Genomic DNA, 57,203 nt, shown 5'->3' with positions numbered 1-57,203 from the left:
ACAGAATGTCTAGTGATACAGTGGAACTGTTGTTGATAGGTAACGTCACGCCAATCCGAGAAGGCCGCACATATCCAAGAAAAAAGCATACCAAACGTGTAGTTCCACTAAGTTATAGAGCATAAATTTCTCCAAGAATAAATGGCACGGAAGAAGCAGGAGCAATCCTGCTTTCTTGGCGTGCCATTTGTTTTGCAAACAAGATATGAAGTTTTCTAAAACGGAGTTTTTATGCCATCCGTTATGTATTAAATGCACTTGAATACCTTAACTAAATGACATTGGGACGGTTCTAATGACTTATTAAAAGCAAGTCATTAGAACCGTCCCTGTTATTCTACATTAGCCTTTTCTTATCTGCCTGCAAATATATTGTCAGTTTTACATGTGGGACATTTTACCTTCGTTTTTGACATATCAGCATCAAAAACTGTTTTGCATTTTATACATGAAACCTTCATATACTGAATTTTCTTTGCACCTCCGGCAACACTCTCAAGTTTTTCATCCTCGATCCTTACCATTTCAGTTCTCCTCCTCATCAGGAATTATCGCTTCATCATTAGTTTTATTTTCATCTGCAACGTCATCGTTTTTCTGTGTTTCCTCTACTGCCTCTTCCTGCGCATCTGTAGTATCAGCTTCATCATTGACTTCATCCGCTTCTACAGCCCCGATATCAGTAATACTCTCTTCTTGCTTAGTATCTTCCGTTTTTTCTTCCTGCCCAGCATCTTCTGTAGCATCTTCCATCTTAGTATCAGCTGTTTCATCTGCCTGAGCTGTATCAGATACTTCTTCTGCCTTGATAGTATCAACAGCAGCTTCTTTTTCTATATCAGCTACTTCAACCACTGTCTCGCTGGCAGCTGTCTTTGCCTCTTCAGTGTCAAAACCTGTCTTTTCTTCAGAAACTACAACCTCTGCAGCAGGTCCTTCCTTTACCTGGTCAATCTTATTTTCTGTCTTTTCATTAGCTTTATCTCTTTCAGCCTGCACATTTTTAACGGCCTGTTTTAATACTTTCTCAGCTTCCTTCTGACTATTCTTCCAAGTCATGGCATTATCGCATTCATTATCAGGAATATAGTCATAGAACTCCTCCAGACCTTTCTTTTCTGTTGAACCTTTCGGATTTAGATTATCTGTGGCAAGATAATATTCATCTCCAAATACGTCATTGAGGTAATATTCGGCATACAAGTCTTTCGCATAAAGACAGTCAACGCTTAGATCTTTACCCTTCTCCACGTAAACAGTTCCAAGTGAATAAGTATTTGGCGTCTCATTTATTGAATAAAAATCATCAGCACCACCAAGTATCTCCAGATAAGTGTCATCAAGCTCTGACATATCATGTGAATGTTTTTCCTCTCCCTCAACGAAATCATTGTACCTGATAGGTGTGTATTTCCATTCTTCCTCACCCTTTTCATTCTTTGCATGGGAGCTCTGAACATACATCCTTATTGAAGACAAATTGTTTTTTCCTGCCTGATCAACCATGTATGCTGTTCTTGTCTTGTCGCCGGCATCTATTCCTGAAGCAGTCTCTTCAGATGTCCAGTTTCCAAAAGGAATGTAGCCGATAAAATTACCATCATCCAGAACCTGTGTAACATACATGCTTACTATCTGCCCGTTAAGTGAATACCAAAGCTGATCAAAGGCCAAAGCCTCGTAAGTAACACTTCCATCATCCCGAATTACCTTGCCGCCGGAATAGCCATTCTTATTTCCTACAGAAACAAAATGTGTATCGTCACCCTCTCCAATATTCAAATACACCTTAACATCAAGCTTGTCGCCGGCAACAAGTGGATCAATATTTTCCACCTTCACAACTGCAGTGCCATTGTAGTCGCCGTATTTATCATTGTTTTTGCGTTCAGGCATCGTTATTGTTACTTTATCCGCTGATATTCTGTCATCAATCATTTTCTGTATTGTCTTAACGATAGGGTCATCAGGATTTTCTCTATCCACACCCGAAGCATTTACAATGTATTTGTCATCTTTATCCTTGTCTATATAGTCTTTAAAAAGCTGCTCTACTGTAGGATTTTCTTTTTGATCCCAGAATATAGATAGTCTGCGACCTGCAAGGTTACGTACTGCGAGCTTTGCTGCTGTTAGTTTGTACTCTTTATTTATGTTATTCTCTTCATATATTCTCAAGAGCTCGGCTGCTTTGTTATTGAAGTAAAGCATTCCCTTTTCAGCCGGTCTTTCATAATATGCCTGTATAGGGTAGTATATGCTTATTCCGCCATTATTCACGCCTGTTTCTTTATACTTATTAGCAAGTACACAATCATCAATGGCTGCAATCACTGCATTACTTGCGTTTACAAGTTCCGGTGAGTATTCCTTATTCTCATCTGTAAAAAGAGATACCAAACGTTTTAGATCAAGAAGATTGCTCGATCCAAAGCCTTCCCTTGTTGCAAAATGAGATTTTGGACCTACAGATGCAATGATGTCATAGTATCTTGTGTCCGCTTCCTGCATAAGGCAAAAAGCAAATTCACTCACCTTCTTATCAAGCGTTTCCATTTTGCTAAGGTCCATCAGCGAGAGTGTTGAATTGCCGTTCTTAAACTGATCAATAAAGCTGTTTACTATAGTATTGCCAAAATCCTGCGTACTAACCATAGGATCAGTTCCAAGAGCATTAAAGAATGCATTGTAGTTCCAACCAATTCCCGGCACGTTCTCTTCAGAGCCAATATAGAAATCTGCATAGGGCGCAATAGTTGAGGCGACCTCATAATTGCCCATTTGGCATGCATCAAACCCGATAAGATCGAATTTACCGCCATTCCTTACATAATCAGTTCCCTCAAGGATTTCTTTTATCTTTTTCAAAGAAACTGTATTTTCTATTGTATTTTTCTGTTCCGGATGTTTCTCAAGATACTCCGCAAGGAACTCATCATCACCATATCCGCCAGGTCCGCCGCCATGGTCCCAGATTACAAGATCATACTTTTCTGCTGGCGCAATAGATGTAGTGTAGTCAATTGCAGATATGAAAAAGTCCTTATCGACAATGTACTGATTCTCATAGGTCTTCAATAACTTAAGACTGTTATTTCCGCCCTTATTCACAACCTCATAAGTCTGAAGTCCCTTGATATCTGTACTGTATTTTCCAAGCAATTCTTCAGTTTTCTCATCAACAGCCTTTTTCTGCTGAGGAGTAAATTTGTTTTGATCCACCTCTGGATAAAGAAGATTAGAAGCATAATCGTAATATGTCTTCTTATCGTTCATATGCCAGGTCTTGGTTCCGCCGGCTACAACAATTACCTTTACATTATCAGGAATATTGGCCCTTAACATATCCAGAATATTCTTGGTTCCATAAGCACTGCCTGTCTCAAGGTTCGTTCCATCGAGATAGATAAGAATAGTTCTGGTAAAAAGCTTTTCCTCATCCTGCTCTTTTGTTGTATTCTCGCTCTCAACCTCTTTTGTATCAGCTTCTAAAGTATACTCTGCATTATTTTCAACTTCACCTGCCTGATCTTTCTGAGCCTCTATAACTGCTTCATAAAATCTGGCATAAAGAGCTCTCTCACTATCCTCTTTTCTGGCCTGCTCAATAAAAGCATTTAGGAATTTAGATAAATTCTCATCCTTACCAGCCTTTACAAGGCCTTCATATTCAGAAGTAAAAACTCCATTAAGGCTGCAGCTTGGAAAGCTTGTTACTCCTTTTTTCAGCTGGATGTTAACAGGTCCAAATATCTTATTAAGGTAAGAAACGCTGTCTTTTGCAAGCTTCTCATCGGTAACTGTAACAGCTAAAGAGAGCTTATTTTTTCCCTTGCTGACAGTATATGTTGTTTGCCCATTATAGCTGATACTTAAGCCCGGAAAGCTGTCTGATCTAAGAACAGCTCCAATGGGGAACTTACCCACAAGGCTTGTGCCTTCAGATATCTGTGCTGCAGCAGATGCTTGCAACGAGCTTTGTTCTACTGCCTGAGCTACTATCGCTCCTCCCCCCGGAGCAATAACATTAGAAGCAATAAAAGTTGCTGCAAATGCAGATGTGAAAAATTGTTTCACTTTGATTCTCATAACATCTCCCTCTCATATCTCGTTATTTTTTACACTCACATAATATTTTACGAGCAGGACTGCACCTTCGGCACTTAACAATTTTTAAACTTTCTAAAAAAAGTATAAAAAAAACTGATGTAGATACTTTCTACACCAGTTCTTATTACAATATTTAAGAAACTAAATTTCAATCTTTCTTTTCAGTCTCAGGGAAGATTATCTTGTTTACAAAGAAGAATACTACCATGCTTACACCACCATTAAGAACTATAGTAGCTATATTGTAAACAAATGCAGGAACGAACTTACCTGCAACTGCAACCCAAATACAGTTGATAGAATTAACTATACAAGTGATAACAATAAACGCAAGAACATACCATGCGATCTGCTTTCCTGGCTTTTCATGATTACGGAATACCACAAGCTTCTGAATCGGGAAGTTGATGCACTCACCTATCACCATGGCAACCATGTAAGCTGTAAAATATGCAAGTCCACCATTAGCCTGATCATACCCTAATATATTCCACTCAAAAGTCTCTCCTGCAATTGTAAGCGGGATTCCCGGCCATCCAAAAGCTCTGTTGCCTAGGAATGCGAAGGCTGCTGGCAAAAATGTAAGTAACAGATATTTAAATACAGTGATAAGGTTACTTACAATTACGAACAAGCCTCCCTCTCTAACCCACTTTGCAACAGCAGGGTGCTTTTCTGCAAAATCATTCCACAATTTCATAATATTTCCTCCAATCAGCCAGAACCGTGCTGATGCTTTATTTTATTTTTGCTTCATATTCTTTGTTTTTCTTGCCATTTCTGAAATATCCGCCAATGATCTGACCAAGTCCTCCAAAGAAATGACCGTTAACAAGCTTAACAATTCCTTCTGCCATCTCCATGCTTACTGCTCCGCCTGTCATCTTTGCCATTGCTCTAAATGGCATGTTGTAGATGAAGAGAATATTAAGATCAGGCTTTCCGGATTCGTCAGCTTTTTTCTTCATAGCTGTAAGCTTCTTATAAGCAAATCTTGCAAGAGAACTCTTTGCGTAATACATCTGACAGAAAGCATCGTTAAGTCCAAGCTCTCCGCTCCACTTTCCATCAGGAACACTTCTTCCAAGAAGCTTTTCGTATTCTGCAGTCTCAACTGACTGGATCTTTCCTGAATAATATGAAGGAAGGTCTTCTTTGCTATAAGGGATATTTTCTGTTGTTTCAGACTTGAACACCTCTGCTGTAAGCCTGATATCAGCACTGCTTGCTCCCACTGAAATGATGTATTTACCATCCTCAACTTCCCAATTATTTGTTTTTACATTCCAATAACGGAAAGTCTTGTCATCAAATGCAATTGTTACTTTCTTGCTCTCACCTGCTTTAAGGAATACTTTTGCAAATCCTTTGAGCTCCTTTTTAGGTCTGAACACCTTGCCGCCTGGAAGTCCAACATAGAGCTGTGCAACCTCTGCGCCATCTTTTGATCCTGTGTTAGTGATAGTAAATGTTGCACCCTCATCTGTCACAGAAATGTCGCTATACTCAAATGATGTATAAGACAAGCCAAATCCAAACGGATAAAGTACAGGCACATCAGCTGTATCGTAGTATCTATAGCCAACATAGAGACTTTCTCTGTACTCAGAAGTCCTCTCCTGGCTTGGATAGTAGCGATAAGCAGGCGTATCCTCAAGTCTTCTCGGAATAGTTTCTGAGAGCTTACCGGATGGATTAACATCACCCATAAGGATATCCATAACCGCTCCTGCACCGGCCTGTCCATTGAGATAACAGTGCAAAAGAGCTTTGAAATAGTGATGCCATGGCATCTCGATTGCAGAACCTGCACTGATTATACCAACAAGGTTAGGATTAACCTGACCAAGCTCCTGCAAAAGATTTATCTGGTTCTGAGGAATTCTCATATGAGTTCTGTCCATTCCCTCAGACTCACTGTCCTCATTAAGGCCAAAGAAATACAGTACTATGTCAGCTTTTGCTGCTATATCAAGGGCTTCTTTTTTAACAGCAGCATCTTCCTGACCATTTCTTGAATATCCTCTGCTCATACCAACAACCTGAAGGTCATAAGTACCAATAAGCTCTGCTACAGTCTCAATCTTTGTAGGATTAACCAGTGATGATCCTGCTCCCTGATATCTTGGAACAAATGCAAAATCACCGACAATAGCAACCTTAGCTCCAGCTTTAAGAGGAAGAATATTTCCTTCGTTTTTCAAAAGAACTGTACTCTCAGCAGCTGCTCTTCTTGCAATGCCATGATGAGCATTCTTATCAAAATCATCCTTCTTGCCCTGGGCATTTACATACAGTGTCATAACTGCATCTAAAAGCTCATCTACTCTTGCGTCTACATCTTCTATCTTGATCTTTCCGCTTTCTACAGCTGCAATGAGTTCTCTTGCAGAATCAAGACCAGGATTGGGCATCTCAAGATTGGAGCCTGCAGCAACGCCAAGTGCATGATCATTTGAAGCGCCCCAGTCGGTGATAACAATGCCGTCAAAGCCCCATTCCTGCCTCAAAATATCATTCAAAAGATGCTTATTCTCATTGGCATATGTTCCATTTACCTCGTTGTAGGCTGACATGATAGTCTTAGCCTTGCCTTCTTTTACGGCAATCTCAAAGCCTGTGAGGTATATCTCTCTGAGTGTTCTCTCATCAACCACAGAGTTCATAGCCATACGGCGAAGTTCCTGTGAGTTTACTGCAAAATGCTTAGGGCATGCGAAAACACCCTGTGACTGAATACCTCTAACGTAGGAAGCTGCCATCTTACCAGCAAGATAAGGATCTTCTGAGAAATACTCAAAGTTTCTGCCGCAAAGTGGACTTCTTTTAATATTAAGTCCGGGGCCTAAAAGAACATTTACACCCTCTGCCATTGCTTCTTCACCAAGAGTTTCTCCAAGTGTTTCCCCAAGTTCAGTATTCCAGCTATTTGCTATTGTTGCAGCTGTCGGAAAACAAGTTGCAGGAAGTGAAGCATTAAGTCCCAAGTGGTCTCCTGCTCCTGCCTGCTTTCTAATGCCATGAGGTCCATCCGAACAGAAAATTGAAGGAATACCAAGCCTTTCAAAGTCTCTTGTCTGCCACTCACCCTTACCACTTAAAAAAGCTGCCTTCTCTTCAATTGTCATCTTCTCAATGATATCCTGATGTTTCATGATTACCCCTTTATCTTTATATGAAGCTGGTGCCCGCTTTAATTGCGGACACCGCTCCAAAAATCAATTTATTATTCTTCTGCAGAAGCTTCTGCTTTTGTTTCTCTGTTCTTAAGGAAGTTCTTGATGAAGATTGCCATGAGGCAAACCATAAGAGCTCCAAAGATAACATCGAGAACGATCATAAGCTTCTTCCATGAAGCCATACCCATTGTAAGGTTCTCAGGTGCATAAGCACGGCTGTTTACAACTGTGTAAAGAATATTCTTTGTAGCTGTACGCATTGCCTGCTGTGCTCCGTTTGTATCTCTGAACTGTACACTGTTTGTAGCTGTAGGATAGTTTACAAGCATGCAGTCTGTACCATTTCTGATAGCCTGGTCAGATGACATGTATCCATAAACTCCAAAGTAGTCTGTAAGAACGAAGCCATTAAAGCCCCACTCATCTCTAAGTACAGTGTTGAGAAGTGATGAAGAACCACCTGCCCAACGGTTACCAATGTAGTTGAATGATGACATTACAGCGCACATTTCAACATTCTTTACACAGATCTCGAAAGGTCTTAAATAGATTTCACGGATAGCCTGCTCATTTGACCATGTGCAGAGCATATCACATCTGTTTTCTTCCTGATCGTTCATAGCGAAGTGCTTGATGTAAGCATAAACTCCGTTGTCCCATGAACCCTTACAAGCTTCAGCAGCGATATATCCTGAAAGGATGCTGTCTTCTGAATAGTACTCGAAGTTACGTCCTGCAAAAGCAGTTCTGTGAATGTTCATAGCTGGAGCATACCAACCTGATACATCCATCTCATCTGCCATCTTACCGATGTAATCACCGAATGAGTAAGCAAGCTCTTTGTTAAATGTAGCTGCAATTGTTACACCTACAGGGAATCCAAGAGATCCAACACCTGTAAAGTTATTGTTGATTGAAGCAGGTCCATCGCAGTCGTTTGTACGAACCTTACCGATTGAATCAACTGAGTTTGTCTGATATCCACCAAGTGAGATAAGTGCATTCATATCATCCAAAGACATGCTGTCAAGGAGTTCATCCCACTTAGGATCATCCTTTGAAAGACCTCTGAGGTCAGCAAGCTGAAGACTTGTTGTAGCACCTGTTGTAACTGCTGCCGCATTTGGATCTTCATCAGCAGCTGTAGTTTCTGCTGTTAAGTAGTTGCTGATGTTATAGAAATCAGCTTTGCTTTCTGCGCTCATTTCATAGTTTGAAGGAGCCTTTGTAGCTTCTGCATAGTTAGCAAAACCATCTGCTCTTGAAAGGTATGTAATATCACCTTCTGCATAATCAAATACGTTTGTAGCTGTGATAAGGTCGCTGCTACGTCCATTTGATCCATTGTATGTTACAGTCTGATCAACTGTATATGTCTTTGAATCAATAACATTATGTGAATCTGAATTGATTGAGATCACATAATCACCTTCTTCGAGAACATATGCCTTAGCGTTCTGGTAATCATAAGCTGCCATATCTTCTACGTTAAAGGAAATTGTAATAGTCTGAGATGCGCCCGGCTCAAGAAGGTCTGTCTTATCGAACTGGATAAGATTTGCTGAAGCCTTTTCAATGCCACCATTTGTGTATGGAGGATTGTAGTAAACTTCTACAACGTCCTTACCTGCAACTGAACCAGTATTTGTAACAGTAACATCAAAGCTGATTGTTCCATCTGCCTCTGTGATGTCACCCATTGTCTGTTCAAATGTTGTGTATGAGAGACCATATCCAAATGGATACTGAACCATCTCATCATAGTTGATAAGTCCCTCTGCTGCTGCAGTTTCATAGAACTTATAACCTACATAGATACCTTCAACATAGTTGATGAATGATACATAAGATGTAGACTCAACACCTGTAAATCCTGTTGAAGTGTACTTGAACTCATCCATGTTTGTGTAGTTGAAGTCACCAAAGTTGTTCCACCAAGGTGTCTTTTCCATGTCGTAAACATATGTGTCGATTGTCTTAGCTGAAGGATTAACTTCACCTGTTACGATCTCACCAACGGCCTTCATACCAACGTGACCCATACCAGCTACCCAAAGAGCTGACTTGATCTGTGGATGATCCTCGATGAAACCAAGTTCGAATGCGTTAGCACCATTGTAAAGAAGAATAACCTTATCAAAGTTTGCACAAACAAGGTCGATCATCTCTTCCTCTCTGTTTGTGAGCTGAAGGTAATGATCACCTGCATCCCAGTCATTTCCTTCATTTAAAGAATCATCATATGTTCCTGCAGTATATGTTGTGCCATCCTGATAAGAACCATCGATAACTGCATTCATATCTGTTGGAAGGTCAGCACCTTCTCCACCTGAACGGCTGATAACGATCATAGCTGTGTCAGAAAAGCTCTTTGCGTTAGCAATCATTTCATCAGTGTAAAGAGAAACGTTTGGTTCAGGAAGTGTCCAATCCTGATTCCACATTCCAACTACAGGTCTGTCTGCCTTGTAGTCTGTATAGAACTGTGTAAGCTCTGTGTTTGTCTCAATTCCTGCCTGTGAAAGAGAATCAAGAAGTGAAATCTGATCATATGCATCGTTAAGAGCACCTGATCCTGCACCACCAAGGATAGGATTTGTTGAAGCCCATCCGAATACATTGAGCTTTGTTCCTGAAGCAACAGGAAGAGTATTATCATCGTTTTCCAAAAGAACAATACCCTCTCTTGCAATATCCTGTGCAAGAATAGTTGTCTCATCAGAAGTAGCCTTTGAAATTGTTCCGCTACCACTAACAAGGTCAAGCATTGTGCTCATAGGACCTGAACAGATCATATTTACACAAACAACAATACCAGTAAGCATAGCAACAAGTGCTGTGCCCCTAATAAGCTTTTTAAGTGGCTTATTAAGTTTCATAACCGCAATCATAAGAACAACTGCGATCGCAATGATAACACCGATAGCTATCAGATAAGATTTGATCGATGTTATGACGTTCATGACGTCATCCATGTTGATAGATAACATAATATAACCTCCCTTTTTGTAATCTGCATTTGCAACTGGTCGGATTGCAAAGCCTTTGGTCATACGCGCAGCACGGTTAATCTGCGCATCAATGTACTTTAAATTTAGCACAATAAAAAAATCGTGCCGTTTTTGTCATAAACGGTACGATTTTTGTCATGAACTGTATGTAGGCTTGTGACGGGTATGTTCCACGAGGATGACGCTTCCGCTCTATCTCGAACGTAGCAGTACTAATGTGGCAAAAAAACGCCACATAAGTACTGACGTTCTCAAAAGCATCCTCATGAAACATACCCTTTCACAAGCTATCATTACATAAATCTCAAGATATAAAAAGCATTCATTCCTTCAATCATCTATCTTGTGCTGTGTTTCTGGGCTTTCTCAACGTACATGTTGTCATCCATGCGTTTGAAGAATGTATCGGTAGTATCCTTTTCAGTATCAAAAAGCGTATATCCTAGTGATAAGGAGAGTTTGTAAGGACGATTCTCAGTTTCATTGAACATTTTAAGTTCATCCCTTATATTATCCACTATCTTCTTCATTTCATCGTCACTGGTATTATTTACAAGCAGAATAAATTCATCTCCGGCAAAGCGTGTTGCTATTGCCTTATCAGGTTTGCTAAAAATGATAACTCTGGCAACATCAATAAGAGCTTCATCACCTGTGGAATGACCAAACGTATCATTGATAGTTTTGAAAAAATCCACATCGATCATGATTGCTCCGACTTTGGGATTCTTTTCTTTTAACATCGATTCCATCTTGTAATCAAGATATGCCCTGTTATAGAGACTAGTCAGTTTATCAAGGTAGGAGAATTCATTCTGAAGTGACATATAAATGGATGTAAGTCCAACAGCAAGTGAAACCCATATGAGTGATACCCCATAAAACATCATCTGAAGCGCGCAGCCAAGCACTACCGGGACCGCCATAAGATACAGGGGGAAAAAACTTATTTTCCCATACTGCTTCTCATATTTTTTTAAAACAGCGCCGCTATGTATCAGATAACACAGATCCACAACATAAAAAGCATAACTGAGCGGAAGCCTGTGATACACGTTCATATCGTCAATGTAAAAGATCATAGGGAAGAACATATTGCCAAGTGCTATGATGACCAGAATAATAGCTGGTATAAATGCATACCTGTAAATTCTCTTTACCCTGGCTATACTCTTATAGAGCTTTAAATCTTCATATAGACACCAGGCGGAGATAAAAATCGGATTTACCACGAAACAATACGTATTGCCCAAAAGATTTACTATCTTCCATCCAAGTCCCGATCTTCCATCTGAAAAAAAGCTAAAGAAATCAACTATACAGGCTATCATCGTAAGTATAGTGATAGCAGAGTAAACCTTAAGTTCAAGGTTCCCCTGAGAACGTCTGATACGACTGCTGATAAGTAGCGCCACAAGAAGCATAAAACCGACATAATCAGCCACTAGAATTGTAACTATATTCATGCTAATCCTTTCATTGGAATAAGCATTTTGACTTCAAACCAATTATCATTCAGGTCAAAATTCAATGTTCCGTTATATTTTTCTACTGTATACCTGATGCTTTTAAGACCAAAACCATGATTACCCTTGTCTGCCTTAGTAGTTACAGGGTATCCATTCTTCATTTCTATATTATTTTCACAATAATTATCTATCTGGATCAGAACAAAACTCTTTTTAGGTGAAATAGCCAGATGAATAAGCCGCTTTTCAGGGTCATCTATAAGGGATACGCTTTCTATTGCATTATCCAGCGCATTACCAAAGATAGTACAGATATCTGAAACGTGCATGAAATCAAGGATATTACCGTCAGCCACACATGTCAGCTTAATTTTGTTGGCTCTGCAGTTCATCATTTTTCCTGCTATAAGTGTATCCAGAACACTGTTTCCAGTCTGCATTTCAGGGCTAAAAGACTCAAGCTCCTGCTCCAGAGAATCGATCCACTGAGTTCTCTCCTCATCACTCATCTCAGCCCTTAGTCCCGCAATCTGATGCTTTAGATCATGATACTTCATATTGATCATATCAAAAGTTGTCTGATAGCCTCTGTATTTATCATACTGAGCCTTAAGCATAGCGTGAATATTTCTCAGCTCTTTTTCAGCAAGAAGCTCACAGATCCTGCTCTGATACACATATAGTATCATTATGCCGGCTATATCCACAAGAGTCCTGATATAAAAAACATCCGCAGTAACTCCCGCAGAAAATGGCGTGTTCTGTACGATAAAACTAAGGTTACTGAAGGCAAATACTGCCGCAGCAATAGCCACAGCTGCCAATAATTCATGGTAATTAACTTCAAATTGTGAAACGCCCCTTGTGATACTAATCTCCATATAATGAGCCCAGATAAAAACAAGAAGATATATTGCCACCAGAATTGCGATCTGAATAATCTCTGAATCAGTTTTTAGTAAAAAGAAACATGCAAGTTGCCACTCCAGGGAGGCTGCAAGCTCTGCAAGCAGAAACGCCCTTGCGCAGTAATAGCCTATAACATTCACACTACTGTCACAACTTAAGTACATAAAGACATACATAAATGCCACAGCTACGATCATACATGGAATCCAAAACACAACAGGGAGATTTTTGGTGTACACCAAAAACACGCTCTGAATAACAAGAGCAATAACAGAATACGCAACAAATAACTCGTTCTTAACTTTTCTTTTTAAAACAAGGCAGTAAGTCATACACGCCAGCCACTCAGCAAGGGCAGTATATAGCCTTGGTATATCCTGATAGATATTTTCCATTATAATTCCTCATGACATAAACTCAGTCAAAGCAGTCATAAAATCATTTTTCCTTGCTCTGCTGATAAGAAGCTGCTTACCTGCTATAATGCAGCATCCATTCTCGACTCCGTCGACATATTTAAGATTAACAAGATAGCCTTTGTTAGACCTGAAAAAATTATATTGAGAAAGCTGATTCTCAAAGTCGCCAAGCTTGGCCCTTATCTTAAACTCACCACCGCTCGTATAGAAAACAAGATTATGCCCTTCACTTTCAATATAAAATACATTATCTATATCAAGCTTTTTTATACCGGATGGCAGTTCAATTGAAATAGTCTTTGCAGAGCTTTTTTTCATCCTGGCAATTGCCCTTCCAAGCTTTTGAGAAAAGGCAAAATAGCTAACAGGCTTTAACACATAATCAAGAGCATCTACCTGATAGCCTCTTATGGCATAGTTAGTCATATTGGTGATAAACATGATAACAACATCCTGGTCGAGCTTTCTGATTTCTTCCGCAGCAGTCATGCCGTCCATAAGCTTCATCTCTATATCCATAAGTATGATGTCAAACTGACTCTTATACCCGTTAGTGATCTCATCTCCATCTTTAAAACGGGTAAGTCTGAAAGAACTGCCGCTTTCTGATTCATACCTGTTAATATATTCAGTTAACTGGGATGCATATGAATCCTCATCCTCTACGATTGCTATATTGATCATCGTCTTTTTCTCCTGTATAGGGACAATTATACAAGATAAAAAAACAGCTGTACACAAAATGTACAGCTGCCCATATTAGCTAAGAAATCCTATATCTGAAATGATTGGAAGCTCTTTTGCCTTACCCATGCAAGCCCAAACAATAGCAACGATCTTGATCACACCAAGAATTGCTGCGCATATACCTGTTACAAGCCATCCAAGAAATGGAATGATGCTTGGGATAAGTATAATGATTGCTGCTATAGAAATTCTAAGAGAATTTCTTGCATGGAATCTTGTAAATGGGGTTCCGGCAATAAATGCAATAAGAACACCGAGAATTCCGAACAGATAAGCTGCAAGTGCAATGATCCTGTTGTCTGCAATATCCTGAGCATCAAACTCTTTTGTATGATCCTTAGAATCTGAGTAAACAAGTGGCTGCTGATATGGTGCCTGGCCATATGACTGCTGAGGCTGAGGCTGTGGCTGTGGTGCCGGTTGAGCCTGTGGCTGTGGATTAGTAGCCTGTGCACTTTCTGCCTGTTGATTAACTGTCACTGAAACACCGCAATTATTGCAAAATGCTGCATCATCAGCGATCTGATTACCGCAATTAGGACATGTTTTCATATTGATCCCCTCCAACTCTAATATTAGGTGGGCACTTAACCAAGCACCCACCTAATAGATTTTACCTTGTTAGGTTATCATTTGCAATACTTCTGAAGTGTAGCCCTTACTGCACCTTCGCCTTTAAGAAGCTCAAGATAATATCCAACTATCCTGTCTGAAAGGCCTGCTGCCTCAAGGTCTGTTCCGAATATAGCAGCATTTTTAAGAAGAGGTAAAACAGCTGCCTTAACCTTATTCTCATCTGTCTCTCCGAGCTTAATGTCTTTTACGAAGCTCTGAGCCTCCTCAAGAAGTGGATCAGGACTAGGCTCGAAGCTCTGGCCCTTATCGTCCACTCCCATAAGGTAACGAAGCCAACCTGCATGAACAAGTGGTATAAGTTTAAGGTCAGCAACGTTAAGTTTATCAGAAGCAAGATATGCCTTGATTGTTTCACCGAATCTGATGCCAAGCTTCTGTGAAGTATCGCATGCGATTCTCTGTGGTGTGTCAGGCATAAACTTGTTAGGGATACGCACATTTACAACAGTATCAATAAATTCCTTTGGCTTAATAACGCCAGGATCTGTAACAACAGGAAGTCCCTCTACGTAGCCTATTTCTTTTACAAGCTTAACGAGGTCTTCATCCTTCATCTCATCTGAGATCTTTGTATATCCAAGAAGGCATCCGTAAACAGCAAGTGCTGTGTGAAGAGGATTAAGGCAAGTGCAAACCTTCATTCTCTCAACCTTGTCTACAGTCTCCTTATCTGTAAAGATAACTCCAACCTTCTCAAGAGCAGGTCTTCCATTTGGGAACTTGTCCTCGATTACAAGGTATTCGCTCTCCTCAGCGTTAACAAAAGGAGCTACCCATGTTTTCTTAGATGTAACAACTGCCTCAAGTTCCTCAACACCGTCGTTCTTAAGAATTTCATTTACAGAATCATCAGGTCTTGGTGTGATCTTATCGATCATTGACCATGGGAATGAAACAAGTGCTTCATCATGCACATAGTCAAGGAATCCAGCATCTGCTTTTCCGTTTTCTGTCCAGTTCTTAGCAAAGGCATCCATAGCTGCATAGAGCTTGTCACCATTATGTGAGCAGTTATCTGTACTTACCATGGCAATCTTCTTTTTGCCTGCTGTATATCTCTCATACAAAAGAGCTGCTACCTTTCCGATATAGCTCTGTGGCTTTTCAGGGCCATTTTCAAAATCTTCTTTTACCGCAGGAAGAGTCTCACCTGCTGGATTTACAAGGCTATAACCCTTTTCTGTGATTGTAAAAGTACACATCTTAAGGCTGTCAGCTCTGAATATCTCTTTTAATCTGCTGAACTCTTTGTCATCGTTAGAATCAAGGATGCAGGACTCTGCAATGCTTCCGATAACCTTCTTATCAACTGATCCGTCAGCTTTAAGTGTAACAAGGATAGAAAGGTTGTCGTGAGGTCTGTACATTTTCTCTACGATCTCATAATCAAATCCCTCAACAACTGTAAGTCCCTTGTCATTCATTCCATCATCAAGCATTCTCTGAGCAAGATTTGCCTGAAAAGCTCTGAAGATGTTACCTGCTCCGAAGTGCACCCACTCAGGCTCAGCTACTGTCTTCTTTATCATCTCATCTCTATCAAATTTTGGAAGTTCGTATCCTTTTTCCTTCCAAACTGAATCATTCTTTATACTACTATCACAAAGCTTCATTATGTTATCTCCTTCGCATTCAATTTATAAGGAAGTTCTGCACTCAGCATCCGCCTGGCCAGAACACGCGCACTAGACTCGCAAAAACCTCGTCAGGTGCTTACAGCCCACGCTGATGGCTCTTCTCAATTGCTTCCCAAAGGCCGTTTATGTATGTTGCACCAAGTGCTCTGTCATATAAGCCGTAACCTGGCATTGCAACTTCACCCCAGATCATTCTTCCGTGATCAGGACGGATAGGTCCGTCAAAGCCAGTCTCATAAAGAGCCTTAACTATCTCATACATATCAAATGTTCCATCTGATGAAAGATGAGCTGCTTCCTCGAAGTTTGTAGGAGAAATAAACTTAAGGTTACGTACATGGGCAAAATGAATTCTTCCCTCTAAAGCTCTGATCATGTGTGGAAGATCGTTCTCAAGACTTGTACCGTAAGATCCTGAGCAGAATGTAACACCATTGTGTACATCATCTACAGCCTTCATGAGCTTTAAGATATTCTTTTCATTGTTGATGATTCTTGGAAGTCCGAATACTGACCAAGCCGGATCATCCGGATGAATAGCCATCTTAATGTCATATTTATTACATACAGGCATGATAGCCTTAAGGAAGTAAACGATGTTCTCAAAGAGCTTATCCTCATCGATTCCCTTGTAAAGCTCAAAGAGCTCTTTTACCTTAGCCATTCTCTCAGGTTCCCAGCCAGGCATAACTGTTCCGTTCATTTCACCTGAAATTGACTCAAACATCTTCTCAGGATCGATCGCATCAACTGCTTCCTGTGTATAAGCAAGAACTGTTGAGCCATCTGCTCTCTTTCTTGCAAGTTCTGTTCTTGTCCAGTCAAATACAGGCATGAAGTTGTAACATACCATGTGGATATCTTCTTTACCAAGATTCTCAAGTGTCTTGATGTAATTATCGATATGCTTATCTCTGTCTGCTGTTGCAGCCTTGATCGCATCAGACACGTTTACTGACTCGATTCCGGCAATCTTAAGTCCACCGGCCTCAACTTCATTTTTAAGAGCCTTGATCTCATCCTGTTCCCAAAGCTCTCCTGCCTGCTTATTGTAAAGAGTTGTGATAACTCCATGTACTCCAGGGATCTGTCTGATCTGCCAGAGTTTAACAGTATCATAATCTGTGCCATACCAGCGAAGTGTCATTTCCATAGTCTTAATCCTCCTATAATTTCGTGTTCAGCCGATTGGAACTTGCAGATCCACCTCGTACACTACCTGCATATTCCAATCGACTGAATATCCGTTTTCGTTATATACACAATACTTTCATTTAAGAAAAAAAAGAATAGAATAACTTGTTTCCTATATTGCAAAAATTGTTATCCATGTTATTATGTACCTATGAAAAATAAACTCAGATCATCATTTAATTCAAGACAGTATATGATTTCCTCTGATTTTGAGGTGTTCTATTATCTGGACAGGGACTTTAAAACACTGAATCCCCATGCCCATGATTACTATGAGTTTTATCTTTTCCTGGACGGTGATGTCACCATGGAGATATTTAGAACTGATGGAGAGAAAGAGCACATCGATATGTACCCAGGGGATTTAATGGTCGTGCCACCGGGAATATCACATCACGCCATTATGCACACATCAGAAAAGGACTATAAGCGTTTTGTCTTTTGGATCAGCAAGGATTGCTGCAATTCCCTGATGCAGGAATCAGTTGATTATATGTACCTTATCCAAAAGGCAGAGGCTTTTCACAAGTATATTTATCATCTGGCACCAGCCTCTTTTCACCTTGTTGAATCCAAGTTCTTGAGACTTTTAGAGGAAAAATCCAGCGACAGATACGGAAGCGGTGCTATGAGCCATCTATGTCTTTGCGACCTGATCCTTACTATCAACAGAATTGTATACGATGACGACCATATACAGAATGGCAATGATGAACTGGCTCTTTTCCAAAATATCCTTTCCTATGTGGAGAGCAATCTTGAGGATACCCTTTCACTTGATGATATCGCCGGGCAGTTTTTTGTCAGCAAGTACTATGTTGCTCACTTATTCAAGGACACTCTTGGCATTTCACTTCATCAGTACATAATAAAAAAGCGTCTGGCGGAATGCCGAAACGCTATAATCAGCGGCGCCAGTATAACCGGCACCTATGAAAAATTTGGTTTTAGGGATTACTCAAGCTTTTTTAAGGCATTTAAAAAAGAATATGGAATGTCCCCCAAAGAATATCAGAATCTGTCTGCCCTTGACATGACTTCTTTCCATGAAGGTGAAAAGATATAATATCATCGTACTTAAAATAATAATTTTCTTATCTGAAATTTCCGAATTCATTGCAAAAATAATCTTTTTATGTCATATTGGATTGTATATTGAAACTTAGGAGAATGGCTATGGCTCTTCCACTTCCAAAAGGAAAACAGATAACAGTTGCCTACAGAGAAATCTCATCTGATTACGAAATGCCTTCAATGGAGGTCGCTTCAGATCACTATTCTCTTGGCTTCATGATCAAGGGAGACAGGCGGATAATTACTCCTAAAATGAATTTTACTCTTCATGCAGGCTACATAGGAGCCATGCGCCCCTATATCTATCACAGAACAATACCTGCCTCTGATTCAGAATATGTCAGCATTCTCATTAAGTTTTCTCCGGATTTTGTAGCAAACATGACAGATACTCTCGGTCCACAGATCATGGAAAAGATATTCCGGTATCCACCAATTACTTTTTCCGATGGTGACAGAGAAAAGATCTTCTCTTTAGCCAGAGAAATATATGAGTTGTACAATGAAATTGAAGAACAGGACCTTGATATGTCTGAAGGCTCAATTTCCAGATACCGCTTGCAGAACCTCTTGATCCATATTCTTCTCGAAGTATATGACAAGGGCCATTTTGACAGCACCAAGGCAACAATCCATGAAAGTGAGCTTACCGAGCCCATCATGGAAGCTGTTTATTATATAGAAAAAAACTATATGCAGCCGCTGAAAATAGACGAAGTTGCCCGCATTTCAGGGTACTCTGTCTCATACTTTTCACGTATTTTCGCCAGACAGCTTGGATCTGACTTCACAGAATATCTGTGCATCACAAGGCTGAAGCACGTACAAAACATGCTATTGACCACCAATAAGTCAGTGATGGAAATATCCTTAGAATGCGGTTTTTCCTATCCGGGTAACATGACCAGCAGCTTCAAAAAAGAATTTGGTATGACACCTCTACATTTCAGAAAACAAAATACAAAACTATAAACCTAAGAAAGGTGAAAAAAATGGAATACATAGAAAATGATTTATTAAAAATCGGCGTAGCTACTCACGGAGCAGAGCTCAGTAGCATTTTCGACAAAAAAAGAAACAGAGAAATGCTTTGGCAGGCAGACCCAGCATTTTGGAACAGACATGCACCGGTTCTTTTCCCAATTGTAGGTAATGTAAACAAGGGCGTATTTAAATACAAAGGAAAAGAGTATCCCATGTCTTCTCATGGTTTTGCCAGGGACATGGACTTTGAGCTTCTGGCAAAAACTGAAAACTCTATTAGTTTCGTCCTCAGATCAGATGAAGAAACAAAAAAGAAATATCCTTTCGATTTTGAGCTTATTATCACACATGTCCTTGATGGCAACACAATAAAGGTTCAATGGGAAGTCATAAATCCATCAGAAGATGAACCTTTGTATTACTCAATCGGTGGTCATCCCGCATTTAACTGCCCTATCTATGATGATGAAAAGAGAACCGATTATAAAGTAAAGTTTTCTAAAAACAGCCTGAAGTACTCACTTATCATCCAGGAAACAAGAGAAGTTGACTTTGAAAACCCAAGCACTCTTGAATTAAAGGATGGATACCTCGATATCGACGCACATCTTTTTGATAAGGACGCGCTCATTTTCGATGATTACCAAGTAGATGAGATCAGCCTATGTACTCCTGACGGCAAGCCATATATCACAATGAACTGCAAAGGTTTCCCAAGCTTTGGTCTTTGGTCAAAAGAAAAAGTTGAGGCAAGATATGTGTGCCTTGAGCCATGGATTGGCCGCTGCGACAACAAGGGGTTTGATGGTGAGCTTCCTGAAAAATATTGTGAACAGCACCTGGATCCAAAACAGTCTAGAAAAACAGAGTACACAATCAAGATAAGTTAATCAAACATTCATATAACCATACAACGAACTAGTGAGAGTATTCTGGCATAAGCTTTGATCTTATGACAGAATGCTCTCATTTTGTATATGCGTAAGTAGCTGGCTCCATACGCCACCATTGACTGAGCCTGAGGAAAACGCCGTCTATACCTCGCCGACGGTGAGGATGATGGGAACAGTAGTTAGATTCATGCACCGTCGGAACCAGCATTGTAGCGTTTTCCCCAGAACCCGTCAATGGCAAGCACCTTCGGTGTGGCTGGGTACAAGGGCCTCAGGCTCCAATTTCGAGAACAGTAGGGGTGGCTACTTTTAAGGCTGAGTATGGCTAAGAATAGTAGATGCGGATACTTCCTAGAATATGTAGGACTAAGAATTGCAGGTACGGATACTTTCCAAAATGTATATGGCTATAAGCCCGTGGTTCCCGCTGTAGGAGAGCTGCAATTCTGTTTTGGGCATATAGCTTGTTTTTTATAGCTCGGCCACCTGTAATAAAACCGTTTTTGGGCTTATAGCCGGATATCAGGCTTGCAGCCACCATTTTAATGGGTGGCCAGAGGCTTGAAATCAGCCTATATGCCCATTTGAGCGCTCGTGAGGGGTGGCTGGAAGCTTTACAAAGCGCTATATGCCCAAACCATTATTCTTCACGATCATATGGACTGAATGGAACATGGAAAATTCGGATTGTCAAAGCGAATTGGGTATATAGTCATATTTTTAAGTTAACACATCCATCGACAGTATTTTCAGGAAGTGAAACTGGGCATATACGAGAAAAAATGGATTGCCACATCCATTGGATGAGTGAACTGAGGACATATGATCTCTATATAATGGTGTGGTAACCTCAAATAAGGTCGTATATGCCCAAAATCACAAATCAAAAACCTTGTCACATGGTGTCGTAAGCTCAAAAATCAGGCTATATTTCCAAAACAGAATCTTCGCTCTCTTTACATTGAAAGACGCAGACGCAGACATATAGTCACATACATCCTTGAAAGTAGCCATTCCCTACTGTTCTCGGAGTCAGAGCCTGAGGCAATAATCCCCAGCCACACCGCAGGTGCCTGCCATTGACGGGTTCTGGGGAAAACGCTACAATGCTGAATCCGACGGTGCGAGATAATCTACTGTTCCCATCATCCTCACCGTCGGCTCGCAGACCAAGGCGCTTTCCTCAGGTCCAGTCAATGGTGGCGTACGGAGCCAATCACTTACGCATATACAAAAAGAGTGCTTTGGTGTAAGTAAAAGCCTACGCCAAAACACTCTCCTAATCCTATCCAAAATGTTACTTATTTCAAAAAATCAATCATCAAGATCAAGGAACTCAAACTCGAAATCGTCATCATCGCCGATAAAGTTCTTTGCTCTGCGACGAGGTGATTCCTCCTGAACATCCTCTCTTCTTGAAACTCTGTCTTCTGCCTCTTCCTGTGCCTGACGAATACGTCTTGATGCACGCTCCTCAGATCTTCTGGCCATACGCTCGTCACTATCATCTCTTCCGGAGCGTCTTGCCTGTCTGTCATCTTCAGCGTTTCTTCTGGCAGCTCTGTCATCTGAATTTCTTTCAGGTCTTACTGTTCTCTCATCATCAGAATTTCTTCTTGATGGTCTGTCAGCCCTTGCTGATCTCTCATCTGTAGCTCTTTCATCTCTTGATGGACGAACTGTCCTTCCTTCATTTTCTTTTCTTGAAGATTCTTCCGCATTTCTTCTAAATGATCTGCGGGCAGGTTCTTCGTCCTCGTCACCTCTTGCTCTTCTTCTGGCTACAGGCGCATCCTCGTCCTCTTCCTCATCTCTTCTTCTCTTGTCACTTGATGAATAGCGATCATACTCTTCATCTTCGTCTTCATCCTCATAATACAAGGAATCTCTAAGCTTAAGAGCAAGAATGATAAGTGCAACAACAAGTACTGCTATAGCAATGCCAAGAGCAATGATAACCGTCTTATATGTACTAGCCTGCTTTGTAAGAGTTGGTACAGACTCAGCTACTTCTATAAGCTGTTTAACCTGTACTCTCTGGCCTTTCTCATAATCATAGAGATACCAGACATCATCCTCATACTTAAGTTCAAAAGAGCCATCTCCTACCTGCGTTGTTGTCTCTTCGGCAGGAGTCTCTGTCTCAGCAGGTGTCTCAGTGGCTTCACCTTCGCCACCCTCAGTTCCTTCAGCGTTCTCGCCTTCAGCATTCTCTGTTGTCACTTCTGCTTCAGCAGGTGCAGCTTCCACAATATTTACAAGATCGCTTCTTACAAAGCCTGTCTTAGCATTAGCTCCATAAGTGATCTGATACCATGTCTTACTATCTGTACCTGTTGCCTCACCTGTAATAGTAACTGTATCACCCTTAGTAAGGTTTCCTACCTGATCATAGCCTGTGCCTGCACCTGAACGAACCTTACAGTTATCAACTGCTGTAGCACTCTTCTGATCTGTAGCTGTTACTGTTGTTGCAGGAAGTGATGCTGCTGCGGCATTTGTCTGGCTTGTTGTGGATGTAGTAGTTGTTGTAGCTGTGCTGCTATCTGTTGATCCATCCTTCTTAACAAGATCACTTCTTACATATCCGTACTCACTCTTGTTGACTCTGATTTTGTACCAAACATAGCCTGAAGCATCTGTTGCTTCATCTACAATTTCAATTGTGTCCCCAATCTTTAAGCTTGAAACCTGGGTTGCTGTGGTACTGGCTGATTCTCTTACCTTTACATTATCCTGGCTGACTGTACCTGTTGTTTCAGTATAGGCAAAAGCCTGAAGACCAGTTCCGGCAAAAATAACCACGCAAGCAATCAGTGAAAGTAGTACGTTTCCAATTCTCTTTCCCTTATTGTTTTTCATTTTACCTCCTTCGCGTCATCGATAGCCTTTCCAATATCATGACGCATATACTTGTTTTCAAAGCTAACCCATTCTGTAGCCTCATAAGCCTTTTTACGGGCCTCTGCAAGTGTATCGCCCTTAGCTGTTATGCCAAGAACTCTTCCACCGTTTGTGACTATCCCCTCTGAAGTAGCTTTGGTTCCTGCATGGAAGCAGTAGTAGCCTTCTTTACCCTTGAAATTCTCAAGGCCGGTGATAAGCTTTCCTTTCTCATAGCTGACAGGATATCCTTCGCTTGCAAGGACAACGCATACTGCAGCTTTATCCTCAAATTCAAGGTCTGTTTCAGAAAGTTTACCATCAATACATGCATTAAACACATCTATTATATCAGTTTTAAGTCTAGGAAGCACCACCTGAGCTTCAGGGTCACCAAATCTTGCATTGTACTCCAAAACCTTTGGTCCATCCTCTGTGAGCATAAGCCCAAAGAAAATAACTCCCTTAAACTCTCTTCCTTCGCTGGCCATAGCCTCTACAGTCTTGCCATATATATGCTCACGGCAGAATTTATCAACCTCTTCTGTATAGAAAGGGCTTGGAGAAAAATTGCCCATTCCACCGGTATTTAAACCTGTATCGCCGTCTCCTGCTCTCTTATGATCCTGCGCAGATGACATAAGCTTATAAGTCTTTCCATCAACAAATGAAAGGACTGATACCTCTCTTCCTGTCATGAATTCTTCGATGACCATATGATTTCCGGCATCTCCGAATTTCTTATCCTGCATGATCTCTTTTACGCCAGCCTCTGCCTCTTCATAACTCTGGCAGATAAGAACGCCCTTTCCGAGTGCAAGGCCATCAGCTTTAAGAACAATAGGAAACTTCGCATTCTTAAGATACTCAATAGCTTTTTGAGGGTCGTCAAAAGTCTCATATGCAGCAGTAGGGATACCATACTTCTTCATAAGGTCTTTTGAAAAAGCTTTACTTCCCTCAAGGATAGCTGCATTTTTCCTTGGTCCAAATACTCTTAAGCCTGCTGCCTCAAAAGCATCAACAATACCGCCAACCAAAGGATCATCCATACCGATAACAGTAAGATCGATCTCTTTTTCCTTAGCAAAAGCTACAAGCTTGTCAAACTCCATAGGAGTGATAGGAACGCACTCTGCAAGCTCCGCAATACCGCCATTTCCAGGCGCACAATAAATCTTATCAACCTGAGAGCTTCTTGAAACAGCTTCTGCTATAGCGTGCTCTCTTCCGCCTCCACCAACAATCAAAACCTTCATCCTAAAATACTCTCCTCATACCCTTCAATAATGACTTTGCCGTCTGCAACCTTAACCCTGTTATTAGCAATAAGGTCTATAGCAAGAGGCATTATCTTCCATTCAGCCTGTTCCATTATGCGTCTCTGCAGTGACTGTGGAGTATCATCATCTCTCACATAAACTGCCTTCTGCAAAATAATTGGTCCCGTATCCGTTCCTTCATCCACAAAATGAACGGTAGCACCTGAAACCTTCACGCCTCTCTCAAGGACCTTCTCATGAACCTTAAGTCCATAGTACCCTGTCCCACAAAAAGACGGAATAAGTGAAGGATGTATATTGATAATCCTGTTCTTAAACTCTTTTACAACAATCTCAGGAATAACAACAAGGCAACCTGCAAGAACAATTAGATCCGGCTTAGCATCCTTTAATATCTGCAAAAGAGCTTCATTAAACTCCGCTCTGTTTTCGAACTCTTTAGGGCTCTTTACAACGTAAGGGATACCTGCTTTTTTTGCCCTCTCTATAGCATAAGCATTGGGGTTGTTGCTATACACAAGGCAAATTTCCGTATTTGCGATTTTTCCCTCAGCTATCCCGTCGATGATTGCCTGTAAATTGGTACCTCCTCCGGATACCATGACTGCAATTTTCATATGTACTCCACCACACTCTTATTTGTTATACAAGTTCAACTTTTCTCTCGCCGGCCTTGGTCTCACCTACAACCCAAGCTTTATCTCCTGAAGCTTCAATAGCTTTAAGAGTCTTTTCCACATCGCTTGGATCAACTGCAAGTACCATACCAAGTCCCATGTTGTATGTGTTGTACATCATCTGTTCTTCAATTCCGCCCTTTTTCTGCATAAGTGTGAAAATAGGAGGAATGTCATAGCTGTCTTTTTTAACAACTGCTGTTATGCCTTCAGGAAGCATTCTTGGAATATTCTCGTAGAATCCGCCACCTGTAATATGGCTGCAGCCCTTGACCTTAACTCCGGCATTCTTAATAGACTTCATCATCTTTACATAGATTCTTGTAGGAGTTAATAAAGTCTCTCCAAGGGTTGCGCCGAGCTCATCATAATATGTATCAAGGCTTTCTTTTGTCATATCAAAAACCTTACGAACAAGTGAAAAACCGTTGCTGTGTACTCCGCTTGATGCTACACCGATAAGTGTATCACCTGCTTTGATGCTGCTTCCGTCGATCATGTCCTTACGATCAACAACACCAACAGCAAATCCTGCTACGTCGTACTCATCTTCTGGCATAAGTCCTGGGTGCTCTGCTGTCTCACCACCGATAAGTGCTGCATCAGACTGTTTGCATCCTTCTGCAACGCCTTTAACAATGGCTGCAATCTTCTCAGGAATATTTTTACCACAAGCTATATAGTCAAGGAAAAACAGTGGCTCGCCGCCTGCACAGGCAACGTCATTAACGCACATAGCTACTGCATCAATTCCTATTGTGTCATGTTTATCTAAAAGAAAAGCAAGTTTGATCTTGGTACCAACTCCATCTGTTCCTGACAAAAGAACCGGATCTTCCATGTTCTTTATATCTTTTAAAGAAAATGCTCCTGAGAACCCACCAAGTCCTCCAAGTACCTCAGGTCTCATAGTCTCCTTAACGTAAGCCTTCATAAGCTCCACAGACTTGTAACCTGCCTCGATGTCAACGCCAGCTTTCTTGTAATCCAGTGCCATAATAAAACTCCTCTTTTTCTATAATTTTATCTGTAAAAATAAATTAGTAATTCTTATAACCTACTTCCTGAAGATGCTCATCTTTTTTAACAACGCTGTCCTTCAGTGAAGATGTATATGCTTTCAATTTATTAAGAAGTTCTGAATCTGATGTAGCCAAAATCTTGGCTGCAAGTATTCCTGCGTTAGCGCCGCCATTTATAGCAACTGTAGCTACAGGGATCCCTGTTGGCATCTGAACAATGCTATATAGAGAATCACGGCCTCCAAGTGAAGTTGTATGCATAGGTATTCCTATAACAGGCATTGGAAAAATTGCTGCGCACATACCTGGGAGGTGTGCTGCCATTCCTGCTCCTGCAATGATTACCTTAAAGCCCTTTTCTTCAGCAGTCTTAGCATACTCAAAGAACTCATCAGGTTCTCTGTGTGCTGAGATGATACGCATCTCATAAGATATTCCGAGTTCTTCGAGAATATCTGCTGCCTTTGCCATTACCGGCATGTCTGAGTCACTACCCATTACAATTCCAACTTGTGCCATATAAATCCTCCATTTTGTCTTTTATATATCCAGTAAACAAAATGATATTTTTTTGTTTACTATAACATAACACAATATATTGTGCTACATTTTCCTTTTTAACCCTTAATTGGTATATTGAGCTCTTCAGTACCCGGAAGAACGAATTCTCCGTTCGAAATGATAACGATTCCTTCTCCGTTTTCTTTTACTGCCCTGATCTCTCCAAGTTCATCATATGGAATGGTTATATCAGTATGACAGCTAAAGTAAGCTTTATCCGGATCAGTCTTTCTATTCAAAGAGATCTCGTTATCTCTTGCTATAATGCTCTTTCCATCTGGGTTGTAAGTGATATTGTCTTCTTCATGGGAATAACATGTATCACCTACGGCAAAATGAGGTCCCGTCTTTTCAGCTATAAGGATTGGTAACTTATCCGCTATAGAATAGTCCCTCGCGATTTGGTATGCAGTTGTATTAGTTCCGATGGCAAACTCTCCAATCGGAAGAGTCTTATGATTAAAAAGAATATTGTCACTAATATACTTTTTATTCTCTTCATCGGATTCAAAGTTTGAACAATTATAATCTTTTATACATCCATCTTCGAAAGTGATCTCAAGATTCTTAAAGAAAAGTCCCTCCAGATAAACTCCCGATACATGGAGCGTTCCATTGGTTCCCTTGAGAACAGGCGATGTAAACACCTCTCCAACAGGGATATTGACATCGGCAACACAATTTTCGAAGTTGGTTTCATGAGTCTTGTCTTTTAACTCATGAAGCATGACCTTCATATCTGTCCTGTTGCCGTTCATGCCCTTAACCTCAACGTAAACAGCTTCATCAAGTGCATCTATGATCTTCTGCTGGATATTCTGATACAGCTTATAATCAAGTGTATTTATCTTAACAACTTCATTAAAGATCTCAGGAAACTTTGGCCCAATCTCGGGAACAGGGAAAGCAATGATAGTAAAGCTTCTTTCCTTTCCTATTATGTACTCATTCATGATCAGGCTGTTCTGGATCTTATAATCACTTAAAAGCTTTTTCTGAGTATCGCTGTAGTGAACAGCATCCTTTTTAGGAACAGGTGCAAAGGGCTTTTCTCCGAAGGTCTCGATAACAGCCGGGCCTCCAAAAACCTTAGCTTCCTTTTTATACTTTTCACCTGCAGCTCTCATGGCCTCAAGCCTTCTGGTAACAAGCGCTCCATCAAGATAAAGAGCATCATCATCTTTGTGGTCATAGTCAAACTGCTTATTGGGAACTGCTCCTGTATATCCAGATCTCCTTGCGCTTCCAAGCATTGTAAATACTGACATGTTCGCTCTATAAATACTGGACTTAAGACCAATTTCTTTAAAATTGGAAACAGCTTTTTTTACAATTCTTTCAAAACCAAGCTCATAAACAATAGCCGCAGTCTTCTTTATAGAAATATCCTTGCCTGTCATGGCAAAGCCTATGCGATACCCTTCTGTATAAGTAGTTGCAAGCTTATCAATTTCTTCCTGCGAAAGAGTATTCAGATGCTCTGCAGTCTTAAGCTCATTGTCTGTAATATACTCTCCGAATTTATACAAATAACGAAGATCAGTAAGATCACTTTCCATAATGATGTCTCTTGCAAAATCTGACTCAGGAGCCACCATCTGTGCAAATCTTATGCACCTTTCTTCCTCAGCATAATCACTGTAAAACCAGTACATTATCTGTCTGATAGCTTCATATTCAGGAAGCTTTCCTGCCTCAGAGGCAGAAGAAAAAGCTCCATATACTTCCAAAAACAGCTCGGCTCTTATGACCATATCAAACAGGTTATGCTCAAACGCGCTTGGGATCATCGAGCGGATTTCAAAGTAAAGACTGGATAATATCTTTCCAAAGTCTTCTCCAAGTTTTTTAACAGCTACCTCAGGATTTCCAAAAGAACTGTCATAATGCTCAGGGAGAATATCCTCATAAAGAGCTTTGTTTCTTTTTCCAAGCTCTTCCATGGAGTCTTTCTCAAGGCCTCCATCAATCGACCACTTCAGCGTATCATCCATCATCTCAATAAAGCCTGATACGAACCTGAAATACTCGTCAAATTCCGGCATGCCAAGTTTTTCATTTTTTATTTCTTTTATTCTTGAAACTGCAAGCTGATATCTTTCACCGATCATTTCGCTGTCAGTTGTAAATTCGTAGTAAAGTTCCTCACTCATTCTTTATCCCAATCCTAAAACTAAAATAAACACAACAAAAAGGAAGGCTACTAGGTTTAGTGCTATTCCAAGATTTGGAAACAGTTTAAAAATGTCTTTTTCAAATCTGGATCTGATACCAAGCACCAGCCCTATACATGAAAATATCGCCGCAACAAAAGCCGCTGCGGCGTATCTCATAATAGCCTGCCCACCATTTACATATGAAAAATAAACCGAAAGAGAAAGCGCGGTCACAGAGAGTACACCAAGAACAGTAGACATTATCCCCTTTTCAGGATGTCTATTATCCGTAAACATATACCTGTCTCTGACCGGCTCAAGTTTTTTAATCTTTAATCGAAAAGAACTCTTTTTACCCATTTGATGCTTAAATAATAACTCTCTTTCTGCTTCCAAGGAGCTTAGCTCCACTTATAATAAGAAGCACCCCGACTGCAATCCCCGCAATAATGGAAATTATGCCAAAGGCTATATTAAGTGCCCCTGTGCCTCCAAGTACCTTATATGTATGTTCGTCCATTTGCCCCTCCTCATATTGCCTGCACGCTGCAAAGATTATTTTGCACCGTACTCTGCATAATACTCATCAATAGCTTTCTTGATATCTTTTGTGATAACAACTTCACCATCGATTGGTCTGTTGTACAGATAGCTTACAACATCCTCCATCTTAACAATAGAAGATGCACTGAAGCCATATCTCTCTTTTATCTCATCAAGAGCACTTGCGTCAGAATCCTGGCCTTTTTCCTGTCTGTTAAGAGATACCATAAGACCAACAATATCACAATCTGCCTGTTCCTGAATGATCGGCACAGTCTCTTCAATTGACTTTCCTGATGTTGTAACGTCCTCGATGATAAGAACTCTGTCTCCATCTCTAAGCTTAGAGCCTAAAAGAATTCCCTTATCGCCGTGGTCCTTGATTTCTTTTCTATTGGAACAATATCTGATTTCTCTTCCATAAAGTTCACTGATCGCCATACTTGTGGCAACAGCAAGTGGAATACCCTTATATGCAGGTCCAAAAAGAACATCGAACTCAAGTCCGAATGTATCATGAATAGCTTTGGCATAATAGTTACCAAGCTTTTTAAGCTGAGATCCGGTTACATAAGCGCCGGCATTCATAAAAAATGGTGACTTACGTCCACTTTTCAAAGTGAACTCTCCGAACTTAAGAACATTACTGTCAACCATGAATTCTATGAACTCTTCTTTGTATCTTTCCATACCCTGGTCTCCTTTGAGCAACATTTTAAGATTACAAAAATCACTAGTAGATTATAACACCTAAGTACTGTATACACAATTTGCAATTTATCTGTTTGCAAGTGCATCAGCAATATCTTTTTTCATATCAAGAACAGCTGCTCTTGCGGCTTCTCCAACCTTACCATCATTAAACTGCTGATAATTTTCGCTCTTCCAGGCAGCAATGATTCCGCGTGATGAGTTTACAATAGCGCCAAGACCATCTTTATTAAAGAAATGAACAAGATCTTTTCCTTTTCCGCCCTGAGCACCATAACCGGGAACAAGAATATAAGCATGAGGCATGATCTCTCTTAAGACTTTGCCCTGCTCAGGATAAGTAGCACCAACTACCGCTCCAACATTACTGTATGAGCCATCCATTGAATCAAGTCCCCATTTTTCAACCTGCTCTCCGACAAGCTCGTACAAAGGTCTTCCATCAATTATCCTGTCCTGAAACTCTCCGCTTGAAGGATTCGATGTCTTTACAAGTACAAATATGCCCCTGTCTTCGGTATTGCAGACCGAAATAAAAGGCTTCACACCGTCGGAACCAAGATAGGGATTAACAGTAGCAAAATCTTCGTCAAATCCTCTAAATACCTTGTCACCAATCTTGACTGAGCCAAGATGGCCAACAGCGTAAGCCTCTGATGTGGAGCCAATATCTCCTCTTTTTATATCGCCAATTACTAAAAGACCTTTCTCCTTACAGTAATCTACAGTTTTCTTAAATGTAACAAGTCCGGGAAGTCCAAGTTCCTCATACATTGCAATCTGAGGTTTAACTGCCGGAACCAGATCATAAATGTTATCGATGATCTCTTTGTTGAACTGCCAAAAAGCCTCTGCAGCCCCTTCTAAATTTTCTCCTTTTTCCTCAAAACATCTCTTTTTGATATTATCAGGAACGAAATTAAGTTTGGGGTCAAGTCCCACAACAATTGGTGCAGCTGTCTTTTCAATTCTGTCAATAAGCTTTGATATCATTTGATCATTTCCTTTTTTGTTATTTATCATTTACGGCTTCGCAAGAAGTCGTCGATAGCACCTGTAAGCTTTTCTTTAGGCATAGACTTTAGAAGGTATTTCTCAGGTTTGAGATTGACTACCTTCATAACGCTTTCCTTATCATCTTTTGCTGTAAGGAAAATAACAGGAGTGTGTTTAAGTTTTGAATTACCCCTGATCTCTTTGAGCACCTCAGGTCCACTCATAACCGGCATTTCATAATCCAGAAGAATAAGATCCACAGGATTCTGTGCCAGGAAAGAAAGGGCGATCTTACCTGAGCTTGCCATGTAAACATGATACTTGACCGACAGCCATGTCCTCATCATTCTGAGCATGGTACCGTCATCATCTATTATTAGAATCTTTTTTCTTAAACTCTCATCAACTGCGCTGTATTCTACCACAGAGTCGAGATGTTCCGCAAGAAGCTTTACATCCAAAGGTCTAAGATATGTTTCCTGAACTTTTTCTTTGGCAATATAATTAAGAGCAAGAGTCAGCTCATCTCTGTTTCCGATAAGATAAAGCATGAAACGCTCAGTATCAATAGCTTCATTAAGATATTTGAAAAGGTTCACGTCGTCCATGGTCATGTCGCCCAGGTACAGAAGATAGATGCTTGGTTTATCTTCTACTTCCTTTATTGCTCTTTCATATGGCGCAACACTTATAACTTCATAATCTTCTTTCTGAAGGCCTACAACAATGGCATTAACCATGAAGCTTTTGGTATGTCCAATTAGGAATACTTTCTTTTCCATATCAGTTCCTTTCGATTTTCCGCTTTCTATTACAGTATATTCAAAAGACCATCTCTGTCAACCGCTCCCATAAGCCGCTTTATTTCGCTATGTTTCGAAGCATACGCCTGTGGAATGCGGTAGTCTTCAAGCATTTTCATTATATCGTCAGCACTGTCAAAATATGATGCAGAAACAAATTCTTTTATGGAAGCATATGCGCTCTCAAGCTGTTCCTCCGATATTTCCGGCTTATCATTGTCTTCTTCCTGGGTAAGAGACGAAAGTTTTGTATTATAGCTCCTATACAACTCTAAAAGTTCAGGAGTCAGTTTCTTTATTTCCTCCACATTTTCATCATTTCCGCACTGTTCAAGGTACTCAGCCTGGTCAGCCAGATCTATGGCTCCTATTGCACGGGCCGAGCTCTTAAGGCCATGAACATAGATCGTATAATTCTTGATATTTCCCTCAGCCTCATATTTCTCTATAAGACGGGATCTTTCGTCAATTGCAAGTTTAAAGTCTTTCATTACTTCTAATGCAACATCAGGAGAACCGCACCTTGCAATAGCTGTCTCTATATCTATGCCGCTGACTTTCAGGATATCCTGCATAGCTTCTTTATCTGTTTCTTTTTCTTCTTCCTCGTTCGAAACAAAATCTTTGTCGCCGGGTCTTGAAACCTTAAAGGACGGCAGATAACTCATTATCATGTCTTCAAGTTTGATAGGATCTACAGGTTTGGACATGTAGTTAGTGAAGCCTTCCTTGAAATACATCTCTCTTGATCCTGATACAGCATTGGCCGTAAGCGCAATAACCGGAGTCTTCCTGTTTAGATTACCGCTAAGCTCCTCCATTGCATGGAAGGTCTGAATACCATCCATCTCAGGCATTCTGTGATCCAAAAAGATAATGTCATATCTGTTTTTGGTCACAAGATCAAGGGCCTCCATGCCACTGGTTGCAGTATCAACAACAATCTGAGTCTTCTTTAATAGTCCCTCTACAACAGTGAGATTAGTCTTTGTATCATCAACAACAAGAATCTTGGCGTCAGGTGCGTGGAAGGTTTCATGGTAATCATGCGCATCCTTGACCGCCTCGTTATAAGCTTCACTGAAATTACCAATAGGTTCCGCGTCTACTACTTTTTGAACTATGGCAAAAGAAAACTCGGATCCCTTTCCATACTCGCTCTTAACTACAAGCTTTGAATCCATAAGTGATAAGAGACTGTTCACAATATTTATTCCAAGGCCTGAACCTTCTATTGTTCTGTTTCTCTTTTCATCAATTCTTTCGAAAGCTCCTGAGAGTTTATCGATGTCTTCTTCTCTGATACCAATACCTGTGTCAGTTACTTTTACTTCCAAAAGGATCTTGTTTTCTTCATAAGCCTCTTCCGGACTTTCTGCCTCTATGTTCTTATAAGTAATATCTACGGTGACGCTTCCCACTTCTGTATACTTAATAGCATTTGTAACTATATTGATGATGCACTGCTTTATACGTACCTCATCGCCATAAAGAACATGAGGGATTTCCTCTTCAACATTCACGATCATCTCAAGATTTTTATCTTCAGCTCTGACCCTCGCCATATTCACAACGTCATTGATGAGAGACCTGAGTTCGTACTCAACCGGGATTATTTCCAGCTTTCCGGCTTCTATCTTGGAAAAATCAAGGACATCATTAATAAGCGCCAAAAGAGTCTTACCTGAACTCTGAATGTCTTTTGCATACTGAATCACAGTGCTGTCATTGGACTCTCTGAGTATCATCTCATCAAAGCCAAGAACTGCATTAATAGGAGTTCTGATCTCATGGGATATATTTGAAAGGAACCGCGATTTAGCCTCATTGGCGCTCTTTTCGATATTCAGCTGGTCTTCTATATTCTGCCTTGTTTTTACAAGCTCAATGTATTCCATCAATCTGTATATAGTCAGGTCTACAGCGTGGTATAATTCCTCAATTTCATCGCCGGTGCTTATATGCAGATCATGAACTTCCTTCACATTCGCATTAATATCGATATCATTGGAGTTATAGATTTCCGTGACAGCCTTGGATAAACTCCTTATAGGTCTTGCAATTCTGCGCTGGGCATATCTGTTAACAAATACTGCAAGTGGAATTACTATAATCGAGATAAGCATGGCAAGCTTCACACCAAAGGCTGTACTTCCAAGCTGATATCCATTAGTCTCAAGTTCCTCCGTGCTGGCTATAACATCATCCATCATAGTGATACTTACTCTGCTCTCAAGCATTTCTGCATTGGAAACATCACTCCAACTGCTATCAATAGCAGAGTTTTCCGCAGTATCCTCGATGGATTTCACTTTCATTGTAGGTATAAGCGTATTCGATGCAAGTTCCGCGGAAAGACCAAGAACAATGGCTTCGAACACGATAATCTGCATGACTACCGCGCCAATCTTGGATTTTCCTTCAACCTCGTATCTCTCATCTTCATCAAGAATTGAAGCATCCACGTAATACTTTCCATTTCCAAGCTTTAACTTTTTTTCTGTGGGCAGGAACCTAAAAAATGCATACACGATAAGACACCCGATAAAACACCCCGGCGCCTCGTTCATAAAGAAATATATATGCGTAAATCCTGAAAAATCTGCCAGATTCTTTCCTGCCAAAAGGAAAAGGATGATTCCCCAGAAATTACCTGTAAGAATTTGCAAAAACACCGATGTTAATATAGTTTTTGGAATATTAGTAAAGAATTTCCTTCTGGCGAGTATATCTGTCACACAGCAGACCAAAAGGTAAATAAAACATAGATAAGAAAAGCTGCTATAAGCAATAGATTTATAGATAAACACAACAAGCACACTGATCATTCCGGGCACAGCCCCTCCAAGGGCTGTAACCAGAAGAATCGGTATGTATTTGAAAATATAGTAAACACCGGCAACGACCTGATTCATATCGTCAACGTACAGTATCTGCCTGTTGTAAAGTATCGTAAAAAACGATGCTAAAACAATCATAAAAAGGTCTATCAGTACTTTTTCCGGAATCTTCCTATTTTTTTTCATAAAAGCCTCTAAAGTCTGTATCACATGTGTCCATCACGATGCATAGAGAACTTATCCATCGGATAGTTTTTCAGGTTCTCCAAAACTTTTCTGTCATCTGCTTTTGAAAGCAGTGTCTCTCTGGCCTTAGTAATCTCCGTATATTGTTTATGTCTCGACGGGCCGCCTACACATCCTCCCGGGCAAACCATTCCTTCAACGAAATCTTCAGGAAGCTTGCCGACCTTCAAAAGAGTAAGTGCTTTTTTACATTCAGCACCACCTGCTGCCCTGAGAAGCTTTAACTGCGAAGTATCTACTCCTCGCTCCTGCATGCACTCTATAACCGCATTCGCTACGCCGCCGCTTGTGGCAAATCTCTTTCCCCAGATAGATGATTCCTGATATTCATCAGAAACAGGCTCAAATTTAACATCTTTTGATCTCATGAGAGCTCTCAGCTCACCATATGTAACTACATAATCAGCATTCCCAGGTACTGATTTATCCTGCGCTTCAGATTTTTTAGCTATACAAGGTCCCACAAATACTGTCACGCATCCGGGTCTTGTTGCCTTTAAATATCTTGAGATGGCGCACATAGGAGAAACCGTGCTGGACATATTGTCCCTGTACTGATCAGGGAAGTGCTTTTTAAGCATATTTATAAATGCAGGACAACAGGAGGTTGTCATTTTGTGTCCTTTTTCAAAAGCTTCCGTCCACTCCTCAGACTCGTAAGCAGCTGTCATATCTCCGCCAAGTCCAACCTCAACCATATCGGCAAAGCCAATCTTTTTAAGGCCTTCTTTGATGGATGCCATGCTGATATCCTCGCCAAACTGCCCTTCTGTCGCCGGGGCACACATGGCAATTACTTCTTTGCCTGCCTTAATCTCTTTTATGATATCAACCAGGAAAGTCTTACTGCCTATAGCCGCGAACGGACAGCTGTGTATGCAGTGGCCGCACTGGATGCATTTATCTTCATCAATCTTGCAGTAGCCATATTCATCGTATGTAATGGCGCCTACCGGGCATGCCTTCTTACATGGTCTTTCAAGATGCACGATTGCGTTATAAGGACAGGCATTAGCGCACATTCCGCACTCTTTACACTTTGCCGGGTCAATGTGCATATGTGTATCACCAGGTGTTATGGCTCCAAACTTACACGAGTTTATACACGCTTTTCCCATACAGAATCTGCAGTTATCAGTAACAGAATATGCTGAAATAGGACACTCATCACAAGCCGGATCAATTACCTGAACTATGTTCTCAGAATCCGGATTGTATGACGGATTCTTGGCCTGAGCCAGTCTTATACGCTGTCTTACAATCTCTCTTTCCTTGTAGACGCAGCATCTATAAGATGGCTTTGGTCCGGGAATGATCTTGAGGATAAGCTCCTCGATGTGTTCAGGATCATTTTTCCCATCCCATTCAAGTCTGCAGACCTGCTCCATAATATTGTGTTTAAAGCGATTCATACTTTCGTCATTTGTAACCATAATAATCCCCTCATTTCTTATTGATCATGCTTGCCAGGTACCCTGCGCCAAAGCCGTTGTCTATATTTACTACACTTACCCCGCTGGCGCATGAATTGAGCATAGACAAAAGAGCTGCAAGTCCGCCGAAAGCTGCTCCATAGCCTACACTTGTAGGAACAGCAATAACCGGGCAGTCTGCCAGTCCGCCCACAACGCTTGCAAGTGCGCCCTCCATTCCTGCAATAGCAATAATGACATTGGCGCTCATAATATGCTCCATGCTCTCTTTATTTATAAGTCGGTGTATTCCTGCCACACCAACATCATAAAGCCTTACTACATTATTCCCAAGAAATTCCGCTGTTCTGGCGGCTTCTTCCGCAACAGGCATATCGCTTGTTCCACCCGTTGCAACAACTATTTTTCCAACTGCCTTGGATTTATCAGGCATTTGGCCTGCTATGCCAATTTTGCTGAGCTCATCATAGTCTAGCTCAAGTCCGTCGTCTTTTTTGTTCTGTAAAAAGAAATCCTTTGCCTCCACAGACATTCTCGTGATAAGAACACTTTGTTGCCCGTGAGATAGAAGTTTTTTGGTTATCTCAAGGATCTGGTCAGGAGTCTTGCCCTGTCCATATATGACTTCAGGCGCTCCCTGCCGTAAACCTCTGTGAAAATCAGGCTTTGCAAACCCCATATCCTCAAATGGCGCTTCTTTTAGCTTAAGTAGCGCATCATCTATCGAACTATCGCCCTTTTTAACAGATTCCAAAAGCTCCTTTATAGCTTTTTCGTCCATTTTTATTCTCCTTAGATTGCCTGTCAGGGCATACTTTCCATTTATAATATTCTACCATAATAAGAGTATAAATAATTATAAAAGAATCATAAAAGACCAAATGCTGTTATGAACCTAAAATTATGATATAATCAGTTTCGCATTTTCGTTTTATAAAAAGGGAGGTTCTATATGAATATTCATCTTTGTAAAGGTGACGAAACACTGGATCAGGCACTTGAATACATCAATGAGCACGACAGTGAAGGAAGAAAATACACTTTCGATAAGGACGCTGACAGATGCTACATAGGGGATGAAGCCTTTGTGAGCGCACCTGTTCTTATAAATTACAAAAACACATATTATGCTTTGCACGAAGTATAAGAATAAATATAAAAAAAGTAAAAGGAAAGAATAATGGACTCTATCAAGAATGCTATCAAAGATTATTTCACTCAAAAAGACTTCAAAAAGCGCCTCATTTTAATGCTTGTCGGCGTTTTTCTCATGGGATTTTTCCTATCCTTCCTCATCGAAGTTGACCTGGGAACAGACCCATGCACATTTATGAATCTCACCATTTCAAGGCGTCTTGGGATTCTTCTTGGAACCTGGCAGCTTGCTCTTAACACAGTTCTTTTCATATTCGTCATAATTTGGGGAAGAAAATATATTGGACTTGGAACCATTGCAAACATGGTTTTTGTAGGATACATAGCTGACTTTTTCTGTTTTGTATGGAGCAAAACGATCCCAGAAAGATTCTTTACTGTTTTTCCTTCAAGAGCAATCATTTTCGTAATTGCCCTATTTTGCTTCATTGTTGCCGTATCGTTTTATATCAATGCAGCCATGGGAGTTGCCCCATACGATGCAATGCCTCAGATAATATCTGACAAAGTATTAAAAAAGGTAAAGTTCACCTACATAAGAATGGCATATGACTTTTTGGTCATCATTGTAGGAGTCTTATTTGGTGGCACCCCAAACATAGGAATTGTCCTTATGGCGCTGTTCCTTGGCCCCGTCATAACAGTCGTAGGTAAAAAACTAAACGACTACATTTTTCATCTTTGATTCAATTAAAAAGTAAGAGCTGTGAATGATTTCTCATTTCACAGCTCTTTTTATCTCATTATGCTCTGATCTTTACAAAAGCCACCGGCTTTTTCTCTTCAACATGCTCTGTTCTGCGAACCAGGTCAGTTGTGTGAACCGTGTACTCTGATTCCTCTTCCTCATCGAACATGTTTCCTGAGCCCAGCATATCAAGCGCCTTAAACTTGCCGTATGATAAGTTCTGCTCCTTTGCCTTGATCGCATCAGTCATAATTGCAATGCAACTCTGGCTCATGCCTGTTTTTGTCTTTGCGGAACGTCTCATTATTAAATTCCTCCATCTCATAAGAAAATTTTTTTCATCAGATGAAACGGCGTGTAAAGTAACTTTTTCAGGCCCCTCAACCTATTGTATCTCTACACCAATTTTTCATCTAATGGGTACATTATATACCATGCCCTTATAAAATGGTAGACGCTTTACTGTTTTAAAATATTAAAATTTTATGAAATAAAATTTCACCTTTGCACTTTAATACGATCATCTCCGGCCAGATAATTAAGCAGTGCCTGCCTTGCATGCTCTTTATCAGTGGCCTCCACGCTTACCAAAAACTGATAGGTATGCTTCTTACGTCCCTCCATCTGACTAAGCCTTTCAGCCTCTGCGATGGATTTGTCCCTGGTGTCCTCACTTGTCATCTCCATTATGTCGTTGATGGCAAATGTCTTAAATATCTCCTTGTATTTTTCATCAGTAAGATACTTGTCAATAAGCGCTATAGTGTTTCCAAGGTTTAAGTAATCTCCATGAAGAAAACTCTCCATGTCAAGGACCTCACCATTTTTATTACTGGTCTCTTCATCCCAGGAAAGTTCCTTGTTCATGATTTCTTCAGTCTTATCCATGTTGGCTTTTTGCCAGTCCATAACATACCACTTCCAGATCTGAAGACGTCTTCTGTTCACGTCCTCATCACTAAGCTCAGCCATTTTCTGAACAGCGTGTCTTACACCTCTTGAAATGAGAGCATCATTAGAATTGGCTATTTCATATTTACGGCTCTGTATCTCTGCTTTTTTTACCGTATTTTCAATTTTCAGTCCCAGTTCCCCATCCGATATACGTATGAGAAAAAGAGAATAATCTCCATGACGAGCGATCACAACAGGTCTTTCAACGAGAATAGTATCTTTGAACTCATTAAAGGACTTGAGGACATCATCATTTTGAATGTAACGAAAGGTTCTGCTCATTTAATTCCCCTTTTCAAGGTATTGTTCCTTAAATATTTCAATCTTGCAGGGTCTTCCCAAATGGTAGCCCATCATCTCTGATATTGGATAACTCCTGGCTATTCCCAAAGTTTCTTCATCTTCTATCCCCGTGTAGCAGGTTCTTATCCCAAGCCTGTGGGTAAAAGAAGTGATTGCCTCCACCATGTACTTGGTAGTAAGATTTCCGGCTATTCCGCCAGTCACTGCAGGTACAAGGTTTACCAGATCAATTGGTAAATGTCTCACATAATCCAGAGATGCAAAGTCAGAAACATCAAGCCCCACCTTTATTCCACACGATTTCAAAAACTCTATCTGGCTCTTTAAATGTTCCATTCCAAGCTGTCTGCTACTCTGTGCCATTTCAAGACATAAACCTGTAGCAGGATAACTTATTTTTCTCAAAATTTCAATAAGGGTAGTTCTGAAATCTGACCTCTCAAGCTGCATAAATGCAAGGTTTACGCACAAATAAAAATCTTTTTTTTCTTTTCTGATCTCTATGGCATCCCTAAGAGCATTTTCTAATATCCAGTTCCCAAGTGTATAGAATACACTATCCTGCTCAAGCCATGGCAAAAACTCCGCCGGCGACACTTCACCAAATGGTTCTTTTTTCCACCTGAGAAAAACTTCCATGCCAACAAGCTTATCCTCTGTAACAGAAAAGATTGGCTGGTATTCCAGATGAAAGCCTTCAAATCCGTTCAAGATGCAATTTCTGACTGTATCCACAAGTTCTATGCTGCTTTTATTATTATCAAGCTGATCATTGTGGAAAATTATCAGATTTCCATGTCTCTGTGTCTTGGAATAATCAAGGGCATATTTGGCACTGATATAAATTGAATGTTCATCTATGTCAGAATCTGTCGAGATTATGGCTCCGCCGCCCAGTTCTGCTCCTATTTTTTTTCCTTCAAGGCTTAAGCTCTCTCTGGTAAAAAGTCTAAGCCTTCCATAAAGCTTTTTTACCTCGTCTATGTTCATGGTCTCACTAATAAGGGCCATGATCGTTCCTTCGCCCCTATAAGCTTTACCCATATTCTCAGATTCCTGTTTTAGTTTGACTGCAAGTGCCCTCAAAATGTTATTGCCGCGCATGTAACCATATTTTCTGTTTACATCAGCAAAATCAATGAAGTTTATCATCAATATGATATACTCTTTTTTCTGAGTCTTAAGGCTTCTCATGTGGTTGAGCATCTCATATTGATTAGGCAAAAGAGTTATCGGGTCATTGTTGTCAACTATACCTTTATTTATGATGGAGCAAGCATAAAACACAGGTTTTCCTGCATAGTCTTTTATGACTACTCCTCTGCAGGAGCAGACTACAAATTCTCCGTTGCGGTTTTTAGCTCTGTACTCAATATTGGGTTCAACCTTTTCTCCTGCAAAAGCCGCATTTATATACTCGTTGTATTTATCCTTATCATCCCCATGGATTCTGGTTTCCCAGACACTTGCCGCATTATAGATGTATTCTCCCGCAAGGCCAAAGTATTCAACTGCGTTCTTTGACCACCTCGCTATGTTCCTCGACATGTCATACACATAAACATAACGGCTTCTGGATGTTACAGCGAAAGTGTCAAAAATCCTGTTTATGGTATCGTATGTTCCTCCCATTTTTGTCTATCCCCCGTATGCCTTTTATTATCTGAAATCTCTGGCAGTAACTCTTCCCTTCTCCTGTCCTGTAAGCCTTTTAGCCTTTAAAAGTCTCTTGTTATAGTACATTGCGTCATCCGCTTTTTTCACTACGTCTTCAAACTTTGTGCCATCCTCAGGACAACGCGCATATCCGGCACTTATGGATGCATTTAGCTTTATCTCTCCTATTGTCACTTCTCTTCCTACATTTTCGCGCATTCTGGCAATAACGCCCTCAAAGAACTTCCTGTCATGGGTGCCATGAATAACCACTACAAATTCATCGCCACCGATCCTGAAAGCCCTGTCTTTTTCACGAATGCTGTTCTGAAGCCTCTTGGCAACAATATTTAGAAGTGCATCGCCTGTTTCGTGGCCATATGTATCATTTACCTGTTTAAAATCGTTAAGGTCAATATAGATAAGGCCATAGGGAAGCTTTTTCTTGGAAAGTTCTTCCATATGTTCCTGGTAACTTCTTGGATTGTAAAGATTCGTCAGCGCATCTCTGTAAGACATGACTTCCAGCTCTTTTGCGTTGGCCTGAAGAGATGTGTAAGCTGCAACAAGCATCGCCAGAAGAATACTTATCGTAACAACAATTATCAGGACACCGGCAATCTCATAAAGCTCCATCCAGTTGCCCATAGGAGCAATGGAAAGTGTCCAGTAGCTTCCTCCCACAGTACTTATCATAGCTTCTACAGGCGCAGAAAGCGCTCTTTCAGAATACTCCATGATGATCTGTGTCTTACCTGTTACAACATCAGTACCTGTAAGCTTATACTCATAGTTTTCTTCTGCCAGACCTTTAGTATTTACTTCCGCCAGGAAATTGGAAAGATTTATAGTAACCGAAGCGAACCCCCAAAAGTTATCAGTGGTTTTTTCATCGCCTAAATAGATTGGTCTTCTGATGATAATGCCGTAATTGCCATCAGAAAGATTGACCGGAGTCATTATGATACCCACTCCGGTATTCCTACTGTTATCCGCATGGATCTTATTCTGAGAATCCTCAAACAGATCTATTCTTTCAGAGACACCGCTGTTCATAGGATACAAATAACTGACAACACCGTTTGGAGCCAGTGTTATATCAACCACATCGATATTATCATCAAACAGAGCCTCACCTGTCTTTTGGAATTCTTCCTGGGTTATCTCTCCATCGCTGCTTCTGACCTGAATTTCCAGGATACGTGTGATGTACTCCCTGTTTCTTATTTCAGCATGGATTCTATTCGCGAAAGATTCCGCAATAAAAGTGGCCCTTTCTCGCCTGATCCTTGAAGTATTAGTCAAAAAGGCCATTGCCAACAATGTTGTTATTATTAGTGAGATTGCAAAAGTGATAAGTCCTAATCTGATGCTACGTTTTTTGGACATTCATACCTCCAAATAAGAGCCGTTCACAAAATCCCGTGCCATTTTTACCTATACATAGTAATTATATCATACTTTTGCATCAAAAATATTTCAGTCAACTGTCTAAACTAAATAGATTCATTATCAAATTTGCTAAAAAAAGAATCAGCCACAGATTTTTATTCTGTCAGCTGATTCTTTTTCGCAGTATCTAAGTTCAAACTCAAATACAATATTATATTTAATTATTTAACAACGATATTTACGATGCGACCAGGAACATAGATCTCTTTTACAATGTTCTTGCCTTCAAGCTTGTCTGCGATAAGCTCTTTACCCTTAGCGATTACTTCATCCTTAGGATCTTCCTTACCAATTGCAAGAGTTGCCTTAACCTTACCATTGATCTGAACAGCAATCTCTACTGTATCTTCTACGCACTTAGCCTCGTCATAGGTTGGCCATGCTTCATAAGCAATTGTGTCATCATGACCAAGGATCTGCCACATTTCTTCACCAATATGTGGGCAAATGCATGAAAGCATCTTAATAAAGTTCTCAGCGTACTCTCTTGGACAGCTTCCCTCTTTGTAAACAGCATTAACAAAGATCATCATCTGTGCAATGGCTGTATTAAATGCCAAAGCCTCGAAGTCATTTGTTACTTTCTTTACAGTCTGATGATAAACTTTTTCAAGATTACCATTGTTTTCATCTGTGATATTGCTCTCTTCAGTGAAGAATGAATATACACGGTTAAGGAACTTTCTTGCTCCTGTTACGTTATTGGAATTCCATGGCTTTGACACTTCCAAAGGTCCCATGAACATCTCATAGAGTCTCAAAGTATCTGCACCATATTCCTCAACAATATCACTTGGATTAACAACAAATTCAGGGAAACGCTTACCCATCTTGATGCCGTTTTCACCAAGGATCATTCCCTGATGTACAAGCTTCTTAAATGGCTCTTTTACAGGAGAAAGACCCTTGCTGTATAAGAAGCGGTTCCAAATACGTGAATATAACAAATGTCCAACTGCGTGCTCAGGTCCTCCGACATAAAGATCAACAGGCATCCAGTGCTTAAGAAGTTCCTGATTAGCAAACTCATTGTCATTGTCAGGGTCGATATATCTCATGTAGTACCATGAAGATCCGGCTGAACCAGGCATTGTTGAAGTCTCTCTTGTGCCCTTAAGTCCGTCCTTGTCGTAATGCTTCCACTCAGTAGCATTCTCAAGAGGTGCCTGACCGCCATGTCCCTTATAGTCCTCAAGTTCAGGAAGTACTACAGGAAGTTCGCTGTCATCAAGGAACTGAATGCTTCCATCTTCCTTGTAAACACATGGAACAGGCTCACCCCAATAACGCTGTCTTGCAAAGATCCACTCACGGAAGTGGTAGTTAACCTTTTCCCTGGCAACGCCCATATCAACGAGCTTCTTTGTGATAGCTTTTTTAGCATCTTCAACAGTCATTCCATTGAATTCTTCAGAATTCATAAGGATGCAGCCCTTACCGAGGTATTCTGTCTTTTCGAAAGCATGCTTTGTAACGTCTACAGTTCCTTCTGCATTGTTAATAACCTGAATAAGTGGAAGTCCATGAACTTCTGCATATTCAAAGTCTCTCTGATCATGAGTAGGAACAGCCATAACTGCACCTGTACCATAGCTTGCAAGTACGAAATCACCGATAAACAGTGGTACTTCCTTGCCATTTACAGGGTTGATAGCATATATTCCCTTAAGAGGACAGCCTGACTTAGTCTTGTTAAGATCTGTACGATCAAGATCGTTCTTCTTGAGAGTTTCATCGATATATGCCTGAACCTCTTCAGGATTCTCAACACGATCCATAAGACTCTTTACAATGTCTCCGTCTGGAGCAAGTACCATGAATGTAATACCATAAATTGTCTCGATACAGGTTGTGAAGATAGAGAACTCTCCGCCGCCTACGATCTTAAAGTCAACTTCCACACCGGTTGACTTACCGATCCAGTTACGCTGGATTTCTTTTGTTGATTCAGGCCAGTCGATCTCGTTAAGGCCATCAAGAAGTTCTTCTGCAAAAGCCTGCTGGTCGATAACCCACTGTTTCATCATCTTTTTAACTACAGGGTATCCACCACGCTCAGACTTACCGTCGATAACTTCATCATTTGAAAGAACTGTTCCAAGCTCTTCGCACCAGTTAACCGGCATATCAATGTGCTTGGCATATCCGGCTTCATATAACTTTTTAAATATCCACTGTGTCCACTTATAAAACTTAGGATCACTTGTTGCAATCATCTTGGACCAGTCATAATCGAAACCAAGCTCTTTAAGCTGCTTGGAGAATGTCTGTATATTTTTCTCTGTAAAACCAGCAGGATGATTACCTGTTGTTACAGCATACTGCTCTGCAGGAAGTCCAAAAGAATCATATCCCATCGGATGCAAAACATTATATCCCTGCATACGCTTCATACGGGACATAATATCAGTTGCAGTATACCCTTCCGGATGACCTGCATGTAGGCCTACTCCTGATGGATATGGAAACATATCCAATGCATAATATTTTGGCTTGGAAAAATCCCACACATCTGTCTTAAATGTTTCGTGTTCTTCCCAATACTTCTGCCACTTAGGTTCAACTGCGTGATGGTTATATACTTCTGACATGAACTTTCTACTCCTTCTACTTTTTTCATATGGATACGTAACTATGCTCAATTAATTACCACGAATCATGCATAGATACTAAAAAATTTTACCACAAGTTGGTCTTATGTCAAACGGAGAATACGCTTGTCTGTTATTGTCATTTTTGCGTGGATGTATTATCATTATATTATAGATAGCATGGGGTATTGTGAGACTTTTAAACATAATTTTTACACTGATCATAAATATTTTTATATAGAAAGAACGAGGTGACAAACTATGTATATAGCAATGCAATGTGCTGACAGCAACGGCACTCTGAACACTGAGATATGTACTTTCTATGGAATAAGATATGACACCAGGTACAGATCCGCTGTCATTTCAACGGAACACCAAAATCACGACTATGTCGTTCCTATGGATCCAAAGGATTATGAAAATGCTGCAGGCCAGATCATGGAAGCCATGAGATCACATGCCAACATGATCAAAATAGAAAAAGGCATTGTCTGCCGTGGAAGAAAAGGTGAATCCAGACACGTAAATCCTCAAACACTTACTATCGTTCCAATCTGATACTTTTGTTTTTCAATATAGTATAAACAAAAAATGCTTGCGTTTTCTGCGCAAGCATTCTTAATATCTACACATCATTTTCCCATTGACGCTATAAGAGCATCTATTTCTGCCTGGCTCAACATCTTCCCAGGATCTGCCGCAGCCGGAGCTGCAGCTGGTGCATCCGCCGCCGGTACACTTGCTGGAGAAAAACCTCCTCCACCACCTGCCTGCGATGATTTACCCATTATGCTCGCAAGTAATTCCTGCTGTTCAGCACTAAGTCCATTTGCATCCATAAATAATCTCTCCAGGTTACCTTTTCTCTGTCTATGACCTACAGTTTCTTTGCCTAATGCACATAATTCCATGTTTAAGGTTATTGTATATAGTATAAAAATATTCGTCAAATAACCTTTTTATAAACATCTCTTAAACTACTGATAAAAAATCATACCTTCTTACCTGTTTTACATATGTCTTTCAGGCAGCACTCTGCGCACTTCGGGCGCCTTGCTATGCACACTGCTCTCCCATGAGTAACAAATCTGTGGCAAAGAGAATTGCCTTCCTCCGGAGGAATAATCTTCCAGAGCTCTTTTTCCACCTTTGCAGGTTCTTTTATATCATCTACAAGTCCAATAAGATTGCAGAGCCTTATGCAATGGGTATCTGTCACAATTGCCGGTTTTCCGAACACATCTCCCATTATAAGATTGGCACTTTTCCTGCCAACTCCCGGAAGTGCCAAAAGCTCTTCCATATTATCAGGCACATTTCCGCCATATTTCTCATATATCACCTTCATGCAGGCTGATATATCCCTTGCCTTGGAATTGCCAAGTCCGCAGGGACGCACGATTTCTTCGATCTCTGAAACTTCAGCTTTTGCAAGAGCCTCCACTGTTGGAAACTTTTCATATAATATTGGCGTTATCATATCCACTCTTGCATCTGTGCACTGAGCCGCCAGTCTTACGCTTACAAGAAGCTGCCACGCCTTGTCATAAGCAAGAGTGCAGACCGCATCGGGATATTCTTTTTTTAATCTCTCAATTACCTCTAGGGCAAGTTTTTTCTTAGTCATATTTTTTATCTGTGCCATATTCAGACGAAAATTATTTATGAAATAAAGATTGAATGCTATCTATTCTTTAATATATCCCACCCGTGTGGTATCCTAATGCAGTTGGTGCTTTTTAATGAGGTGCCAGCGGGGGAGGAAATGTATGATAAATTATTATAACGCGTTCATATCCTATAAGCACGCAGATCTTGACAATAAGGTTGCTGCTGAAATTGTTAAGGGACTTGAACATTACCACATTCCCGGCAAGATCAGGAAACAGACCGGGGTAAAAAAGATTGACCGTATCTTCAGGGACAAGGACGAGCTTCCTATCACCAATGATCTAAACGATACTATTGCTGAGGCCTTAAAAAATGCCGATTATCTCATAGTTATCTGTTCCACCAATACCAAGAAATCCACCTGGGTTGAAAAAGAAATAGAGACTTTCCTGCAAAATCACACCATGGGACAGGTTCTTACTGTTCTTGCTGATGGAGAGCCCTATGACGTAATACCAAAAATTCTTTTAACCTCTAAAAAGGAGGTTCAGGATGAAAACGGAGAAACTCACACTATTGAAGTTCCGCTTGAGCCGCTTTCCTGCGACTTCAGGCTTCCTGTAAAAAGAGCCAGAGCCGAAGAGCTTCCTCGTTTGGCTGCTGCCCTCATTGGCTGCTCCTATGACGAACTTATGAACAGGCATCGTCAGTACAAGATGAGAAAGCTTTCTGCCATCTTTGCAGGCGCTATGGCCCTCATGATTGGCTTTACAGGATATATGCTCTACAGCAATTCACTTATCCACAAAAACTACATTGAGTCCCTTCGCAACAAGTCAAAATATCTTGCAAATGAGTCGCTGAAGCTCCTTGAAAACGAGAACCGTATCGAAGCAATGCAGCTTGCTCTTGAGGCACTTCCAAAAGATGAAAAGGATGAGACACCTGTAACTCCTGAAGCACTGAAAGCCATAACTCAGTCATCCCTTTCTTATGTATCACTTGCAGGATCAAACATTGACGCAGCCTGGAATTACCAGATGTCAAACCAGGTAAGGGAATATAAGGTTTCAAGCGATGGCTCAAAACTGGCAGCTGAGGATCAGGGCAACAATATCACTGTTTGGGATACTACGACTCATCAGGTTCTTTTAAACTGCAATGTTAATCAATTCGATGGATTATTCTTTTTTGATGATAACACTTTGATCGTCTCAAGCTGGGATTTCATCGACGCCTATGATCTTAAGACCGGCGAAAGGAAATGGCGAAATGAGGACCTGAGCACAGTAACCGAGGATATATTCAACTACACTGACACAACTTTCCTTGTTCCGGATTCCCATGGCAGAATATCAGAAGTATCTGTAAAAGACGGTTCAGTAGTTAATACCATTGATTTCAATGTTATCGAAGAGAAATACAGCATGGATTCCTGTGACGAATTTGTGTTATCACCTGATAAAAAGAGAATTGCTTTTTGCCTTGGTCAGGGAACAAGTGAAGAGCATACATACCTCCATAAGAGTTACTCTCTTATGGAATACGATATTCAAACAGGTGAGCTTTTATCTTACCCTTTGGAAGGCCAAAAAATTCACTATATTGCCTATTTAAACGACAAATTGTACACCGCATGTACTAATGGCACTCTGGATGGCAGTGGAAAAATGTATGATAACATATACATAACTGATGACCATACCGGTATTTACTGCTTTAATTCAGGGGAACTTACTCTTAACTGGCAATATGATTTTGTTTCTACAAACTACGCGATAAACTGCGGTTTCAAGGTCTTAAATGACACCAAAATGGCCTTCTATGCAGGAAACATGGTCCGTGCCTGGGATAATGAAACCGGTGAACTTCAGCTTGAAGATAATGTAAACGAGCCTATCATATCTGTAAATGAAACAGGAAAAGAACTCTCTCCTATGTACATTACCAAAAGCGGTTCCATGGCAACACATACCACCATGAGCGAAACTTCGTCAGGTCTTACGCTGACATCACGTTTTACTGATGATCTCACCGACGCTATTATAAAAAAAGGTATCTATACCCATCAGGCCTACTCACATACAATAGTCTTCTATGGCGTTGGAATTTCAGATGAAGACTGGACCAAATTTGACAACTGCCCTGTATATGAAAACACATTCAGCTGCTACAACCTAGATGAAAAAGTCCTTTCAATTGCTGTATCCGACGGTGCCGATGGCTCAGATATCTTACTTTTTAATTCAGACCAAAAGACCTACAAGACCTCTATTCATGTAAGTGACAGCTGCAGATACTCAAAGGTAAAACTGCTTGGAACCTGCGAAGGAAAATTCTACTATGCCTTCACCGAATATGATGATAAATATAATTCCATACTTTACCTTGCATCTTATGACCTTGTGACCAAAGAGCAGACAAAAGAAAAACTAAACGATAGCTACGGACCTTCCAATGCACAAATGGTTTTAAGTGATAACAACCTGGTTTATTACAATAACATCGATTACTATAATTCGGTAGTTGTATTAAACGATCTGAAATCCGGCGAAAAGACAGAAGTAAACCTTGATGACCTTGAGGTTCAATATTGTAAAGCAATTAAGTATTTTTCCAAGGCAAATCTGGCATATATCAGCTGTGGTTCCTCCGATATGCCAAGCTATAAGATAATAGATTTTAACAACAATACCTCTTTTGACATAACTGTTCCTTCAGGTTGGGAAGCGCCAACAGATATAGCAGTTGATGACACAGGAAAAAGAGTTGCCATAACAAATGGTGAAGTTATCTTGCTTAAGGATATCGAAGGTGAACTCATCCAGGAAATTTCCTGCAACAACGCTTCTCCGATGGGGATGGCATTCCTTGATTTTGAGAATTTAGGAAACCTTCTGGTAGTTCCCTATTCAAACGGGTCCATGTTCAGATATAGCGGAGATGATGGCTCATTTATCGGTAATAGTGACCTCTCAACCTATTACAACAACTACGGTGAGATAGCAACTTTCGAAATTGATAAAGAGAATAATCTTCTTTATGTACTTGAAAGCAATATCCTCAACATCTTTGAACTTGAAAACTGGGTTGAAGTTGCTTACATAGAGCACTGCTATGGTCATCACAAGGGTACAGATACCTTTCTGACCTGGGCTTACAGTTCAAGCTCAAGTGAATTAGAGGTTGGCTATTTCAAGCACTACACTACTCAGGATCTGATTGCCAAAACAAAAGACTACCTTCAGGGAACAGAGATGTCTGAAGCAGAAAGATCCATGTATGGATTAGATGGCTAATTATTGCGCAAGAAAGCATTTGGCAAAAGACATGCTTTCTTGTGCAATTTTATTGATTAAAAATAATCATTCTTGTATTTTTATGCACTCTTGGTAGACAATTTCGTTTACAGTTGTATAATTATGTATAAAATTGCATATTAAGGAGAAGAACAATGAAAAAAGTAAGTAGTTTTGTTGGGAAGTACATGGCAATCATTGTACTGGTAGTAGCTGCGCTGGCTCTTTTTGTGCCTGGAACATGTCTGTGGATCCAGACATCATGGGTAAACTACCTTCTTATGGTAGTAATGTTCGGAATGGGTCTTACTCTTAAGCCTGAAGATTTTATTCTTGTTTTCAAAAAGCCTAAAGATATCCTTCTTGGATGTGTGGCTCAGTTCACCATTATGCCACTTTTAGCTTTCGCTCTCGGAAAGGCATTTGGCCTTGAAGCAGGTCTTTTGGCCGGTGTTATCCTTGTTGGAACATGTCCCGGAGGCACATCCAGTAACGTTATCACATATCTTAGTAAAGGCGATGTTGCTTTGTCAGTGGGGATGACAAGCGTTAACACTCTCCTTGCTCCATTCTTAACACCTGCAATCACATACCTTCTTCTTAGAACTTCTGTAACTGTAGATGTTTTGGGAATGTTCGTTTCTATCATCAAAGTAGTTATCGTACCTATTGGCCTTGGATTTGTTATCAACAGATTCTTTGGAAAGTTCACCGCTAAGGCAGCTGACATTCTTCCACTTGTCTCTGTTACAGCTATCACACTTATCGTAGCAGCAGTTGTATCACACAACTCAGCAAGAATCCTCGAGACAGGTGCTGTTGTATTCGTAGTAGTTATCCTTCACAACCTTTTAGGATATGCATGCGGATACCTTCTCGGAAAGCTTTTAAAGCTTCCTGTATCCAAGAAAAAAGCTCTTTCTATCGAGATTGGAATGCAGAACTCAGGACTTGCAACATCTCTTGCAGGAACAGCTTTCCCAGACCTTGCAATGGCAACAGTCCCAGGCGCAATTTTCTCAGTATGGCACAATATTTCAGGTGCAATCCTTGCAAATATCTACCAGAAGCTTGTAGATGATTCCCAAAAAAATGACACTGAGGAAGAACCCATTTTAGAAAAGGCTCAGTGAGCCTAAATTGAACTTTATTAAAAATGCTTACGCCATCGGCGTAAGCATTTTTTAGTTACACTCCAAACAGGACCTGGTAAAAGAGCTTTTTCGTCTTCTCTTTTCCTATGGCCTTGATAAATACGTTGGTTGAAGGACCACCGTTTTCAATAAGGTCATTTACGTAGTTCAGAGTCTTTTGCTTTTTTAGTGCAACATCACTGACCTCAACATGAGGCAGACTCAAATATGTCTCCAGATACTCTTTTGCAAGTGCATTAAATGTTGAAGACAAATTCTTTTTTCCCTTAAAGGACATACAACCTGAAAGCTTGATGTCATCATACCAATGCTTTCCCGGATCCCTGTAAGGAAGATAGTCATACTTTGATACTAATGCTTCAATTCTGTCCAGATTGTCTAATGTATCAGTGTCAGCCACAGTATCAAAAAGCTCTGTAATCAAAATATCATTCCCCATGACCTTTATCCTGTCATAGGATAAAAGAGGCAGATCAGCCTCAGATGGCGTAAATATTATGGTATCCATTTTCATGAGACCAAATAAGCCTTTAGCCGTCATTACAGATATATGCCCAAGATTTTTAGCTTCATAGGCCTTTATATCAAAGCGCATGCCATTGATCTTTAATCCATCATACTCTGAAGTATTTACAGGTTCCAACTCATAATGAGTTTTTATAATCTTAATCATTTCATCCAGACAAGTCATAGCCAGCCTCACTTTCCAAGTACAAGGTCAGCAATTCCGGCCTTATTCATGACTATCACGCCATAGAATAGAAGTCCCTGTCCAACAATGTTAATTATCTGGGCAATCCAGTTCATGTAGCTCTGAGTAAAATCTTTGGATGAAAGATATCCCATTGCAAGTGAGCAGAGAAAAGATATAACAAAAACCGCTATGAGAAATGGCTTTTTAAGCTTTACTGCAATTATGCACAAAGCAATATATATCATAGCAAGTCCAATGCACATGCAGCTTACAAATATTGCTGTGCCTGTAAACACAGGTGGCGCAACGGATAGCGCAGCGTTTTTGCCCTGTCTGTGGAAAAGCATTGCAAGTATGCCTATTCCTGCCAAAAGAAATCCAATGGACTGCATCGGAAAGAATATATCATTCAAAGGCTTGAAATCACAGATTCCTGCGGCATAAAGAAGCTTATAGAGTGCTTTGGCAACTCCTGCACAGATTATATCAATTGTGCCCACAGCAAAAAGTGCGAAGGCGCCTTTGCTCATTTTGTTATACAGATTCCTTTGTAACATTATTGCTGCAATAGCAAAAAATATAACCGGTATAAAATCTATGATCCCCATTGTGATCGAATAATTTTTCATATGTAACCCCCAAGATGTCACTTATCAACTCGTTTTTTTATTCAGATGATAAATAGGAATAAAAGGAAGTATGATCGGTGTCTTATTTGCATAATCATTATACGCAGCATCATTGCCATAACGTGCCATCTGGCGCTTTTCAAGGCGCTGAGCTCCGTTGAACATGATATAAACAATGCAGACATATGCTATTATCGCCATAAGCCACTGTCCAATTCCCTGATAAGTTGTGATTCCTGCAACAAATACCCCTGTCCAGAAAATAATCTCCCCAAGATAATTCGGACATCTGACAATTTTGTAAAGTCCCTTTGTTGCCACCATATCAGGTCTTTCCTTTTTCTGCTCTGATTTCTGTTTATCTGCAAGTGACTCGAGTCCAAGACCAAAGACAGATATCAGCATGCCAATTACAGGAACGATCACATCCTTTGATCCGTTTGCATATCTAAAGAGCATTGGGCTCACCTGTGCTGTATAAAGAATAGCAACGAATACCCAAATTGAAATGCTTACAAACACAGGTATTTTCTTGTCATTTCCTGTTGCTTCCTTTAAGGTCTTGCGATATGCCGCATTTTTTATCTCTCTTATCAAAAGAAATCCGGACAAACGCACGCCATAGGCAAGAAACAAAACAGCCTGTAAAACAGCAAGAACAACAACTCCTTCTGACCAGCCATACTTCAAAGACATAATTAAAATAGTTATGCCGCCACCGGCAATTGCAAATCCATATCCAATAGACAGAAAGTACACATATTTATAGAAGCCCACTGCACTGAGAACAGCGCAGACAAGGCAGATTATAAGTAATGAATTCCAATACATAAATTAATCCTCCAAGTGAAAATACCTGCCACTTTTATCAGACGGCAAAGTTGTCTTTTATATATTCAGCAAAACTCATATCTCCATATTTGGTTGAACCTACCATATCCTGAGATAAAGTAAACTTTGAGAAGCGGATGATTGCTTCTTTTCCGTTCTTTTTGAGCTTATTCACAAATGCAAGTACATCAAAGAGCCAAGTCGGAGCCTTCTTTATTACCGGTTCTTTTCCTGCTGCCTTAAAGCACATTGTTGCAATTTCTTCATATGTGTAAGTCTCTTTTCCGCCTACATCATAAATCTTGTTGTCATCAAGCATGTGCTTTACGATGAAATCAGCAAAATCTTCAGTTGAAATAACGTTGCAGCTGACAGGTGTATTTCCAAGAAGGGTAACGGCGCCCTTTTCGACCATTGGTCTGAATACTTTTACAATGTCATAAAAATAGCCTGTTGGTCTGTGGATAACATAAGAGAGGCCGCTTTCTTTCAGCTTCTGCTCAAAAAGATATTTTGCATGTACCATTGGTACTTTTTCAGGAGCCTGATCTGCTCTTATTACTGAAATATAGGTAAAATGTTTAACTCCCGCTTTTTTGGCTTCATTTAATATGTTGAGGTTTCCCTGATAATCGATATCATAGTTGGAAATTGTGGCAGATCCCTTTGTAAGACCTACAGTTGTAATGACTGCGTCTGCGCCATCGCATGTTCCAGCAAGTGTTTCAGGTTTTGTCACATCTACCTTGGTAAAAGAGTATTTGCCATTAAGTTCAATATCTCTCTGCATCATATCAAGGGCAACTACTTCATGTCCTTCCTTTAAAAGAGCTTTAAAAATATCTGCGCCAAGATTTCCATAAGCGCCTGCAAGTACAACCTTCATTTTTTATCTCCTCCATGTCATGAATTATTTTTTCTTCTTTTCCTGGGCACGCTTATCGTTGATTATCTTCATGTGCTCCTCAGTTACAAGTTCAACGTTATTCTCTCTTGCCCACTCAACACAGCCCTTAAGAGCAGCAGGTAAAAAGACTCTTGGAACACCCAATAGGCACTTAAGTGCATCATCAGTAAACTTTATCTTGTCATCAGCTCTCTCTGCAGCATAACGAACAGAAGCAAGTGACGCTTCGCGAACCTGCAAAAGCTCTGCTCTCATTCTTCTCTTTCTGTGGAACCAGAAGTTCTTTGAATCCCTGTAACCGTAATCTACAGGAAGTGGTGGAAAATCTCTTGCTGTCACGCCGTTTATTATGGCATCACGATATTTCTTTTTCATAAGAATTTTGTCAATTCTTAAGATAAAGTGCGCACCAAACTTACTGGTTATGCCATTGAAATCATGATATGGACCTTCATAGCCTTCAAGCTGACCCGGTGCATCGTTTGAAGCTCCATCAAGCTCTCTCATCCATGTACACTCGATTACTTCTATGGCGTCTGTCATGACCATAGGGCGCAGATCCTCAGGATTTTCCTCCTGAATAAGGCTCTTTTCCAATTTGAAATTACATTTTGGCATCTTTTCGGATGGCTTATCGCCAGGCCATGAAAGCTTCACTGCCTCATGAAAGTTTTTGGGATTGTCATCGATAAAGTTGATCGCACATTTTCCTGTGCGCAGGATATTCTGTGCTGTGTTAGATGAATTACGACAATTAAGAAGCATTGCGTAATAATCCTTACCAGCAACATAATATGGCTGGATCAGGGAATAGGGTCCCAGATTAGTTGAGCCGTCTTCGCACAAAGTGCTGATAAGAACGGTAGGCATCGGAAAAAACAGTGATGTCTGATAAAAATTGTCTACGATTCGCAAGTTTTCAAAGCTACTCATTTCATACCCTCCGCTTTTGTGATTCATTTTGATATTTCACATCTTTAAAAGAATTCTAAAGATTCCCGCCTGTTTCTCAAATGGAACATCCTCAAGTGTCCAAAAAAGTATAGACTCCGCAATGTGACTGGCCATAAAATCAGGTTCATCATAGCTTTTATCAATACACACAGGCAGTATTATATTCGCAAGAACTCCTCGTAGCTGTGCGTGTCTCTCAGCAAAGACTGCGGAATAAACTGATGCAGCCTCCTTATCTTTAAAAAGAAAGCTGTATTTGTTTATAAAGACCTTGAGATAATCATGAATTCCCTCAAGAAATATAAGTTCTTCTGAAGTGTCCAGCTTTTTCATCTGCGCAGTGCAGCTCTTCCAGTCCTCCAACATGAATGAAGATATCAGCATATCCTTTGACGAGAAATAATTATACATAGTCCCAACGCCAATTCCGCAGGCTGCTGCAACAGAACGGATAGTCGTCTTTGAATAACCATTCTCAAAAAGCTGTTTTTTTGCTTCTTCTATGATTTGTTCCTTGATGTTTTCTATAATTTTGGGCATATCTATCTTTCCAAAAAATCAAAATAACCATAGCTGTACGCTGCTGTAGCTACAGCCTTCAGTATTTTATGAACGTGTTCGTTTAAATGGTAACAATCTCTGATTTAAAAATCAATATTTTGCTGAAAATACGCTTATTTTCAGAGAAGTCTACAATTATCAGGTTCTGTTTTTGGTAGAAATTATAAAGAGAGGACATCTATTCCACCTAAGCATAAGTGGACTAGTGTCCTCTCTAATTATTCAAAACTCTCCATAGTTTTAGCAAATTCAGACATGTACTTTTCATTATCATCATCTGCCATTTTCCTGAACCCGGCTATCTTTTCATCCGTTAATATCTCGTAGGATATGAATTTAAGCGCCTTTGCCGCATTTTCACTCTTTAATACTATCTGCTCATAGCAGTTTCCTACCATGAGCAGCTTCATAGCCTCCTCATCAGACAAAAAGCCGCTGGTGATAACTCCGAGTGTATCGTGTATCGTATCATTAGCAATAGGTCCGATGATCAAATCATACTCATTTAAGTAATCCGGCATGCTCCGTCTATTGTTGAAAATATATTCAAACCATTCTTTATCCCGGTCAAAGCGCTTGATCTTCAGATTTTTTTCATCAAGCTCATATTTATTAATTATAATGTCAGCGTCCGGCCTTGGCGTGACCCAACGCCCTGCAAAATCATATTTATCTGAAGTATAAAATCCTTGTCCAAAATCAGCATTTTTCCTGCCATGATGTATATCAGGCTTTTCTATAACATTGTAACTTGCGTGAAATAATGTGATCATATGGTGTACCTCTTTTTCACAACTGCCCATAAGGCAGCCGGCATTCTTAACAGCAAAACTCACTCTATAGTTATATTATTATGCTACAATATGACTTATGAATACGCAAAATATAAATCCAATAACAAAACTTGATTATCCTGATCCGGACGTTATTTACTTTGATGGTGCCTACTATATGGCCAGCACCACCATGTACTTTATACCCGGCTGTGAAATCTTAAGATCCTACGACCTTGTAAACTGGGAGCATGCTTCTTTTGTCTATGACAGACTAGATGGCACTCCTTCACAGAAACTTCAGGGAAAAGAAAATATCTACGGCCAGGGAATGTGGGCTGCAAGCCTTCGCTACAATAAAGGCTTATTCTACATTTGCTTTGTTGCCAACGACACCCATAAAACCTATATTTTCACTTCTGCTTCAATTGAAGGTCCTTGGGAGAAGTATACTCTCGAAGGTTTCTATCACGATAATTCCATTCTTTTCGACGATGATGGCAAGGTTTATATCGTGTATGGCAATAAGAATATCTTCATAAAGGAGCTCGCAATTTCAGGAGAAAAGCTTT

The 57,203-nt window shown here is 40.3% G+C and carries 48 protein-coding genes (1 of these 48 only partly in view); 9 read left to right on the top strand and 39 right to left on the bottom strand.

All coding sequences use genetic code 11. The features are described 5' to 3' along the window. Positions 1–353: 353 nt before the first annotated feature. The 11 genes from C4S54_RS16030 to uxuA form a co-directional block, all read right to left on the bottom strand. Positions 354–524: a hypothetical protein gene (locus C4S54_RS16030; protein WP_160110775.1), complete on the bottom strand. Its 171-nt coding sequence runs from the start codon at positions 522–524 to the stop codon at positions 354–356. A 1-nt stretch (position 525) separates the two neighbouring features. Then, positions 526–4,089: a clostripain-related cysteine peptidase gene (locus C4S54_RS13860; protein ID WP_103870046.1), complete on the bottom strand. Its 3,564-nt coding sequence runs from the start codon at positions 4,087–4,089 to the stop codon at positions 526–528. 169 nt (positions 4,090–4,258) lie between these two features. Continuing rightward, positions 4,259–4,810, bottom strand: a complete 552-nt coding sequence (locus C4S54_RS13855; RefSeq protein ID WP_103870045.1) for a hypothetical protein — start codon at positions 4,808–4,810, stop codon at positions 4,259–4,261. Between the two features lie 37 nt (positions 4,811–4,847). Beyond that, entirely contained in the window at positions 4,848–7,265 is a 2,418-nt protein-coding gene (locus tag C4S54_RS13850) for a glycoside hydrolase family 3 C-terminal domain-containing protein (RefSeq protein WP_103870044.1), read from the bottom strand. 71 nt (positions 7,266–7,336) lie between these two features. Next, positions 7,337–10,279, bottom strand: coding sequence for a glycoside hydrolase family 3 N-terminal domain-containing protein (locus C4S54_RS13845; protein WP_103870043.1), 2,943 nt, complete (start codon positions 10,277–10,279; stop codon positions 7,337–7,339). A 359-nt stretch (positions 10,280–10,638) separates the two neighbouring features. After that, entirely contained in the window at positions 10,639–11,766 is a 1,128-nt protein-coding gene (locus tag C4S54_RS13840) for a GGDEF domain-containing protein (protein ID WP_103870042.1), read from the bottom strand. Further along, positions 11,763–13,073 (bottom strand): ATP-binding protein, encoded by a 1,311-nt coding sequence (locus C4S54_RS13835; RefSeq protein ID WP_103870041.1) that lies wholly within the window; start codon positions 13,071–13,073, stop codon positions 11,763–11,765. Before C4S54_RS13835 ends, C4S54_RS13840 begins: the two co-directional genes overlap by 4 nt. A 9-nt stretch (positions 13,074–13,082) precedes the next feature. Next, entirely contained in the window at positions 13,083–13,781 is a 699-nt protein-coding gene (locus tag C4S54_RS13830) for a LytR/AlgR family response regulator transcription factor (protein ID WP_103870040.1), read from the bottom strand. 75 nt (positions 13,782–13,856) lie between these two features. Next, a complete protein-coding gene (locus C4S54_RS13825) occupies positions 13,857–14,396 on the bottom strand; it encodes a zinc-ribbon domain-containing protein (protein WP_103870039.1) in 540 nt (179 codons plus the stop codon). A gap of 77 nt (positions 14,397–14,473) precedes the next feature. Beyond that, a complete protein-coding gene (locus C4S54_RS13820; RefSeq protein WP_103870038.1) occupies positions 14,474–16,093 on the bottom strand; it encodes a mannitol dehydrogenase family protein in 1,620 nt (539 codons plus the stop codon). A 100-nt stretch (positions 16,094–16,193) separates the two neighbouring features. Further along, positions 16,194–17,270 (bottom strand): mannonate dehydratase, encoded by a 1,077-nt coding sequence (uxuA, locus tag C4S54_RS13815; protein ID WP_022775325.1) that lies wholly within the window; start codon positions 17,268–17,270, stop codon positions 16,194–16,196. Between the two features lie 192 nt (positions 17,271–17,462). On the opposite strand from uxuA, the gene C4S54_RS13810 reads away from it, so the two are divergent. The 3 genes from C4S54_RS13810 to C4S54_RS13800 all read left to right on the top strand — a co-directional run bounded on the left by C4S54_RS13810 (position 17,463) and on the right by C4S54_RS13800 (position 20,259). Continuing rightward, complete coding sequence (locus tag C4S54_RS13810) at positions 17,463–18,377, top strand: helix-turn-helix transcriptional regulator (protein WP_103870037.1); 915 nt, start codon at positions 17,463–17,465, stop codon at positions 18,375–18,377. A gap of 110 nt (positions 18,378–18,487) precedes the next feature. Further along, positions 18,488–19,357: a helix-turn-helix domain-containing protein gene (locus C4S54_RS13805; RefSeq protein WP_160110774.1), complete on the top strand. Its 870-nt coding sequence runs from the start codon at positions 18,488–18,490 to the stop codon at positions 19,355–19,357. 20 nt (positions 19,358–19,377) lie between these two features. Then, entirely contained in the window at positions 19,378–20,259 is an 882-nt protein-coding gene (locus tag C4S54_RS13800) for an aldose 1-epimerase family protein (RefSeq protein WP_103870035.1), read from the top strand. A gap of 1,317 nt (positions 20,260–21,576) precedes the next feature. Here C4S54_RS13800 and C4S54_RS16140 read toward each other — a convergent pair. From C4S54_RS16140 to larB, 14 genes are all read right to left on the bottom strand, one after another. Then, positions 21,577–23,124 (bottom strand): SH3 domain-containing protein, encoded by a 1,548-nt coding sequence (locus tag C4S54_RS16140; protein ID WP_103870034.1) that lies wholly within the window; start codon positions 23,122–23,124, stop codon positions 21,577–21,579. After that, positions 23,121–24,404 (bottom strand): phosphoribosylamine--glycine ligase, encoded by a 1,284-nt coding sequence (gene purD, locus C4S54_RS13790; protein WP_103870033.1) that lies wholly within the window; start codon positions 24,402–24,404, stop codon positions 23,121–23,123. The genes C4S54_RS16140 and purD overlap by 4 nt, the downstream gene beginning before the upstream one ends. Then, complete coding sequence (gene purN, locus C4S54_RS13785; RefSeq protein ID WP_103870032.1) at positions 24,401–25,045, bottom strand: phosphoribosylglycinamide formyltransferase; 645 nt, start codon at positions 25,043–25,045, stop codon at positions 24,401–24,403. The genes purD and purN overlap by 4 nt, the downstream gene beginning before the upstream one ends. Before the next feature lie 25 nt (positions 25,046–25,070). Continuing rightward, positions 25,071–26,096, bottom strand: coding sequence for a phosphoribosylformylglycinamidine cyclo-ligase (purM, locus tag C4S54_RS13780; RefSeq protein WP_103870052.1), 1,026 nt, complete (start codon positions 26,094–26,096; stop codon positions 25,071–25,073). A gap of 49 nt (positions 26,097–26,145) precedes the next feature. After that, the gene (gene purE, locus C4S54_RS13775) at positions 26,146–26,646 is read right to left on the bottom strand and encodes a 5-(carboxyamino)imidazole ribonucleotide mutase (protein WP_103870031.1); all 501 of its coding nucleotides are present in this window, start codon (positions 26,644–26,646) and stop codon (positions 26,146–26,148) included. 98 nt (positions 26,647–26,744) lie between these two features. Further along, the gene (locus C4S54_RS13770) at positions 26,745–28,841 is read right to left on the bottom strand and encodes an aminopeptidase (protein WP_242973828.1); all 2,097 of its coding nucleotides are present in this window, start codon (positions 28,839–28,841) and stop codon (positions 26,745–26,747) included. 3 nt (positions 28,842–28,844) lie between these two features. After that, positions 28,845–29,240 carry a DUF6142 family protein gene (locus C4S54_RS13765; RefSeq protein ID WP_242973827.1) on the bottom strand — a complete coding sequence of 132 codons (396 nt, stop codon included), beginning with the start codon at positions 29,238–29,240 and terminating at the stop codon, positions 28,845–28,847. Further along, a complete protein-coding gene (locus C4S54_RS16135; RefSeq protein ID WP_022775412.1) occupies positions 29,212–29,364 on the bottom strand; it encodes a hypothetical protein in 153 nt (50 codons plus the stop codon). The genes C4S54_RS13765 and C4S54_RS16135 overlap by 29 nt, the downstream gene beginning before the upstream one ends. Before the next feature lie 35 nt (positions 29,365–29,399). Beyond that, positions 29,400–30,077 (bottom strand): orotate phosphoribosyltransferase, encoded by a 678-nt coding sequence (pyrE, locus tag C4S54_RS13760; RefSeq protein ID WP_022775411.1) that lies wholly within the window; start codon positions 30,075–30,077, stop codon positions 29,400–29,402. 87 nt (positions 30,078–30,164) lie between these two features. Next, positions 30,165–31,091, bottom strand: a complete 927-nt coding sequence (gene pyrF / locus C4S54_RS13755; RefSeq protein WP_103870050.1) for an orotidine-5'-phosphate decarboxylase — start codon at positions 31,089–31,091, stop codon at positions 30,165–30,167. A gap of 26 nt (positions 31,092–31,117) precedes the next feature. Next, positions 31,118–31,876, bottom strand: a complete 759-nt coding sequence (locus C4S54_RS13750) for a response regulator (protein ID WP_103870029.1) — start codon at positions 31,874–31,876, stop codon at positions 31,118–31,120. 29 nt (positions 31,877–31,905) lie between these two features. Further along, entirely contained in the window at positions 31,906–34,923 is a 3,018-nt protein-coding gene (locus tag C4S54_RS13745) for a response regulator (protein WP_103870028.1), read from the bottom strand. Between the two features lie 20 nt (positions 34,924–34,943). Continuing rightward, positions 34,944–36,416, bottom strand: a complete 1,473-nt coding sequence (locus C4S54_RS13740) for a 4Fe-4S dicluster domain-containing protein (RefSeq protein ID WP_022775407.1) — start codon at positions 36,414–36,416, stop codon at positions 34,944–34,946. A 10-nt stretch (positions 36,417–36,426) separates the two neighbouring features. Further along, positions 36,427–37,197, bottom strand: a complete 771-nt coding sequence (gene larB / locus C4S54_RS13735; protein WP_103870027.1) for a nickel pincer cofactor biosynthesis protein LarB — start codon at positions 37,195–37,197, stop codon at positions 36,427–36,429. A gap of 171 nt (positions 37,198–37,368) precedes the next feature. On the opposite strand from larB, the gene C4S54_RS13730 reads away from it, so the two are divergent. Together C4S54_RS13730 and C4S54_RS13725 are read left to right on the top strand one after the other, a co-directional pair. After that, complete coding sequence (locus tag C4S54_RS13730; protein WP_103870026.1) at positions 37,369–37,563, top strand: hypothetical protein; 195 nt, start codon at positions 37,369–37,371, stop codon at positions 37,561–37,563. A 33-nt stretch (positions 37,564–37,596) separates the two neighbouring features. After that, a complete protein-coding gene (locus C4S54_RS13725) occupies positions 37,597–38,256 on the top strand; it encodes a YczE/YyaS/YitT family protein (RefSeq protein WP_103870025.1) in 660 nt (219 codons plus the stop codon). 58 nt (positions 38,257–38,314) lie between these two features. Here the strand turns inward: C4S54_RS13725 and C4S54_RS13720 are convergent, their stop codons facing one another. The 5 genes from C4S54_RS13720 to leuS all read right to left on the bottom strand — a co-directional run bounded on the left by C4S54_RS13720 (position 38,315) and on the right by leuS (position 45,215). Next, positions 38,315–38,563 (bottom strand): hypothetical protein, encoded by a 249-nt coding sequence (locus tag C4S54_RS13720; RefSeq protein WP_022775401.1) that lies wholly within the window; start codon positions 38,561–38,563, stop codon positions 38,315–38,317. Positions 38,564–38,757: 194 nt separating this feature from the next. Then, entirely contained in the window at positions 38,758–39,495 is a 738-nt protein-coding gene (locus C4S54_RS13715) for a hypothetical protein (protein ID WP_103870024.1), read from the bottom strand. Further along, positions 39,496–41,148, bottom strand: coding sequence for a sensor domain-containing phosphodiesterase (locus C4S54_RS13710; RefSeq protein ID WP_103870023.1), 1,653 nt, complete (start codon positions 41,146–41,148; stop codon positions 39,496–39,498). Between the two features lie 27 nt (positions 41,149–41,175). Next, positions 41,176–42,561, bottom strand: a complete 1,386-nt coding sequence (locus C4S54_RS13705; RefSeq protein ID WP_103870022.1) for a diguanylate cyclase domain-containing protein — start codon at positions 42,559–42,561, stop codon at positions 41,176–41,178. A gap of 224 nt (positions 42,562–42,785) precedes the next feature. Next, the gene (gene leuS, locus C4S54_RS13700) at positions 42,786–45,215 is read right to left on the bottom strand and encodes a leucine--tRNA ligase (RefSeq protein ID WP_103870021.1); all 2,430 of its coding nucleotides are present in this window, start codon (positions 45,213–45,215) and stop codon (positions 42,786–42,788) included. 261 nt (positions 45,216–45,476) lie between these two features. Between leuS and C4S54_RS13695 the strand changes: the two genes are divergently transcribed. Continuing rightward, positions 45,477–45,776 carry a hypothetical protein gene (locus tag C4S54_RS13695; protein ID WP_103870020.1) on the top strand — a complete coding sequence of 100 codons (300 nt, stop codon included), beginning with the start codon at positions 45,477–45,479 and terminating at the stop codon, positions 45,774–45,776. A gap of 74 nt (positions 45,777–45,850) precedes the next feature. Here the strand turns inward: C4S54_RS13695 and C4S54_RS13690 are convergent, their stop codons facing one another. Both C4S54_RS13690 and C4S54_RS13685 read right to left on the bottom strand, forming a co-directional pair. Continuing rightward, on the bottom strand, positions 45,851–46,057 hold the full coding sequence (locus C4S54_RS13690; protein WP_103870019.1) for a hypothetical protein: 207 nt from the start codon (positions 46,055–46,057) through the stop codon (positions 45,851–45,853). A 152-nt stretch (positions 46,058–46,209) separates the two neighbouring features. Beyond that, on the bottom strand, positions 46,210–46,845 hold the full coding sequence (locus tag C4S54_RS13685) for an endonuclease III domain-containing protein (protein ID WP_103870018.1): 636 nt from the start codon (positions 46,843–46,845) through the stop codon (positions 46,210–46,212). A 142-nt stretch (positions 46,846–46,987) separates the two neighbouring features. Here C4S54_RS13685 and C4S54_RS13680 point away from each other — a divergent pair, with 142 nt between their 5' ends. After that, complete coding sequence (locus tag C4S54_RS13680; RefSeq protein WP_160110773.1) at positions 46,988–50,128, top strand: TIR domain-containing protein; 3,141 nt, start codon at positions 46,988–46,990, stop codon at positions 50,126–50,128. Between the two features lie 155 nt (positions 50,129–50,283). Beyond that, on the top strand, positions 50,284–51,261 hold the full coding sequence (locus C4S54_RS13675; protein ID WP_103870016.1) for a bile acid:sodium symporter family protein: 978 nt from the start codon (positions 50,284–50,286) through the stop codon (positions 51,259–51,261). Positions 51,262–51,316: 55 nt separating this feature from the next. Here the strand turns inward: C4S54_RS13675 and C4S54_RS13670 are convergent, their stop codons facing one another. From C4S54_RS13670 to C4S54_RS13640, 7 genes are all read right to left on the bottom strand, one after another. Next, positions 51,317–51,973 (bottom strand): hypothetical protein, encoded by a 657-nt coding sequence (locus tag C4S54_RS13670; protein ID WP_103870015.1) that lies wholly within the window; start codon positions 51,971–51,973, stop codon positions 51,317–51,319. An 8-nt stretch (positions 51,974–51,981) separates the two neighbouring features. Further along, positions 51,982–52,605 carry a hypothetical protein gene (locus C4S54_RS13665; RefSeq protein WP_103870014.1) on the bottom strand — a complete coding sequence of 208 codons (624 nt, stop codon included), beginning with the start codon at positions 52,603–52,605 and terminating at the stop codon, positions 51,982–51,984. Positions 52,606–52,629: 24 nt separating this feature from the next. Continuing rightward, on the bottom strand, positions 52,630–53,436 hold the full coding sequence (locus C4S54_RS13660) for a DUF1295 domain-containing protein (protein ID WP_103870013.1): 807 nt from the start codon (positions 53,434–53,436) through the stop codon (positions 52,630–52,632). Between the two features lie 37 nt (positions 53,437–53,473). Next, the gene (locus tag C4S54_RS13655) at positions 53,474–54,322 is read right to left on the bottom strand and encodes an SDR family oxidoreductase (RefSeq protein WP_103870012.1); all 849 of its coding nucleotides are present in this window, start codon (positions 54,320–54,322) and stop codon (positions 53,474–53,476) included. Positions 54,323–54,346: 24 nt separating this feature from the next. Further along, the gene (locus tag C4S54_RS13650; RefSeq protein ID WP_026522743.1) at positions 54,347–55,276 is read right to left on the bottom strand and encodes a hypothetical protein; all 930 of its coding nucleotides are present in this window, start codon (positions 55,274–55,276) and stop codon (positions 54,347–54,349) included. A 36-nt stretch (positions 55,277–55,312) separates the two neighbouring features. Next, positions 55,313–55,837 carry a TetR/AcrR family transcriptional regulator gene (locus C4S54_RS13645; RefSeq protein WP_103870011.1) on the bottom strand — a complete coding sequence of 175 codons (525 nt, stop codon included), beginning with the start codon at positions 55,835–55,837 and terminating at the stop codon, positions 55,313–55,315. 239 nt (positions 55,838–56,076) lie between these two features. Continuing rightward, positions 56,077–56,631, bottom strand: a complete 555-nt coding sequence (locus C4S54_RS13640; RefSeq protein WP_103870010.1) for a DUF3990 domain-containing protein — start codon at positions 56,629–56,631, stop codon at positions 56,077–56,079. A 97-nt stretch (positions 56,632–56,728) separates the two neighbouring features. On the opposite strand from C4S54_RS13640, the gene C4S54_RS13635 reads away from it, so the two are divergent. Beyond that, on the top strand, positions 56,729–57,203 hold the 5' portion of the coding sequence (locus C4S54_RS13635; RefSeq protein WP_103870009.1) for a glycoside hydrolase family 43 protein. It continues 1,088 nt past the right edge of the window; 475 of the gene's 1,563 nt are visible here — the first part of the coding sequence; it begins with the start codon at positions 56,729–56,731; its stop codon lies beyond the right edge, outside the window.

This window comes from Butyrivibrio sp. Su6 (assembly GCF_900108105.1).
Taxonomy (GTDB): Bacteria; Bacillota; Clostridia; order Lachnospirales; family Lachnospiraceae; genus Butyrivibrio.
This window is presented reverse-complemented; position numbering and strand designations above follow the sequence as displayed.

What these genes read in the sequence shown, in the direction of transcription:
- C4S54_RS16140 (WP_103870034.1), bottom strand. Translation starts at nt 23,124, where the DNA reads ATGAAAAACAATAAGGGAAAGAGAATTGGAAACGTACTACTTTCACTG.
- C4S54_RS13640 (WP_103870010.1), bottom strand. Translation starts at nt 56,631, where the DNA reads ATGATCACATTATTTCACGCAAGTTACAATGTTATAGAAAAGCCTGAT.
- C4S54_RS13695 (WP_103870020.1), top strand. Translation starts at nt 45,477, where the DNA reads ATGTATATAGCAATGCAATGTGCTGACAGCAACGGCACTCTGAACACT.
- C4S54_RS16030 (WP_160110775.1), bottom strand. Translation starts at nt 524, where the DNA reads ATGGTAAGGATCGAGGATGAAAAACTTGAGAGTGTTGCCGGAGGTGCA.
- C4S54_RS13665 (WP_103870014.1), bottom strand. Translation starts at nt 52,605, where the DNA reads ATGAAAAATTATTCGATCACAATGGGGATCATAGATTTTATACCGGTT.
- C4S54_RS13670 (WP_103870015.1), bottom strand. Translation starts at nt 51,973, where the DNA reads ATGACTTGTCTGGATGAAATGATTAAGATTATAAAAACTCATTATGAG.
- C4S54_RS13770 (WP_242973828.1), bottom strand. Translation starts at nt 28,841, where the DNA reads ATGAGTGAGGAACTTTACTACGAATTTACAACTGACAGCGAAATGATC.
- C4S54_RS13655 (WP_103870012.1), bottom strand. Translation starts at nt 54,322, where the DNA reads ATGAAGGTTGTACTTGCAGGCGCTTATGGAAATCTTGGCGCAGATATT.
- C4S54_RS13645 (WP_103870011.1), bottom strand. Translation starts at nt 55,837, where the DNA reads ATGCCCAAAATTATAGAAAACATCAAGGAACAAATCATAGAAGAAGCA.
- C4S54_RS13675 (WP_103870016.1), top strand. Translation starts at nt 50,284, where the DNA reads ATGAAAAAAGTAAGTAGTTTTGTTGGGAAGTACATGGCAATCATTGTA.
- C4S54_RS13800 (WP_103870035.1), top strand. Translation starts at nt 19,378, where the DNA reads ATGGAATACATAGAAAATGATTTATTAAAAATCGGCGTAGCTACTCAC.
- C4S54_RS13835 (WP_103870041.1), bottom strand. Translation starts at nt 13,073, where the DNA reads ATGGAAAATATCTATCAGGATATACCAAGGCTATATACTGCCCTTGCT.
- purD (WP_103870033.1), bottom strand. Translation starts at nt 24,404, where the DNA reads ATGAAGGTTTTGATTGTTGGTGGAGGCGGAAGAGAGCACGCTATAGCA.
- C4S54_RS13750 (WP_103870029.1), bottom strand. Translation starts at nt 31,876, where the DNA reads ATGGAAAAGAAAGTATTCCTAATTGGACATACCAAAAGCTTCATGGTT.
- C4S54_RS13710 (WP_103870023.1), bottom strand. Translation starts at nt 41,148, where the DNA reads ATGGGAGGAACATACGATACCATAAACAGGATTTTTGACACTTTCGCT.
- purN (WP_103870032.1), bottom strand. Translation starts at nt 25,045, where the DNA reads ATGAAAATTGCAGTCATGGTATCCGGAGGAGGTACCAATTTACAGGCA.
- C4S54_RS13820 (WP_103870038.1), bottom strand. Translation starts at nt 16,093, where the DNA reads ATGAAGCTTTGTGATAGTAGTATAAAGAATGATTCAGTTTGGAAGGAA.
- purE (WP_103870031.1), bottom strand. Translation starts at nt 26,646, where the DNA reads ATGGCACAAGTTGGAATTGTAATGGGTAGTGACTCAGACATGCCGGTA.
- C4S54_RS13715 (WP_103870024.1), bottom strand. Translation starts at nt 39,495, where the DNA reads ATGAGCAGAACCTTTCGTTACATTCAAAATGATGATGTCCTCAAGTCC.
- C4S54_RS13685 (WP_103870018.1), bottom strand. Translation starts at nt 46,845, where the DNA reads ATGACTAAGAAAAAACTTGCCCTAGAGGTAATTGAGAGATTAAAAAAA.
- C4S54_RS13690 (WP_103870019.1), bottom strand. Translation starts at nt 46,057, where the DNA reads ATGGATGCAAATGGACTTAGTGCTGAACAGCAGGAATTACTTGCGAGC.
- larB (WP_103870027.1), bottom strand. Translation starts at nt 37,197, where the DNA reads ATGGACGAAAAAGCTATAAAGGAGCTTTTGGAATCTGTTAAAAAGGGC.
- C4S54_RS13810 (WP_103870037.1), top strand. Translation starts at nt 17,463, where the DNA reads ATGAAAAATAAACTCAGATCATCATTTAATTCAAGACAGTATATGATT.
- C4S54_RS13725 (WP_103870025.1), top strand. Translation starts at nt 37,597, where the DNA reads ATGGACTCTATCAAGAATGCTATCAAAGATTATTTCACTCAAAAAGAC.
- C4S54_RS13805 (WP_160110774.1), top strand. Translation starts at nt 18,488, where the DNA reads ATGGCTCTTCCACTTCCAAAAGGAAAACAGATAACAGTTGCCTACAGA.
- C4S54_RS13845 (WP_103870043.1), bottom strand. Translation starts at nt 10,279, where the DNA reads ATGTTATCTATCAACATGGATGACGTCATGAACGTCATAACATCGATC.
- C4S54_RS13855 (WP_103870045.1), bottom strand. Translation starts at nt 4,810, where the DNA reads ATGAAATTGTGGAATGATTTTGCAGAAAAGCACCCTGCTGTTGCAAAG.
- C4S54_RS13680 (WP_160110773.1), top strand. Translation starts at nt 46,988, where the DNA reads ATGATAAATTATTATAACGCGTTCATATCCTATAAGCACGCAGATCTT.
- C4S54_RS16135 (WP_022775412.1), bottom strand. Translation starts at nt 29,364, where the DNA reads ATGGACGAACATACATATAAGGTACTTGGAGGCACAGGGGCACTTAAT.
- C4S54_RS13850 (WP_103870044.1), bottom strand. Translation starts at nt 7,265, where the DNA reads ATGAAACATCAGGATATCATTGAGAAGATGACAATTGAAGAGAAGGCA.
- pyrE (WP_022775411.1), bottom strand. Translation starts at nt 30,077, where the DNA reads ATGGAAAGATACAAAGAAGAGTTCATAGAATTCATGGTTGACAGTAAT.
- C4S54_RS13745 (WP_103870028.1), bottom strand. Translation starts at nt 34,923, where the DNA reads ATGAAAAAAAATAGGAAGATTCCGGAAAAAGTACTGATAGACCTTTTT.
- uxuA (WP_022775325.1), bottom strand. Translation starts at nt 17,270, where the DNA reads ATGGAAATGACACTTCGCTGGTATGGCACAGATTATGATACTGTTAAA.
- C4S54_RS13840 (WP_103870042.1), bottom strand. Translation starts at nt 11,766, where the DNA reads ATGAATATAGTTACAATTCTAGTGGCTGATTATGTCGGTTTTATGCTT.
- C4S54_RS13830 (WP_103870040.1), bottom strand. Translation starts at nt 13,781, where the DNA reads ATGATCAATATAGCAATCGTAGAGGATGAGGATTCATATGCATCCCAG.
- C4S54_RS13730 (WP_103870026.1), top strand. Translation starts at nt 37,369, where the DNA reads ATGAATATTCATCTTTGTAAAGGTGACGAAACACTGGATCAGGCACTT.
- C4S54_RS13860 (WP_103870046.1), bottom strand. Translation starts at nt 4,089, where the DNA reads ATGAGAATCAAAGTGAAACAATTTTTCACATCTGCATTTGCAGCAACT.
- C4S54_RS13660 (WP_103870013.1), bottom strand. Translation starts at nt 53,436, where the DNA reads ATGTATTGGAATTCATTACTTATAATCTGCCTTGTCTGCGCTGTTCTC.
- C4S54_RS13825 (WP_103870039.1), bottom strand. Translation starts at nt 14,396, where the DNA reads ATGAAAACATGTCCTAATTGCGGTAATCAGATCGCTGATGATGCAGCA.
- pyrF (WP_103870050.1), bottom strand. Translation starts at nt 31,091, where the DNA reads ATGATATCAAAGCTTATTGACAGAATTGAAAAGACAGCTGCACCAATT.
- leuS (WP_103870021.1), bottom strand. Translation starts at nt 45,215, where the DNA reads ATGTCAGAAGTATATAACCATCACGCAGTTGAACCTAAGTGGCAGAAG.
- C4S54_RS13705 (WP_103870022.1), bottom strand. Translation starts at nt 42,561, where the DNA reads ATGTCCAAAAAACGTAGCATCAGATTAGGACTTATCACTTTTGCAATC.
- C4S54_RS13650 (WP_026522743.1), bottom strand. Translation starts at nt 55,276, where the DNA reads ATGAGTAGCTTTGAAAACTTGCGAATCGTAGACAATTTTTATCAGACA.
- C4S54_RS13720 (WP_022775401.1), bottom strand. Translation starts at nt 38,563, where the DNA reads ATGAGACGTTCCGCAAAGACAAAAACAGGCATGAGCCAGAGTTGCATT.
- C4S54_RS13740 (WP_022775407.1), bottom strand. Translation starts at nt 36,416, where the DNA reads ATGGTTACAAATGACGAAAGTATGAATCGCTTTAAACACAATATTATG.